Below are 57671 nucleotides of genomic sequence, written 5' to 3' on the forward strand. Positions count from 1 at the left end.
GATGATCCAAAACAAGAAAAACCAGAACAACCAAAGCAAGAAAACATTCAAGTTCCAGCAGTACAAGTAAATGACGCAATCTCTAAAACATCTGAAAAGATGTTACAAGATGGAATTGAAAGCGATTGGGTAGCTTTAGGTCTTTCTCGTTCTGGAAAGAATGTTCCAATCGAGGCGAAATTAAATTATGTTAAGGCTGTAACTGAAAAAGTAGAAAAGCGCATTAACCGTTTTTCAGCGACAGATTTAGCTAGAACGATTATTATGATGAATGCAATGAATGCAGACCCAAAAATGGTAGGCGAACATAATTTAGTTCAAAAATTGTACGAATCAGATAAAGTGAATTCTGTTACAGGTTATACATTTGCTTTACTTGCATTTGATACGAAAAAATATGAAATTCCAGTAGATTCAAAATGGAATCGAGTTGCTTTAGTAGATGCACTTTTAAACGCGCAACATACAGATGGCGGCTGGACTTACGATAGCGCAAGCAGTAAAGATAGTGCTAGTAGCGTTGATGTAACAGGTATGGTTTTATCAGCATTAGCTCCTTATCAAGAGCGAGAAGATGTGAAACCAGCTGTGCAAAAGGCTGTTGCATACTTATATAATCAGCAACTAGAAAATGGTGGTTTCTCTGCTGATGGACAAGAGAATTCTAATAGTGCTGCGCAAGCTATTATTGGATTATCCCTTGTGAAAGATGTAGATCAAAACCGTCTTCATAAGGCAGTGCAAAATCTATTGTCATATCAACTTCCAAATGGTGAATTTAAATGGTTACCAGGCGATCAAACCGGTAGCGGAATGGCAACAGAGCAAGCATTATTAGCTTTACTTCAGTTTAAAGATCTTGGAAAATCGATTTATGACTGGTCAACGGAATCTGTTATTGAAATCGATAAGAAACCAAATGTAGATTCAGAAAATGTTGTAGTAGAAAAAGAAGTTACTGAACAACCAGAAGAACAAAAACAAGTGCAACAAGAAACAAAAGATGACAATTTAAAAGTTGTTGTTGATAACGAACCGGTTAAAAATAAAAAATCCGGAAATGGTAGCACACTACCAAAAACAGGAGCATCTTCTCATAGTGCAGCGACAGAAGTAGGTATGGGTGTATTATGTATTGCTTCTGCATATGTATTATGGAGACGTAAAGCAGCTTAACAAAAATTAGGAGCAATCATTTGCTCCTAATTTTATTATGAAAGGTGAGAGACAACATGAGTAAGATGAAATGGTTTATTTCTTTACTGCTTTCACTCGGACTACTTGCCGGATGTGAAGAGGCAGCTGTAAAGCCTGAGAAGAAAGTAGAACCAAAGCAAGAAGAAGTAGCAAAACAAGAAGATAAAAAAGATGAAGCGAAACCGGAAGAAAAACCGGAGGAAAAACAAGATGAACAGGAACAAAATAAGCAAGAAGAACAGAAAGAGAAACAAGAACAAAAAGTAGAAGCGAAACCGAAAGAAGAAAAGCCGCAGGCACAACCGGAAGTAAAGAAGGAAGAAAAACCTCAGGAACAGACTGCTGCTAAGCAACCAGAACAGCAAAAAGCACAAGAAGAGAAACAACAAGAGCAACAACCGAAAGCACCAGAAGTAAAAGAAGAAGCGAAGGTTGTAAATCAGCCGAAAGAAACACCGAAACAGGAGCAAAAAGTTGATCCGAATAAAGAGGAGAAAACGATACCGACTCAGACTGTTCCAAAGCCAGTACCACCAAAAGTAGATATAAAACCAGAACCACCTAAACCACAAGCAAAACAAGTCACTATCTCAGTAAAAGGTAATGAAGGTTACTTATTAGGTGCAAAAAAGATGGATGTACAAGACGGCGATACTGTTTATAAAGTATTGCAGCGTACAGGTTTAGATGTGGATGCAAGTGGATCTAAAGGCGATGTTTACGTAAAAGGGATTAATGATTTATATGAAAAAGATGTTACTGCTACTAGTGGATGGAAATATCGTGTGAACGGTGCGTTTCCAAACCATAGTGCAGGTGTAGTTACAGTAAAACCAGGCGATACAATCGAGTGGGTGTTTGTATTAAAATAAGAAAGGCATTCGGTAAAGGACTATGAAAATAAGTTTTTCTTCTTTACATCCTTTTGTGAATTTTTTCTATTATATCGGGGTGATGATACTATGTATGATGTGTCTTCATCCTCTTTTTTTAATTGGAGCAATACTATTAATCGTTATAATCAATTTGATGCAAGGGAATAGCGAAAAGATAAGAAAGATGTTACCAAGCACAATTATATTCTTTTTTATGGTCATTTTATTTAATTCGTTATTCACGCATAGAGGTCGAACTACGTTATTTTGGTTAGGTGATAGTCGTATTAAACTTGAGGCAATTATGTTTGGACTAGTAATGGGATTATTACTAGTTGCGATTATGTTTACGTTTGCTTCGTACAATGATATTATTTCAAGTCATAAATTTTTATATTTGTTTTCTAGAATTTCACCGAAAGTAGCATTGTTAACGATGATTACAGTGAGATTTGTTCCTTTGTTTATGAGAAGATTACAGAAAATAACACTCGCCCAAAAAACGAAAGGTGTACAAGTAGATGCAGGTTCCATTATGGAACGCGTGAAAAATGGTATGCAATTATTGCAAGTATTATTAATTTGTTCATTAGAAGATGCATTACAAACGGCAGATTCTATGCAAGCTCGTGGATTTGGTGTAACGAAACGTACGACTTATATTCGGTATAGAATGGAAAGACGCGATTGGTATACGCTCAGTTATTTAAGTATTCTATTTATAGCTGCTATTATATGTAGTACGTATGGCGGAGGGAAGTTAATCATTTATCCGAAAGTTGAATCGATTCTATTTCAGCAATACGATGGGATGATGTTTGTCGTATCTACGATGTTTATTAGTTTACCAATTATAATGGAAGGACGGGAATGGATATGGTGGCGCATGCAGAAATAAACAATTTATCATTTGTATATGCTGATGAACACGAAAAAGCGTTGCAGCATATTTCTCTTTCTGTTCAAAAAGGAGAGTTTATTGCACTTGCTGGAGGATCAGGATCCGGGAAGACGACTTTATTAAAACATTTTAAAAAAGAATTACTTCCAATTGGTAAGCGTACTGGGGATACATATTATGATGGTACTTTATTAGAAAATGTACCGGACTTGTTATCTGCCCAAGAAATTGGCATGGTATTTCAAAATCCAGAAAATCAGCTCGTAATGGATACGGTCATTCAAGAATTAGCATTTTCTTTAGAAAATATCGGATTACCATCTCACATTATTCAAAAACGAATAGCCGAGCTTATTAGCTTCTTAGGATTCCAAGATTTATTGCACCAATCTGTTCATACGTTATCTGGCGGGCAGAAGCAACTTGTCAATTTAGCTGCGGTATTAGTTATGCAACCGAAGTTACTATTATTAGATGAACCAACTGCGCAGTTAGATCCAATTGCTGCGAAAGAGTTTTTAGGGTTGTTAAAGCGTATTAATGAAGAACTTGGCATTACGATCGTTTTAAGTGAACATCGTTTAGATGAGGTAATACCACTTGCTACGCGCGTTATTTGTATGAATAACGGCCGAATCGTGTATGATGGTAGTCCGAAAAGGGTTATAGCGAACATGTGGGAAGTAGAAGGATTTCGTCCATTTATTCCACAAATTCCAAGATTGTTTTTAGAGTGGAATGCGAAAGATATACCATTTACAGTGCGAGAAGCACAAATGAAAATGAATGATTTTTCAGCGATATCATATGTAAATGAGCCAATAGTACAAAGGGAAAAACAAGAAGTCATTTTAAGTGCAGAGCATATTTCGTTCCAATATGAAAAGAGTAGTCCGCTCATTTTACGAGATTTAACAGTATCGATTGAAAAAGGAAAATGGGTAGCTCTCGTTGGAAAGAATGGGACAGGTAAGTCTACACTGTTAACGATTTTAGCAGGGTTACAAAAAGCGAGAAGAGGGAAAGTAAAGTGGAATGGGAAAGTGATACATAAAATTGATTCGAAAGAACGATTTAAAAGGATCGGGTATGTATCGCAGCATCCATATTATCATTTTACATTTGATACAGTGTGGGACGAGGTGTATGAACGAGCGCGTGAATTATACGGAGAACAAGGAAAAGAAATAGCAGAACAGCAGCTTAAAAAGTTTTGGCTATATGCACTTAAAGAACGCCATCCGCATGATTGTAGCGGGGGAGAGCAACAATTACTTGCATTATGTACGACGTTATTGTCAAAGCCGACTTTATTATTACTGGATGAACCGACAAAAGGACTAGATCCGTGGAAGAAAGAAAGAGTAGGAGAGTTATTTAGGAAACTGCAAAAAGAAGGGACAACAATTGTAATGGCAACGCATGATATTGAGTTTGCAGCGAAATACGTGGATCAATGCATGATGTTATTTGATGGAGCAGTCATTATGAATGATGCACCGAAAGAATTTTTTAGTGGCAACTTCTTTTATACAACCTCTATCAATCGATTTATTCGAAAAGAATTGCCATATGCATTAACGTGGGAGGATGTGTACGAAGCGTGTCCAAACGATATGTTGCATTCATAGTATGTATTTTTGCAGTGATAATAGGCACATTACTTTTTACTACACTTATCATGGACGGTTATTACATGTTAAGTAGTTTGTTTTTATTAGTTGTTATTATGTTACCTTTCTATATCCGTTTTGAAAGGAAGGCGTTTGTTTCACGTGAAATTATTCTCGTTGCTGTGTTAGCAGCAATTGCAGCAGTGAGCCGTGTACCATTTTCTATTTTACCAAGTGTACAACCGACTTCTTTTGTCATTATTGTTTCTGCAATCGTGTTCGGAAGTGAAACTGGTTTTATGATTGGTGCAACAGCGGCTATCGTATCTAACATTTTTTTAGGACAAGGTCCGTGGACGCCGTGGCAAATGTTTTCATGGGGTATGATTGGTTTTATAGCTGGATTATTACGTAATACATTTTTAATGAAAAAGCTATGGGGAAGACTGCTATACGGATTGTTTGTTGGATTTTTATTTGGCTGGATTATGAATTTCTGGGGGCTTCTCGGTTTTATACGAGAGGCGACCTGGGAAACAGCCATTTCGTATTATATCGCAAGTTTTTATTTCGATTTGAGCCATGCGATTTCGAATGTTGTGTTCTTACTACTATTTAGTACGTCTTGGATTACGATTCTTACAAGATTTAAAAAGAAGTACGGCATATTAGATAAGCATAACACGGCATAGAAAGGCATACTCATATAAGGTAGGGTCGCGACTTACATATTCGTTTGCCTCTTTCATGCTTCTTACATATTGTAAGGAGCATTTTTCTGTATATTTTTTTATCATAACGGCAATAATTATGACGTATGCCATTTGAAAAAACTTCCCACCTTATGATGGGAAGTTTTTTCACTCTTGTTCTAAAATGTGAACGGTGTAATCGCAGCGTTGAATAGCTTGTTCGATCGCATAAAGAGATTGCTCAATACGAGCGCGATTAAAATCTTTTTCAACAGTCTGTAGTGCTTCTTCTAAACAATGTTTTGCTTCTTGTAACGATTGAAAAGAATCTTGTACATATCCGCGAGCATTTTGATGCATTTCATAATCCTCCTTGCATACTCATATATGTATAGTATGAACAGTAAAGAAGAAAATATAATTCGTTATATTTGTTTGACAATTAAAATGAAATTACGTATAGTAAGAATTAAGTGAATATTTTCTTATCCAGAGAGGTGGAGGGACTGGCCCGATGAAACCCAGCAACCGCGATGCAGGTGCTAATTCCAGCAGAACAAATTTGTTCTGGGAGATAAGACGAAGATATATACGTAACTTCTTCTTATCGGAGAGGTTTTTTTATTGCAAAAAAACCGATTACGAAAATTTATATTAAGAAGAAAGGGGTTGCGAAGTACTGTGACACTCGAAAAATACGTCAAACTGCGTAGTACAGTTTATGAATATATGATAGAGCAAGATAAGCCAATATCATTGTTAGATATTCAAGAACATATCGTTTCGCATCATGAAGGAAAATTCACGAAAAAGATGTTACATCAATTTTATTTATCAAGATTATTAGATGAACTGAAACTGGATGGGAAAATTACATTAGCTGATGAATATCTCTATGCTGAAAAAGGGGTATTTTATAAGGCGAGAAAAGGGAGCTAAGCTCTCTTTTTTTTGAAGTATGTAGAGTAAAAGACTGCTTAAGCAGCCTGATACAGGGAATGGTGTTGAGTGTGTAGTGTCAAAAATTGAATGTGCCTGAAAGAGGCAATTCATATCGGCTGCAAATGAAAAGAGACACCTTCGCCGAATAGGTGTCAGTCGTTTTTGTCATATAGACTTGCTATTTGACAGTTATTAGAATAACATGCAGTGGCTCTAGAAGTCAAAAGGGAATTAAAGGAAGAGGTGCTATGATGTACGCTTACTTATTACATGATATAACGAAGTGGATTCCTAAGTACATTATGGATAAAGGTTATGAATATTATGAAGATGGACATGTAGAAGATGTTGAAATACAAGACAAGAAAATATTTGCTTTCGTTACTGGAAATGCAGGAAACTATGAAGTGATTATTGATCTTGAAGATTTTACAGAAAGTAGCTGCGAGTGTCCGTATGAGAATCTTTGCAAGCATATGGCGGCAGTTGTTTATGATATTCAAGATGCTGGTGAGAGTAAGGTGAAAGAGAAACTGAAAGGTTTAGAAAAGGAAGAGTTACTAACGGTACTACATCGCTTGTTACAAAGTTCAAAAAACGTACAAATTGTAGAGAAGATGTTAAAGAAGGGGAAAATTTAACTTATAGAGGGAGTTGTTTTGTAGTGAATGTACTAATTGTATACGCTCATCCTAGTCCTTCAAGCTTTAACGCGGCGATTTTAGAGCATGTGCAAAAAGGATTGCAAGAAACTAATCATTCGGTTACAGTACTTGATTTATATAAAGAGCAATTTGATCCCGTCCTTGTCTTTAATGAAGAGAAGAAAAGACGTGATTTAGTAAATGAAGAAGAAACAGCTCGGTATAGAACGTTGGTGGAAGAAGCGGATACGCTACTCTTTATATATCCAATATGGTGGTGGGGGATGCCTGCTATTTTAAAAGGATTTATTGATCGCATTTTCGTAGCTGGATTTGCTTATAAATATGAAGGGGCCCTGCCGAAAGGCTTATTGAAAGGTAAGAAGGCATGGGTAATTAATACGTTAGACTCACCGTTATGGTACGTCGCATTACTATATCGATCAGCAGATTGGATTATAATGAAGAGAGGTGTTTTACGTTTTTGCGGCATTCGCGATATAAAACGGTCAGTATTTCAATCTGTAAAAACGAGTAAACGAGAGAAGCGGGAAAAGTGGTTATTACAAATAGAAGAAAAGGCTCGTACACTATGAATGAAATGGAACGTATTATAAAGTGTTGCGGGGATGACAACGAACTTTTGCGAACGTATATTACATGTTTACTTCAATTGAAAAAATGTAGCGAAACGTTTGAACAAATTCAAAAACAATTAAGAAATGATTATTTAATAAGAGGAATTTGTGAAAGAGAAGTTGATGAGGTAATAATGGGAAGTAAAGAATATGAAACATATTTTCTTCCTAAAGTGTTACAGTGGAATTTTTTGAGGGAACATCCACACCTAATCGGAAAAATTTGCGAAGATTTTTTTGCATTTGAGTCATTACATCTTACGGAGAATAGGTGGGAAACGATTATAAATTGCGTGGGAAATAAGAGATTTATTATATAAAAAAGCTAGTATAAAACTAGCTTTTCGTTTAAATAAATAAGAAACATAGACTTATGATAAATCCTGCATATAGTAAGTTCACGACGCAAAATCCCATAATATCACGAGCGCCTAAACCAGCTATTGCCAATGCCGGTAATGCCCAGAAAGGTTGAATTAAATTCGTCCAAGCATCGCCCCACGCAATGGCCATTGCTGTTTTTGCAGCAGGTACACCAAGTTCAGCACCAGCTGGAATCATAATGGGCGCTTGCACAGCCCATTGACCGCCACCAGATGGAACGAAAATATTAACGATGCCAGCACTTAAAAAAGTAAAGAGTGGGAAAGTCGTTTCGTTTGAAATGCTAATAAAGAAATTTGAAATAGCTCCTCCAAGTGAAAGTCCTTCACTATTTGCTCCAATCATCATGCCCATAATTCCTGCATAAAATGGAAACTGAAGCAAAATACCAGAAGCACTTTTCGTAGAGTCTGAAAAAGCACGAATATATTGAATCGGAGTGCGGTGGAAAATAAGTCCAGCAATTAATAACATAAAAATAACGATGTCTAGCGTAAGGTTAAAACCTTTCGTATAAAAGTAATTGAAAATATAAATGAGACCTAACAATCCAACGCAAAGTGTAATAATGATGCTATTTTCCATTTTCTCAGCGAACGTATTGTTTCCTACTTCTTGAGCGGCAGCTTCTTCATGGAATACGCTAGGATCTACCGTTATCGTATGTTTTTCATCTGGATGCATCGCTTTATTAATGAGAGGCATCGTAACGAGAAAAATAATAACTGGCACGAGAGCGTATGGTGAGAATAACGTTTCTGTTATTGGAATCGCTTCTTTTATACTTCCTGCTGTCGTTTTCATTAACGTTTCACCGCCGGTTGCTAACGTAAGAGGAATAGAAGCAGAAAGCCCCGCATGCCAAATGAGAAATCCAGAGTAAGAAGAGGCAATGGCTAACCTATAATCTAATCCTTCAAGTTGCCTTGCTACTTCCTTTGCATATAAAACAGATACAACAATACCAAAGCCCCAGTTTATGTACGCCCCTAGTAAACTTACGATTGAAATGGCAATAATACCTTGTCCATTCGTTTTCGGTAGTCTTGCAGCTTTCGTTAATCCTTTTTTAATGAGAGGAGCGTTTGCTAAAGCAGATCCTGTCACGAGTACAAGTGCCATTTGCATAGAAAAGGCGAGAAGCCCCCAAATTCCATTCCCCCAGTGATTAATCATTTCCACAGGTGTTTGGTGCGTTGCAAACATGCCGAAGAAAATAACAAAAACAGTTAATAAACATGATAAAATAAACGGCTCTGGCAAGAAACGTTGCACTAAGGCGACGCAACCATTTGTAAAAGAACGAAACAAAATAGATCAACCTCCTTATGTATATGTATTACAATTATTCGAGGTTATTTTGTACATAACCTTTTAAAAATAGAAAATTCTGATATTTTTAGAGGGATTGAAATATGTTCAAGAAGAGTAGTAGCATCATCACCCTGACAGAAAAAGTTGCTTTTTCCCTAATATGAAATATTGCATATAAAAATGAATTGATGCAAATGTAAAAGCTTATTATAATGAAAGCATAAATATACAACACATTTTAATACAGCAAAGAGGAGGAAGTAATATGGAAATCGCAATGGCAGTTTTAAAATTTTTAGGTGGAGTAATTCCGTTAGTTCAAGAACTTTTAAAAGCGTTTATGTAAGTTTATTCGTTAGCTATCATGTATCAATCATTATTATTATATCTTACTAAAAAAGAACGGGGTGATTTTTCTGAATGTTAAGAAAAATACCAAAAGAAGAAAGTTCCTTGCATGTTTATTAGTTAGTCTATCCACTCTTAATTATTCATCTATTTCTTTCGCAGAAACACAAGCCGGTCGTGCAACTGATATAGCTAAAAATGCTAGTAGCATTGATACTGGTATAGCAAACCTTACATATAATAATCAAGAGGTTTTAGCTGTAAATGGTGATAAAGTAGAGAGTTTTGTTCCGAAAGAAAGTATCAATTCAAATGGTAAATTTGTAGTAGTGGAACGTGAGAAAAAATCACTTACAACGTCACCAGTCGATATTTCGATTATTGATTCTGTAGTAAATCGCACGTATCCAGGAGCTGTACAACTTGCCAATAAAGCTTTTGCAGACAATCAACCGAGTTTATTAGTGGCTAAGAGAAAGCCTTTGAATATTAGTATAGACTTACCTGGTATGAGAAAAGAAAATACCATCACTGTCCAAAATCCGACATATGGTAATGTAGCTGGAGCAGTAGATGATTTAGTATCTACTTGGAATGAAAAGTATTCCACAACACATACGTTACCTGCAAGAATGCAGTATACAGAATCTATGGTTTATAGTAAATCGCAAATCGCAAGTGCTCTTAATGTTAATGCGAAATATCTTGATAACAGTCTGAACATTGATTTTAATGCAGTTGCAAATGGAGAGAAAAAAGTGATGGTGGCGGCATATAAGCAAATATTCTATACCGTAAGTGCTGAACTACCTAACAATCCATCCGATCTATTTGATAATAGTGTTACTTTTGATGAGCTAACTCGTAAAGGAGTAAGTAATTCAGCTCCACCTGTTATGGTCTCAAATGTAGCTTATGGCAGAACGGTTTATGTAAAATTAGAAACAACATCTAAGAGTAAAGATGTACAAGCTGCTTTTAAAGCTTTACTTAAGAATAACAGTGTCGAAACGAGTGGACAGTACAAAGATATTTTTGAAGAAAGTACCTTTACTGCTGTCGTATTAGGCGGAGATGCGAAAGAGCATAACAAGGTTGTTACAAAAGATTTCAATGAAATTCGAAATATTATTAAAGATAATGCTGAATTAAGTTTTAAAAATCCAGCATACCCAATTTCTTATACAAGCACTTTCTTAAAAGATAATGCAACTGCTGCTGTTCATAACAATACAGATTATATCGAGACGACAACGACAGAGTATTCAAGTGCTAAAATGACACTTGATCATTACGGTGCTTACGTTGCTCAATTTGATGTATCTTGGGATGAATTTACATTTGATCAAAATGGGAAAGAAGTACTAACACATAAAATATGGGAAGGTAGTGGAAAAGACAAAACAGCTCATTACTCTACGGTAATCCCTCTTCCGCCAAATTCAAAAAATATAAAAATTGTAGCAAGAGAATGTACAGGTCTTGCATGGGAATGGTGGAGAACAATTATTAATGAACAAAATGTTCCATTAACAAATGAAATAAAGGTTTCAATTGGAGGAACAACATTATATCCAACTTCTACTATTAGTCATTAGGTTGGAGAAAAGCGCCCTGTTTATAGGGTGCTTTTTTACTTAGGTGAAAGTAGATCGGGGTTTCTCCCCATCAAGCTAAAAAAGAACATATACCAACATAGCCTTATAGAGCTGCATTTAACTTTATTTAAAGCTTCATGTATGAGTGTTATCTAATTATTCACTGGATTGTTGAATATGCAAGAATGCTCCTCATCTCTCTAACGTTTAACTTATTTTAAGTTAAACGTTAGAAAATTATAAAAATTAGTTGGATAGATTGTGTTAAATATTGTAAAATGAAATGGTACTAAAAAAACCAAATTGGTACCAAAGGTTCAGGGGGCGGATTATGAAGCAAAGAATAGTAACAGAAACAATTCATCAAATTCAAACGAAGGGGTTTACATTTACAATTAATGATTTAGCAAAACAATTAGCTGTCAGTAAGAGGACAATCTATGAGCACTTTTCTTCAAAAGATGAAATAGTGGATGAAGTTATTCGTAATGTAATAGAAAGTATTCAAGAAAAGGAAAAAAATATCGCTGAAGATGATATGTTACAAATAGTTGAAAAAATAAGACTCATCTTAATTTGCATTCCACAACAATTTACATTCATGGATGCACGTTTATTAGTAGAACTAAAAAAACATCATTATTACCAATGGTTAAAATTAGATCAGTTTTTACGTGAAGGGTGGTCTACTGTAATTAGTTTAATAGAAGAGGGAATGAGAGAAGGAAGCATAAGAAAAATTCAAATTCCGTTTTTTATTGAAGTCTACTTGGGGGCACTGAATCGCATATATGATCCTATGTTTATTGAAAAGAGTGATTATACATTGGGAAGTATGCTTGAATCGATTATGGATATGTTACTATACGGAATTTCTAATCCGAAATAGAAGGTGGGAGAATAATGCAGTGGATTTATTTATGCTTCGCAATTTTATTTGAGGTAGCAGGTACAACTGCAATGAAACTATCTGATGGATTAACGAAACTTGTACCAAGCATTCTTATTTTTGTATTTTATGTAGTAAGTTTTGCATTTCTGTCATTTGCATTAAAGGGGATGGAAATGTCCGTAGCATATGCGGTATGGTCAGGTATGGGAATTGTAACGATTACAACAATTGGTTTTATTTATTTTGGAGAAAGTATCAATATAATTAAGATACTAGCAATTCTTTTTATTTTAGTTGGAGTCGTAATATTAAATTTTAATAGTACGGCACATGAAGCGAAGAAAAAAGAAATGGTGGAGGAACGTATACATTGAATCGATTAAAGTATTTTTTCCTTATTACTGATTTTGGGTTTGTTGTATATTGGCTCATAACAATTTTTCATATGATTCCGCAAGAATATTTGTTTAAAGATTACCAAGATCCTATTTTAGTAGCATGGAACTGGTCTTTTTTACCCTTGGATTTGTTAATCTCGTTAACGGGATTTCTAAGTTTGTATTTACATTCTAAACAAAAACATATTTGGAGTCACTTTGCGTTCTTATCATTAATTTTAACTTTTTGTTCAGGATTACAAGCGCTAGCATTTTGGACAATCCGTTTAGATTTTGATATGTCTTGGTGGATACCTAATTTATATTTATTAGTTTACCCATGCTTATTTTTAAAAAGTGTGTGGAGAGAGTGTGGATCGTATGAGACTAACATGAGAAAAGAATTCATGGAAAGACAGGATCTTTAAGCACATTCGAATTCTAGATGCTACAGCATTTCAGATTCAAAATTAGTTTTTTCGCTAATCATACAGCAGAATTCAAAATAATTTTCGATATGAAGGTTAGTACGTTACTAGAATAAAATAAAAAAGCAATAAGAAAAAGCTTCCACTACTGTGGAAGCTTCTCTAAATGATGTGCAATATCAATATACATATTGGAGTAAACGGAATGGATTTCATTACTTGGCGTAGCGTTAGAAGAGAAGTGGACAATTACCATATTCGCTTTCGGATCGATGTAAAGTGTTTGTCCGTAACTACCTAACACTTCGAAAGCACCTTGTTCATTGTGCGGAATCCACCATTGATTATGATAAGAAATGGAAGCGCCAGGGCCAACTGCAAGTTCACCTTCTTGGACATTTTTTATATCTTCAGTAATAGAAGAAGGGAGAATTTGTTTTGCGTTATATTCCCCGTTGTTTAATAGTAATTGCCCGAATCTAGCCATATCTCTAGCAGTTGCATTTAAACCAGCACTAGCTTGTTCAACTTTTGTTTCATCTGTTACGTAATACGCGTTTTCTTCCATACCAATTTGAGACCATATGCGCTCGCTAACATTTTTAGCTAATGATTTACCTGTGATCGTTCGAATCACCCAAGCGAGTGTTTCTGCTGATCCGTTATCGTAAGAAAAATCGGAACCAGGCGGTGCAGTTTCTTCTGCTTCTCGTAACATATCATAAATTTTCATCGGGCCGTCGTAATTTTTATCTCGAGGTAAAATATTGCTCGCTAAGTATAATTGTGCATCTTGATTTTCTAACGCTGGATGTTCATATCCGTGAGTAGGATATTCTACAGAAACTTGCATATCCAATAATTGCTGAAGCGAGGCTTTACCAAACGGTGTATTTTTTAATTCTTTTATATATGTGTCAGCTGTTTTTTCTAAGTCAATACGGTTTTCTTCAGCGAGAGATTGTATAATTGCCCCGGTAAATACTTTTGCTAACGATGCCATACCATGAGGCTCACTTTCTTTATATCCATTGAAATAACGTTCATATACAAGTTGTCCATTATGTACAACGACGAAAGCATCCGTTTTGTTATCGTCTAAAAGTTTTTTTAGAGGAGTTGTATTTCCAAATCTACGCTCCACAGCAAAATCGTCTAAGTTTTGCAATGCAGTAGGGAAGTGGGAAATTTGATTAGGGTTATTATTTACCTCGTTAATTAAAGTGAATTCTTTCATATGCGTGTACGACCAGCGTAAGTACGGATCATCTAGCCAATTTTTTTTCGTCACGTTATTTTTCGATGGGATTGTTTTATTATGTTTGAAGTATGTAAAACCGAGCCCTGTAATTACAAATATGAATGTGATTATGAGTAAGAGTAGGGGAGATTTTTTAAGTTTCATATCGGTCCCTCCTTGTTTTTTCTATTATAAGTATACGCTTCAATTGAAAGAAATACAAAATAAGGAAAGTAAACGGGGAAGTTTACTTTCCTTATTCATGTTAAGCGGAAACTTTTCCGTCTGTATGTTGTTTCTTGAATTTTTGTTTTCGTCCGTGTAATCCATAATAAAGAAGTAAAGTGAACGCAACGATAATAGCTGCGATGAAATACATATTATGGTAACTTGATTGCGCTGCGACGATACCTAAAATGAATGATCCAAAACCGAGACCACTATCAAAGAATGAGAAGTACGTAGCTGTCGCAGAACCACGGCGATGGTTTGCTGCAGCAGAAATCGCAATCGTTTGGAAACTTGGAATTAATGTTCCATAACCTAAACCGATTAACATACCTGCGCCAAGGAACCAAAATGAAGTTTGCGCTTGGCTTAAAATGAACATACCAATTGTGAAAATAATGATAGCTGGGTAAACAAGTACATTTTCACCGAAGCGATCAAAAATCTTTCCTGTAAATGGACGAGAAATGACAACAACAAGTGCGTATAAAACAAAGAAGTAACTAGCAACTTCTCCTAAACCGAGCTCTTTCGCATAAATAGGAATAAAGGATAAAATACCACTATAAGAAAAGGCTAAAACAAATCCTGTCAGAGCAATCGGAATAGAAGCAGGTTCAAGTAAGTCTTTCCATTTCATTTTTTCTCGTTTTTGTTTGCTCACTGGTACTTCATGCGGAATATTTACAAGTAGTCCTAATAAAAATGCAAGCAATGAAAATACGGAACAAACGATAAATAGTACAGTGAATGAAAAATGAGAAATAATTGTTAAACCTAAAAAAGGACCAATTACCATTGGCAGACTCATAAATACGCCGAAATAGGCAAGCGCTTCGCCTCTTCTATGAGCTGGCGCAACATCTGTGACAATCGTACCAGTTGCAGTTGTTGCCATACCGAACCCAATACCATGTAAGAAGCGAAGGGCAAGTAATAAAAATAAACTTTGTGCACCGAAATACATAACGGTAGCAGCTAAAAATAATGAAAGTGAAATAAATAAAATTTTCTTTCTCCCTAATTCATCAAGCCATTTTCCTGTAAATGGTCTACATAAAACAGATGAAATAAGAAAAACAGTTGCAACTAAACCAATTTCCTCAGGTTTTCCTTTTAGGCCGTCTATTACATAGACGGGTAAAGTAGTCATAAGCATATAAAATGTTAAGAAGAGAAATAGACTACTAAAACAAGTTCCGAGGAAATCCTTCGTCCAAAGTTTTTCACTTTGCATCGTCATCCCTCCAATTTAATCTAAGTTTTTAATAATTTGTTGTAACACTTGAAATGCTTGATGTAAATCATCTTCGTTAATACCTTCTAGCGTCTTTTCTTCGAAAGTATCAACTTCTTCTTGCCATACCGGAATCATTTTTATCGCTGTTTCTGATAAAGAAATGAGCTTCTCACGGCGATCTTTTCCTTCAGTACGAATAATCCATCCCATCGTTTCCATACGTGTTAACGTACGAGTCATCGTTGGTGATTCAACATTTAAATACTGACATAATTCTGTTTGCGTACAAGAACCAGTTTGATTAATACGGAAAATTACAGCCCATTGCGCACTAAATAACCCAGTGGGAGATACGCGTTCATTAAATTTTTTCGTAAACTTGCGAGAAGTCTGGCTGACAATGTGAAAAAAATGTTGTTTTTCGTCCATGTATGTTGATCCTTTCAAATTAGTTACCTAGCTAACTATATACTTTTTTATTATAATTGTCTAGTAATAGACATGTTGATTTATGTAAAAATTTCGTATCGCTTTTTTGTTGAGAACATACATTCTGCATGTTATTCTTTAATTAAGTAAAGAATTTTCTTTCTATTAAAAAGAATGGGGGAACTTGTGATGATTAAGCCTGCAACAATGGAGTTTGTTTCACTATCGAACGGAGAAACGATTGCGTATCAGGAAGTTGGAAGGCAAAATGCAGAAATTCTTGTACTCATTCACGGAAACATGACATCGTCACAACATTGGGATTTAGTCATTGAAAAGCTGCAAGATCAATACCATATTTACGCTCTTGATTTAAGAGGATTTGGTCAATCAACATATAATAAAGCGATAGATTCAATACAAGATTTTGCAGAAGATGTAAAACTATTTATTGATCAATTAAAACTAGAGAAATTTTCATTAATGGGCTGGTCAATGGGCGGTGGTGTTGCGATGCAATTTACAGCGAATCATCCAACGTTTGTCGAAAAGTTAATTTTAGTAGAATCGGTGGGCATGAAGGGATATCCGATTTTTAAAAAAGATATAAACGGGCAGCCAATCGTATCAAGTTTAGTAAAGACGAAGGAAGAGGTTGCACAAGATCCTGTACAAATTGCTCCAGTGCTAGATGCGATAAAAAATATGAATAAATTATATTACCGAACAGTATGGAATCTATTAATATATACACATAATCAACCTGAACCAGATCGTTATGAAAAGTATTTAGACGATATGTTAACGCAACGTAATTTTGTAGATGTGAATTATGCGCTCATTACATTTAATATTTCGGATGAACATAACGGGGTTGTAGAGGGAAATAAGCAAATTCATCGTATTAAAGCTCCGACGCTTGTCATACAAGGTGACAGAGATTATGTCGTACCGCAAGTAGTGGGTGAGGAGTTAGCAAAACATTTGCCGAATGCTGAATTGCAATTATTAGAAGATTGCGGTCATTCACCGTTTATTGATTGTTTAGACGTATTTATAAAGCATGTAGAGGATTGGTTAGAACAGAAATAATCCCCGAAATGAAAGGTATTGCATATGCTATAACATTGTATGTAAAAGGGGAGATTATCTATGCATCATCCGCTCTTAATTGCGCATTCACCATATAATCATCATGTATATACAAAATTGATGATAGCTCCGCTGTATATGCAGATTTCACCAGCTGTAGTTCCGTTACAAGTGCAATATCCGCAACAACCAATCGTTAGCGCACAGCAACACGTATATGGAACTGCATTTTATAAAAATCCGTATTTCAAGCAATTCCATAACAATGTGAAAGCACAAGTTTGGGAAGGATAAGAAGCTAAAAGATTCATTCTTTTAGCTTCTTTTTTATTGCGAATATTCGTACACGCATTTGCAGAAACAGTTTATAATGAAAAGTGGAAAGCGTGAGAAGGAGAGGGAAAGGGAATGTCAATGCGTTTTACTTTTTGGATTATGGTTGGGATTGTAGCAATCTCGGGCTTATCACAAGGTATGCTTTTACCGGCCATTGCAATGATTTTTGAACAAGAAGGGGTTAGTTCAAGTATTAACGGTATTCATGCGACGGCACTATATATTGGGATATTAGTGATCTCGCCGTTTCTTGAAAAACCGATGCAAAAATTTGGAATGAAGCCAATTATTGTGATTGGTGGGTTTCTCGTTATTATTTCATTATTCTTTTTTACACAAACATTTTCGTTTTGGGTATGGTTTATCCTTAGATTTCTAGTTGGAGTCGGAGATCATATGCTTCATGTCGGAACACAAACATGGATTACGACAACATCGGATCCGAGTAAAATAGGTAGACAAGTATCGATATATGGTGTGTTCTTCGGAATTGGTTTTGCCGTCGGTCCGTATTTAGCAAGCACTGTGCAGTACGGTCTTGCAACGCCATTTATTATATCTACTATACTTTGTTTAATAGGTTGGCTGTTATTATTACCAACAAAAAATGCATTCCCGGCGCAAGATGAAAGAGAAGTGAAGAGTGAATCATCATTTTCTCGTTATAAACAAGTTGTTGGATTAGGATGGATTGCACTGCTGGGACCACTTGCATATGGTGTACTGGAAGCAATGTTAAACAGTAATTTACCAGTATACGCGCTTCGAAAAGGATGGTCCGTTTCAGAAGTATCCTTCTTATTACCAGCATTTGCAGTTGGGGGCATTATTACACAAATTCCGCTCGGTATATTAAGTGACAAATACGGAAGGGACCGTATTTTAACGTGGACGTTCAGCATAAGTACGGGTATTTTCTTACTTGCAGCCGTATTTGATCAATATTACTGGATCGTCTTTGCCTGCATGTTGTTAGCGGGTATGGTCATTGGATCGTGCTTTTCGTTAGGACTTGGATTTATGACAGATTTATTACCGAGACACTTATTGCCAGCAGGTAATATATTATCTGGAATCGCCTTTAGTTTAGGAAGTATACTGGGACCTGTATTAGGAGGCGTATTTATAGAAAAAATACAGTATACAAGCTTTTTTATTGCGGTTATGATTATAATAGGAATTCTCGCAATGTTATATATGATCTACATGAAGAATCAATTCGCATCAAGAAAAATAGAAAGTAGGTTAGGGCATGACAAAACAACCTAATAAAAAGAAATTTGAAGTACTCGAAAATGAAACAATTACAGACTGCTTAGCACGTATGGAACAAGAAGGTTACGCACCGTCTCGCCGCATGGAAGAGCCAATCTTTCATGAAGTGAAGAAAGACGGCAAAACAGTAGTGGAACCGTGCGGTAGGAAGATTGTTTTTGAAGGGAAATTGAAGTAATACAAATAGCAAATTCTCTTTATAGTATAGAGCCACCCAATTCAAATGAATTGGGTGGCTTGTTTTGTTACTGAGTAATGAAGGAATAGGTAGATTAGGAATTGAATAGAATGAATGGATATTTTCTAGAGAGGATGAAGTTAGTTGTTCGGGTATGGATTATAGAGCTAAAACTATAAGAAGCTAAAATTTTGCAAAGGGAAATAGGTAAATACGCCGAGTGCTGGTTAATCCGTACGTCATCAATTTTGTCATTTGGAAGAAAATAATAATATCATAAAGCATACTATAAATAGTTATATTTTTTTGTATAGAAAATGCGTAATCGTAACGTTAAATCTTCCTGGAAGAGCAGTTACACTAGCTTTGGATTTTTGTTAATTCAAAATTCAGTGTGCAAACGAGGTGGAGTTCAAAAATGGAAGCGAATCAAAATGAGCGAATTCTCTATGCAGTTTTTGAGAATGAAATGAAAAATGAATCTGTTTTGTTCTCACAAAATAATTCACACATCTAGTCATATAAAAAAACGCTATTGATTCCAATATCAATAGCATTTTTGTTTTTAATAAATATTTAGATCAAAATGAATTTCTGCTTGAATCGAACTAGTGAAATCAAGTATATCTTTTTGTAAATACATTGCGGGTGATTCGTTATTCTCAATTTGAATGACTACCATAAATAGAAATTCTAAATCATATTTTTTCTTAAGCTGTTTTAATGGTTCTGTTTTCTCTTCAAGTGATTTTAGAATAACATACAACTGATTATTTATATCGTATGATTCTTGATAGCCAGTGCTTAAAGCCCAATTAGTTTCTTTTCTATATAGGGTTTTGGTGGATACAAGATTCGGATTATCACGTCTTGCGACAATATCACCTTTTTTATAAGTTCTTGTAGGTTCGATATTTAGGGCGTCGGTAATTGCTTCAACAGGGAATATATCACCCGTTATACTAAAATAAGCCATAACTTTGGTTTTATCCAGAATGGTTCCTCCTCTATTGTTAAGATGTCACTCTTATTACATTATAAAAATTTAAGAATGTATTTGCTAGAAGGTAAATGTGTTTTTGATTGAAATTTGGTGTTGGGATATAAATGATAATGCTAGATATATACCTTTGTAGTAAGGGGGAATTATACAAAAGTAGGATGATTTCAAATGTATTTATTTGTATGATAAAAACAAAATGTTTTCAAAAAATTGGAATGTAGGGGAGAGGAATCATAATGATACAAAGCATATATGAAACGCATTTACATGTAAGAAATTTAGAAAAGGCGATAGATTTCTATCAAAATAAGTTAGGTTTAACATTAGCAAAAAAACTATCGAAAAGGCGGGGTGCTTTCTTATGGGTAGGAGAAAATAAAGAACAAATGCTTGGATTATGGGAAGTACATAGTAATGAAGATTTTGAGACGAAACACTTCGCCTTTCGTGTAGATGTAGCGTTTTTAAAGATTTCTAAATTATGGTTAGAAAATCGTGGAATAGAGGTAGTAGGGAGTCAGGGGAAAGGAAATGAAGAGCCAATTGTCCAAAGGTGGATGCCAGCTGCAAGCGTATATTTTCTAGATTGTGATGGAAATAAATTAGAGTTTATTTCTATGTTACATGATAATCCAGATGAATTAGAATATGCAACGTATTTAAGTGAATGGGAAGCGGAGCACCAAGAAGAATAAAGTGAAACTTTAATCAGTAGGAGTTTTATAGCTTTGTATTATGTTAAATAGATAGAGACAAAAAAATCCCTCAAGAAAAGACATGTTCTTGAAGGATTTTTTTATTGTTTGTAACTTATTAACGATCTTCACGTTTAGATATTTCAGCGCGTTGAATATAACCATCAGAGAAGCTGAAATAAAGAGAATAGCTTCCTCGATTATATATAAAGCCTTCGCTAGTCATATCCTCTCCGATTAAATCGGGCTCACCAAACCACTCTTTTAATTCATCGATAGAAATATCCATTTTCACCCATATATATCTAGCGTCCCAAGGGTACATATCAATATTATAATCGCCGTATACCGCTATATTAGGTGCATCACATTCTGTACATGGTGCTTTTTTCAAAACATCAGGCACTCCATATTCTTTTTTTACATCAGATAGATCTTTACCCAATGAATTTAATGTAAATGGACCAAACGTCCCATTCTCTAAAGCTGTTGTTAACATTTGTTTCAGTTCTTCTTTTGAATTGATGTTGAAATTATAATCTCTGTTTTTTGCTATTGCATTATAGAAAAATTGTGCATACTGCTCACGCTTCACAAATGTATTTCCGTTAAAATTACCTGCTTCGTCACCTTGTGCTATACGGTTACTACGCAGTGTATTTACAGCTTCATAAGCCCAATGACCTTTTGGTACGTCTTTAAATTTCCCTTGTTCTTTTGATTCTAAATGAAATGCTTTTTGTAATATTACTGCCATCTCATATCGAGTTAATACATCATCTGGACGGAATGTACCTGTTCCATCACCTGTCATAATTCCAGCTTGCGCAATGGCTTTAATATCTTTTTCAAACATATGATTTGCAATATCACTAAACATATTTCCTTGTTTATCGTCTACTTTTAAACCTAAATGTCGATTGACTAAAGAAGCTACCTGTCCTCTAGTGATGTTGTCCCCAAAACCAAATTTGCCATTTCCATATCCCTTATAAATCCCTGCTGCCGCTAAGTAATCAATAGCATCTTTTGACCAGTGGTCTTTCGGTACATCTGTAAATACAATGTTCTCATTGGCAGCTATCTTATAGCTATTCGTAGTTGTTTGTGCATTAGCTGTGCCTACCACCGTTGTAGTTGCTAGTGCTGCGGTGATTACGAATCCGAAAAATTTTTTAGCTTTGCTTGTTTTCTTGCCCATTTGCGCAAGCCTCCCCAGTTTCATTTAACTTTATTAAATATACTCATTACGATGCATGCATTTAATACAACTAAATGCATGCATCGTAATTGTAACATGTAAGTTATAATTATTTGTCATTTATTTCCGTAATGTGGATGGAATTTTGATAATATAACCAAAAATGTGGATAATTGATATTCAGCGTTATTTAATGATGATACATACAGTTAAAATGTTCTGTTTTCCATTCTACGATAGAAAACAGAACGTATATTTGGTATAATCGAAATATACTATATGAAACGATGTACATGAGTTTGACATGTATGTATTAAGGTACGTACTACATAACAATAACTACGCTTTATACAAATCAATCGTTAGAAAGGAAAAGAAGTAATGAATCAAATTTCATTTGAAGATTTATTTGAAGAAGAAAACGTGAAAGAAAAGGTGGAGGTAGCTGAAATACCAGTACCTTTATCACCATTGCAAAGAGATATATTGGAATTAATGGATTCTGAAGAAATAAGTGCACTTGAGCTGTGTGAACAATTAATACGAGCTGGAAAAATATCAGATGAAAGATTCACAACGAATAAGCCGAAAGCATATGGAGAAGTATGCTTACTATTAGAAGGATTTGTTAAAGAAGGAAAGCTTATTTTTGTCAAAAGTGATGAGAAAAGAGATAGGGTTTATAAATTGAATGAAGAAATGTTTAAAGGATAAGGTGTGCAGGGGGAATTCATTCATTTTTCTCATTAAAAAAGGGTGTCAATCTTACTTAGATTGACACCCTTTTAATCATCTAACACCTTACATATTTACGCTTGAAACCAAGTCTTCCTCTATCAAGTTCTTTCTGAATACTTTCTGCAGCATTTAGCAAACTGCTTTTTTTATTATCACGTTTTACTTCAACTATACCAACTTCTTTTGCAATCTCGACTGCCTTTTCATGTAGTGGCACGTATGAAATTGCTACCGTGTTTAGAAAATTATTCATAGCGGATTTAGTTCGTTCTGGCGAATCATGGATTGTCTTTTTCACCATTTCAAGCATATCGGAAATTTTGCTTTCAGAAAACTCATCGTCTTTGCGATTTCCTAAAAGCCAGCAGTAGCAACTCCAGCCTGCAGACATTTGTAGCTCGTCCCCACTTGCAATCCATTTATCAGCAACATCTTGTGCAATATTTGATTCTGATAAAGTGACTGCGACCACATAATCAGACAACATATAAAAATACGCTCCGTCTATCCATCGATCAAAATCAGACTCACTCATAGCTTTCGGGTCCGCAATAATGCCTGCAAAATACATAGCATCGTAGTTGCCTGTGGCATAAAGTTCTTCTGCTAACTCTTGGTTTATTTTTATTTTTTTTGCGATTGGTTTCATAGCACCTGTAGCTACGCCGAAAACTGGCTCGTGCGCACCGTTAGATATGTATATTTTTTTCGTTCTTTCTTTGCCTAGGGACTCAAGCTCTTGCATAACTGTTTTAAAATCCAAAGTTGTGCACTTCCTTTCTTCATGTAAAAACCATTTTAATTGCGAACAACTAGCCTATATTTTTTATCATGTTTTCCATACTTTCTAATTTTAAATCTTATGTGAGCAGGATGTCTACTTTCTATAATTTGTCGATAGTACAGATAGTGATTTTGAAAGTCTAGATTTTTAGGATGAAAAACTACTGATTAAAGTTTCACTGTATCTTTGGCTCTTTCTCGGTATTATTATGTTATTATTTGGTAAGAGGATAAATGTAAAGTGAAACATGTGAGGTTGGTTATAAATGATAAAGAAATTTACTAGAGTAGTATTAACTGTAGTTATGCCAATTAGTATGATTGTGGGGTGTGGAAATACTGAAAAAACTGAAGAAAAAGAACCGAAAGCGATACAATCAGAGAAAAAGGACTATACGGATTACTCGTATGGAAGCAAAGATATAGTAGTAAGCGGAAAAGCGAAAGAACGTCAACAATACGAGGTTGGATATATGGATGATAATAAGTTAATTGGGATTGATGAAAATATTGAGGACTGTATCGTTTTAGATAACAAGGATGAAGCAGGTCTTGTTTGGAAACAAATAGAGCGTGGATCGATTATTGAAGTACAATATGGTAAGGACCGTAATGATATCGTAGGCGTACAATTAGTAGGAGATCGTGAGCCATACGAAATTAGTGATAAGTTTGATCGAAATACGATAAACGAGATTGTCGAAAACGTTAAAGGGAATTTGTAATAGAAGCTAAAATGAAAAAATATTTAAATTTACTATTAATAAAGTCGATTCCTTATGGAGATAAGAAATCGACTTTATTAATTATCTTTTTTGTAAGTTGCCTTTCCAAAAATTATAGCTATTATCAATAACTTCTTTTAATTTGAAATAGTTTTCCCAAGTATCTTTTACGTGGTAGAGAGTTTCTTCGTCTATAAAATCGTAAGAATGTAAAAATGTTAATATTTTTAAAGAGAACAAGTACAAAGAAACAGGATTTATTTAATAGATACTTGATAGTTATGAAAAATTATAAAGATCCTTCTTGTTGAAGAAAATCAGTAAAAGGTATCCGAATCTATTTTTGAGAAGTAGTGGTGTGTAAGGGAAGAAGTGCTTTTGACGGCGATTGCAATTGGTTATAAAATAATGTCTGTTAAGGGATTTTCTAGAAACTATCATTCGCCTGCTGGGGATAAAATGAAAAGGCGGAATAACCATATTTTTATACATAGTAGATTCATAGTCTTTCACGAATGAGAAAATAAAGGGAGGTTGAGATATTTACACGAACAGTGTAGGTATCGATTACAGCAATGAATATGAAAAAACGAGTAATCGCACTATCAACAAGTCTAGTAATTTTAGGGAGTGCACCTTTATCAATATCAGCAGAAGAGATAAATAAATCTCATACTGACCAGCTTAGTATTGCACAAGGAGAGCGTAGAACGAACGTATTACGTTATTCTAATTTCAATCTAGAAACTCCAGATCACATGCAAATTAATGAAGCAGAAGTATCAGAGAACGAGGAAATTCTTCTAGAAGAATATAAACATAAACATGATGAAACAGAAGAGTTACATAAAATGAAAGAAGCGAAAAAAGGTCAAGTAGCAGAAGATGAAGCTATTTCAAACATTGAAAAGGCATTTGAACATGTAGACGGACGAAATGATGGCTCTACTCGTGAAATGAAGCCAGTTGAAAAGCCAAAAGCTATTCAGTATAGTGCATCGGTGACTACAAAGAAATATGGAACACTTGCAGGTGTCCCGTTTGTAGAGTGGATTGTTCCAGCTGGAAATCCTGATATTCGCCCTGCAAATCCGATGAAAGCACGGTACATTACAATTCATGAGACTGCAAACACAGCTCGTGGTGCAAATGCTGAAAATCATGCGAAATATTTGTATAAACAAGCAACGGAAGGTACGTTCCGAACAGCTTCTTGGCATTTTACTGTAGATGATAAACAAATTTATCAACACTTACCAACAAACGAAAACGGTTGGCATGCAGGTGATGGCGATGGTTCCGGAAATAGAGAATCAATCGGTATCGAGATTGCGGTTAACCAAGATGGAGATTACAATAAAGCGCTAGAGAATGCAAAACGACTTGCAGGTTATTTAATGAACAAAGAAGGTATTAGTGCGGACCACATTTATAGGCATCAACAATGGAGCGGGAAAAACTGTCCTGATATTTTAATTTCTCGTGGGAATTGGACTGGCTTCGTACAAGGTATTCAATGGTATGCAAATGTTAACGCACAAATTGATTCGCCTTTACAAGAAAGAAATGAGCTATTTGATTCAAATGAATATAATCCAGCTGAACCTAATATGGAGCTTGTAGTGAATGGTGATGGTATAAACGTACGTAGTGGTTCGGGACTTGAGCATCATATCGTTCGTAAAGCTTCAAACGGAGATCGTTACAAAGTGTTAGCAGTTAAAAATGGTTGGTATAAAGTAGGTAACGATGAGTGGATTTTCTATAACCCAAGTTGGATTAAGATAAACTATAATGTGCCACATAAAGAAGTACAAAAACCAAAAGATGATATTACAGGTGGATGGTTTGAAGGGAACATTCGTAAGCTGAACAGCCTAGGAATTATGAACGGTGAAGGAAATGGTGTATTTGCGCCTTATCGTAATGTTACGAGAGCTGAGTTTGCAACATTAATCTCAAATGCTCTCAAGCTACCGGAAGGAAATAAGTCATTTGTAGATATTAACAAAGCGCATCCATCACTTCATAGCGGTATTAAACGTAGTGCAAGTGCGGGAATTATTAACGGTCGTGGCGGCGGGATTTTTGATCCTAATGCATCTATCACACGTGAAGAAGCATCGATCATGATTGACAACGCATTACAGTATAACGGTGTTACAGGTGAATTAGTTGCATTGCCATTTAGGGATAAACATTTGATCACATATAAACAGCCTGTTCAACGATTATATAGCTTAAAAGTAGTTACTGGTGTTGGAAATAATGAGTTTAATCCTAAAGGGACAGCAAATCGTGGTGAAGCAGCTGCCTTTTTAGTGAAGATGTTAGATGCAAGTCAAAAATAGAAAGAATGGTAAAGGAGCTATCCAACATGAAAAATTGGAACAGCTCTTTTTTTTAGCTCCTATGAAGCCCCTTCCAAGCCCCTTCCATGCCCCTTATAAGCACCTACCAAGTAATAAATCACTAAGAAAAAACAAAACAAAACAAAAACAACTACAAGAACAAAAAAGCGCGAAAAAATAAAACCGGCGTTGTAGTAGTTAAAAAAATTTGGAATTCAAATGCCAAAACAAACCCTTTATTCCTATATGTATATTGAAGGATTGAATTCTGCCTTTTTAAAAATAAAAGGAGGAGGAAAACATATGGCTGTGTACCGTAATGTGCAGGTGAACTTTTGGCAAGATGAATTCATATTAGATTTAACGCCAGAGGAGCGTTATTTTTACATATATTTGTTAACTAGTACGAAAACGAAGCAATGTGGAATTTACGTATTACCGAAGCGTGTGGCAGAACTTGAAACAGGCTACAATATGGAGACTGTTGAGAAGTTATTAAATAGGTTTGTTGAATACGGAAAGATTTTATACGATGCGGAAACGAAAGAGTTATATATAATAAATTGGCTACACTATAATCCTATTTTAAATACGAATGTAGAAAAATGTGTGTTACGTGAGTTAAAGGCTGTTAAAAATAAAGAATTTATACATATGTTTTTACGTACATGTCTGGAAGAAGAATGGAAGATTCCATTGTTATTGCAGTATTTTGGTATGCCAGAGGAAGAGGATACTAGTAGTTTACAAGAAGTTGTTGAAGAAATAGAAGATATGGAAGTGGAAGAGGATACTCAACATAGTGAAGTTTACAAATTTTACGAACAAAATATAAGTAGTTTATCCCCATATGTCGTGAAGGAATTGAAGAAGTGGATACGAAAAGTTTCAGGAGAAAGAGTATTAGAGGCACTTAAAATTGCATTTGAACAGAATAAGCGAACGTTTGCTTATGTGAAGGGGATTTTGAGGAATTGGTGTAGCGAATATGTTGGAGAGAAGTGTGTAATGGGTAGTTTAGAGAGAAGGAGAAGTGTTTTGAGTAGTGTGTTTTAATTTACATTAATTTAATATAGAATGTATGTTCGTTTTGGTGAGTTTTATGCTATACTACCATTAAATAAGGGTGTTTTCATAATAGATAAAAAGATGCGGGGGAACAAAGTTTGACTACAAATACAGCTCAGCTGTTTCAATATATTCATATGACAGAAGAACAGGAACAATTATCACTGCTATATTTACAAACAAAAGAAGAAGAGATTTTGAAAGATATTCAATTAACGACACTTCGAGATCAAAGAAGAGGCGATTTTGCTGAGCGATTTATAAATGATTTTAGAAAAGTGCATAAGCAAGATCCAGCTTTCTTACGATTATTCTATTATTTATTAGGGGAGCAGTTGTTAAATGTTCTTATAATAAGGTTTAAATATGTGGATTTTTCTAATATGAAGGTTTATTTAGAAAAAAGTACACTTCCATTGGATCAACTTGTAGTAATTGCATGTAAATATTTAACTAATATCTCTAGTTATGTGAATGAGGCGTATAGTTTTCTAAAAGAGTTGACAAAAGAGGATCCGAACTATATAGAGAGACAATTACATACTTTACTCAATAAGCAACAACTATCACTACTTCTCGTAATGTTTGAAGTAGATTATGAGAGGTTCCATACGTATAGCTCTTTATTGGAAGAGAGATTAAAAGAACATGCTGAATTTATTTTGAATTTGAATGGGGAAAAAGAAAAGATTGAAGCAACTGAAAGATATATAAAAGGTGAAAGTGATAGGGAATTATTTTTAGGTGGAAATTTACCGGACTATATTTGGCGACTGTTATTTCATGTTCATAAGTATTCAAACGTTGCGAGGCGATATGTGGAAATATTAGCAAAGAAAAACGTGTGGGGGTTTATGAATTATGCTACGCGCTATATGTGTCATGCTCTTGGCCAGCCTCAAAACTACAAAAGAACAGGTAGTGTAAATAAGAAAACGTATGAAGAAATTCAAAGTTTTTGTAAACAGTTTTGGATAGCTGAGGAAAGGTTTTTTGCGCACCGCCTAAGGCAACATAATTTGAATAGTGAAGACTTTTGTAAGACGTATGAATATGAATTGCTTTGCTTCATGTTGGAAGAAAATCCGGAATTTGTTCAACGCACTTTGCAATATGTAAGTAAAATGAATTATCTTATTATCGCGCGAACGTTAGCTGAAAAAGGACATGAGCTAAATAGAGGAAAAATGCGAGAAGAATTTTTTGTTGCTGCTTTGCAAATTAAATTGTCTACAATACGTGATACATATTGTAATTATTTACTAGGGAAAGTGTCACTTGAGGATATGAAGCACATACTTAAAAGTCCGAAATATAGAAGTATGTATTGGGGTATGCCGGTGTTAGAGGTTGCACTCCTTTGGGATATAGATGATGTAGCAAAAAGGGAAGCTGTACTTACACTACAATTCGGAGATGAATATAGTGTTAATTTATACGAACTTCTTTACGAATGCTCTGTCAGAGGGATAGAACCGAAACAAGTATTAGAAGAACTTCTTTCGTATGGGTTAAGTAAGGAAAAGTTGATTGCCTATGCAGTTGAACAAGCTGCATGCTACAGTGAAGAGAGAAATGAGGCGAAGGAAGCGCTTGTTCATGTCATTGTAAAAGAACAAGCGTACATAATTGAACGGTTTGATGAGTATTCTGCTGTTGCCAAAGCATATATTTTAGAAGTGTTAGCAAAGGATAATATGATTAAAATGCGTCCCATTTTAATTAAAACTTTAGGGGATTCATCTAAAAAAATGCGTGAGTCTGTAGTTAAACTTCTTTCAAGAGATGTAGAAGCTGCAGAGGATGTAGCGCTGGAACTTCATAATAAAAAGAAAATTGTTCGTGAAAATGTGATGAAACTGCTTATAGAGTATAAGATTGAAAAATATACAGAACTTGTACAGGAAGCTTTGCAAGATAAGAAGAATGCCTCTTTTGTTGAGAAGTTTGCTCCGTTACTTGAAACGGAGAGAAACTCAGAAAGTATAGAAGAACTTTGTGGACGTATCGTAACGGAACAAAAAAGAAATTCACTTATGCAATTGATTGGGGATGAACCACAAATCCGTCTTCGTCATTCTAATGAAATTGCCGATGCTACAATTCCATTAGCTTATTTGCAGCAGTACATTTCAGATTCTGTTATCGAGAAGAAAGAGGCAGCTGAAGCGATTGGGAGTACTTTAAATGAACAGGACTTGAAAGAATGTGTGCAAGAAATATATCAAACATGGATTTCTCAAGATGCAGATGTGAAGAAACGCGGTATTCTTTCGTTATATGGAATATATAGTGATGACAAAATGGTCGGTATACTGAAAAAGCAAATTGATGAATGGGTGCTCGATATGCGAGGGAAAATTGCAGCTGATGCTGTTCGGGCTTTAGGCTTGTCCTCATCTAAGCTTGCACTTATGTCTATTCATGCAATGGCCTTTAAATATAAACATAAACAAGTGCGTAATGCGGCAAAAGAAGCACTAAGTCTCGCTGCAAAAACACGTGGTATAACGGAAGAGGAGCTGGAAGATCAACTGGTACCAAATCTTGGTTTCAATATACGTGGTGAGAAAGAGATTGATTTTGGGAATAGATGTTTTACGGCCATATTAACTGCAGAGTCAAAAATTGAATTAGAGACAGAAGAAGGGAAACGTATGAAGTCACTTCCAAAGCCGAATGCAAAAGATGATATAGAAAAAGCTGAATTAGCTAAGAGAGAGGTATCCACTTTAAAGAAAGAGCTTCGAAGTGCTCTTTCCATGCAGAAACAACGTTTGGAAGCTGCTCTATCAAGAAAGCGCTATTGGTCATATTACTCCTGGAAGTCGGTATTTCTAGAGAATCCAATTATGAAGCAATTTGTAACTTCACTTATTTGGGGTGAATATACAGAAGGGAAGTTACTGAAAATGTTCCGTTATGCGGAGGATGGTACGTTTTATTCAATGATAGGAGAGAATCATGAATTTTCGTCTGGAACCGTGATTGGTTTCATTCATCCGTTAGAATTATCCGAAACGGAAAAGGAAATGTGGAAAGAGCAACTGGAACATTCGAAAATTGTCCAGCCATTTCTACAAATTGAACGTCCTGTGTTTGTAGTAGAGGAAGATGATAAGGTTACTGTTGAGAGATTTGGTGGTATTTTATTGAATGGTCGCTCGTTATTCGGTAAGATGACGAAACTTGGATGGATTCGCGGATCAGTTCAAGATGGCGGTGTGTATTATACGTTTTATAAAGAAGATACTCGCACTGGATTAGGGGCACAACTGTCATTTAGCGGAGCACCAGTTGGCTATGAAGACGAAGAAGATATATGTGTGTATGACATTGAATTTTATAAAGCAGGTACAGTGAATCGTGGTTCATATGAATACGATGAAATTGATGATGAAAGACGCATTGTGCCAAAAGAAGTAGATAAGTATTTCTTTAGTGAAATATTATATGATGTACAATTAGCGACCGATTCAAATCTTGGTCATAATGAAAGCTGGCGTAACAAACGATAAAAATTCCCCTTCATTTGTAGGAAAATGAAGGGGTTTTTCAGCTTTTCTAAAAGGTTCTTCCGTAAATAAAAGCGAATAGTTTGAGGAAGGAGGGGGTTATATGGAAGTTGTTATAAAAAAGAAACGAACTCGTGGTAAGAGAATTTTTATTTGGTCTAGTAGTATCGTCCTTTTGTTAGTTATATGTACAGCGATTTTTTTGAACATATATACGCTTAGATCTGTGCCAAAGATAGATGGAACGATAAAGCTAGAGGATTTACAACGTGCTGTTACGATAAAGCGAGATAGTAAAGGTGTACCGCATATTAAAGCGGAAAACGCACATGATTTATATTTTTCGCAAGGGTATGTACAAGCACAAGATCGGTTATTTCAAATGGATTTAAGTAGAAGGCAAGCTTCTGGGATGTTAAGCGAAGTTGTTGGGGAAGCAGCTATTGATCGAGATAAGTTGTTTCGAACGCTCGGTTTACGGCGAGCAGCCGAAGCGTCTGTTAATCAATATGATGGAGAAGCGAAATATGCTCTGCAGTCATTTGCTGATGGGGTGAATGCCTTTATACGCGAGGCAAAAGAGGAAAAGAAATTGCCAGTTGAGTTTACTATATTAGGCTATGAACCTGCTGAATGGTCCATTGTGGATACGTTAACGATTGGAAAGTATATGGCGTTTGATTTAGGGGGACATTGGCACGGACAGGCATTTCGATATTGGGCGCTGAAAAATCTGCCGAAAGAGCAAGCAAATGAGTTATTTCCTACATATCCGAAAGATGCGCCTAGATTGCTAGCTGAACTAAAAAATACAAATGTAGACGTAGCACAAAGTTTTGCAAAAACGATTATTCCGCCAGAGTTTAATGGTAGTAATAACTGGGTCATAAGCGGTGAGAAGAGTGCGTCTGGTAAGCCGATGTTAGCGGATGATCCTCATTTATCTCTTGCCACGCCTTCTATTTGGTATCAATCAAAACTTGAAATGAAAGATTTGAATGTGAGTGGCGTTATTTTCGCTGGAGTACCAGGTGTTATATTAGGGCACAATGACAAAATAGCATGGGGCGTTACGAATACCGGTCCTGATGTACAAGATTTATATATTGAAAAGCGAAATCCTAATAATGAAAACGAATTTCTATATAACGATAAATGGGAAAAAGCGACTGTTCTGGATGAATCTATTAAAGTAAAAGGCGGAAAGACAATACCGTATAATGTTACGGTTACGAGGCACGGTCCAGTCATTTCAGAGTTTGCGGATAAAGGGAAAGAGAAAACGAAAACAGTATTTGCTTTAAAGTGGACTGCTTTGGAGCCTTCCGCTGAATTAAAGGCTGTATTAAATATGAATCAGGCGAAAGACTGGAATGAGTTTGAAACGGCTCTTCAAGATTTTCATACACCAACTCAAAACTTTGTATTTGCATCAAATGATGGCACAATTGCTTATAAAGCAAATGGAAATATACCAGTGCGTAAAAAAGGTGATGGTAGTCTACCAGTGCCAGGATGGACAGATGAATATGAATGGGAAGGGTATATCCCATATGATCAACTTCCAAAAGTAATCAATCCAAAACAAGGGTTTATTTCTACTGCGAATAATAAAATTGTTGATGATCATTATCCGTACCATATTAGTAATACGTGGGCACAGCCATATAGGCAAATGCGTATTCAAGAGTTTTTACAAGAGAAGGAAAAGTATACGGTGAAAGATTTAGAAGAGTTACAGATGGATCAAAAAAATTTATATGGGAAAGAGTTTGCTCCTATATTTTTAAAAGAGTTAAATAAAGCATCTTTAAATGAAGTAGAGAAAGAGGGCGTAAAACAATTAACGAAGTGGAATTTTTACGATAGTAAAGATGAATCGGCACCGTTAATATTCCATCTATTAATGAAAGAGATTTCAAATACGTTATTTTCAAAAGAAATACCGAAAGATGTGATGGAGTTATTTGAAGGAAAGGCACAAGTTGTTGATGAATTAATTCGAAAAGAAGTAGCAGGAGAGAAGAGCGCTTGGTTTATGAAGTACGGAGGCTTCACAAAAGTTGTGCATACATCGTACGAGAATGTAATGAAGAAATTACAGAAGGAATATGGACCAGATGTTACGGAGTGGAAGTGGGGCGATTACCATCAACTTGCTTTTACACATCCAATCTCCAAATCATCTAGTATGTTAGCATTACTTGCATTTAATCGCGAAAAACCAGTTCCAATTGGTGGAAGCCAAGTTACTGTTCAAGCAGCGAGCTACGGCGATAACGGTATCGTCAATCACGGAGCTTCTTGGCGATTCGTCATTGATACGAAAGATATGTCAAACGGTTATCATATTGTAGGGCCAGGACAATCAGGACATTTTAGAAGTGATTGGTATCATGATCAAATAGATGATTGGGTAAATGGCACGTATCATACGACTACATTGAATACGGAGGGGATAGAGGGAAAAGTGTTAAATTTAGAGCCGAAGTGATCATATTTCCACTGATGAAAAATGTTAAATTAGAACATAACCCAGTCCTTAAATAATTTTAAAAGCCTACTATCAGTTAAATTGATAGTAGGCTTTTGTATTTTAGAGAATAAGATTAAATAATTTTATTATTCCAAAACAGTAAGTGTTTTAACATTTACTTATACGATAAGGAGCTTTATTTACTCTGTTACAAAGCAAACCACACAAAGCATTCTTTTTCTTTGTTGCTCATTTTTATACACCGCAAAACATTTTGTTATTCAATAATTCCAATTTCTAGAGCCTTTTGAACAGCTTCTTCTTTGTTACGGACTCCCAGCTTTGTATAAGCAGTGGAAGCATAATTTCTGACCGTACCACTCGATAAATATAATCTGGATGCTATGGCAGTGTATCGAAGTCCTTTTGCTACTAGTTTCAATATTTCTATCTCCCTAGCTGTTAGCTCATAAGCGATTGCTTTTGATTGTGATGTCTCTTTTGGCTCATCAAACTTCTCAAATATTTTGTGAGACATCCCCTGATCAATCAGTGTCCCACCTTTGTGAATAAGTCGGATCGTATTAGCTAGCTCCAACGTTTCAATAGATTTGAGTAAAAAACCATCCGCACCGTTGCGAAGTGATTCCAACGCCTGTTTGGTATCCTGAAACGTTGTGAAAATCAATACGCGGATATGTGGCCATTGTTGCTTAATCTTTTTGGTTGCTTCGACTCCATCCATGTGCTGCATATCTAAATCCATAAGTATAACATGAGGTTGAAGGCGTCCACACAAATCGATGGCTTGATTGCCATCCTCAGCCAAACCGACTACATTTAAATCTTCATATCTATCGAGTAGTGTCTTCAAACTTTCCCGGACAAATGGCTGATCGTCTACAATTAATAAACGAATAAGTCCATCTTTTATTTCAGTTTGTCGCGGTATGGTACAAGTAACAAGCATTCCTTCCTCTGGTTTTGTATATACGGACAAATGACCTTGCAAGTTCATTGCCCGTTCTTTCATCGCATTCATACCGAAGCCTTCTTGCCATTCTACATTTCCTTTTCCATTATCTTGAACTTCTAACCTCGTATATTGTTCGTCAAATTGCAATGAAACTATAATTTCAGTCCCCTGACCATGACGTACTGCATTCGTAAGGGACTCTTGTAAGCAACGAATGAATGCGATCTTCGCTTGCCGAGATAGTTGATATTCCTCTCCGAATGTCCTAAAACTTACATTAACCTGAGCGTGCTCTTGAAATTCGGCTCCAAGATTTTGGAGAGATTGAATTAAGGAAGGCGATTGACACGGAGAATCCATTTGATGTAGGTAACCTCTCACGTCCTCGATGCTTTTCCGTCCCATTTCAAGCAGAGAATCTAGCCTCTGTATCCCCATTTCAGTAGCAAGTTCGGTACGCAACGTTTCCATCCCCATAATAATAGAAGTATAAGCGTGACCAACTGTATCATGAAGCTCGCTCGACAGTCTGTTCCGTTCCTCGGCCAGTGTAATACGTTCAATCTGAGACATATATTGCTCAAGTACCGCGTTTTGTTTACGAATCGCTTCATTTTGCTTATGATTGACGATTAATAAATGGAAAGCAAAGCCCATTACGTAAGCAAGTCCATAGTAGGTAACCATAATCCAATAGTTATTACTTGGCGCAACCGCATAGAAAATTCCAGTTGTTATAAAAACTGTTATTGGAGCTGTCCAATAATAGGATAAATGTTTACTATTCGCAGCAATTAGAAACACCGATATAAGAAATGTGTTGTAAGCTTCCGGAAATAATGAGGTTAAATATATACATAGTCCACCATATAGCAGTATGTCTGTGAACAAATAATATTTATAATTGAATAGTAAGGCTACCCATGGAACAGAGAAAGCAATAATTTCCCAAAGAATAATAATCCAAAGTGGCAATGTTAAACTATCCTGAAAATCTAATGTGGTTATGGCGATAGAGACACTAACAAGTATACGGACTCCTAACATAATCCAATCGTACCAAAACCAATACTTAACCATATCTAACAAGTTATTTACCCCCTAAGTAGCCTACCTTTTTACTTCCTATATTATAAATTAATCCTTCATACATTGTTATACTTTTTAATTTTACGCTGCAATCCTCTCACAGAGGACAAACTTCTATCGATTTAGTTGCCGAATCATGCTACGTGTATAGCCTCCAATTCTCTTTGTTAAACAATCTACTATTCTAATACTTATGGCGGTAAATACTATACCCATAAACATTACAAAGAGTGACTTAGCAAAAGTATCTATTTGTATGAATATAATATTCATTTCGATGTATTGATACAGTAGTGGTGCCAACAGCAACATAAGTGGCATTACATAAAAAATGATTGCACTAATGAGACTGAAAATGCCAATCACTAATTTCTGCATTAACCAAAAGACAGCAGACCAAGTGTGACGATCTGTAAGCACTAATTTCACTTGAGCCCAGTTCGATGTATCCATTGTTATACTTCTATCGTAAGAGTCTGTTGAAATATCTGTATAAATTTTTGTCTGTATGCGCTCGAATTGGACAAAGGGTGTGGTAGTCTGTAGTACGCGTATAACTAGTGGAATCCCAACTACCGTAAATGAAAGGGTGAAGCTAAATAGCAGAGCTATTAGATAAAAACAAAAATAAAACAATCCTGTAACGAAAGTTAGCAATAAAAAATAACCATTCTGGATGAATCTTGATTTCATAAAGTTCTCGCTCCTATCTATGTAATAACCGAATTGTACTGCTTTTTTTGTCATTCTCACTAGTGTAAAAATGTCATATGATATTTTTAAATGATGCAAAAAAGGGGAGAGTAACCTACTTCTAGTTAAAAAAGGTGCTTATATGAATCTCCATAAAACAATCCCGTTCTTACATCTGCAAGAACGGGATTGTTTTATACTTTTATTTAATATGAGATGGACTTGTTTTTCGAATGTGAAAAATAATATCAAATTGCTCAAGCAATGACTTATTAAAGTATGCCGAGTCGTTCGGTAAGAGTCGTGCCCCTATACTTAGTAATGGTCGTTTTGCTTTAACCCATTTATCTGCTGGTCCTTTAAGGTGACGGTTATCCAATAAAAACATTTTATATGGTACTTTTCCTAGGGTATAATTGAAACTATTTATATCTTGTGGAATCGGATTCGTTATAATCTTATCTCCGGTGTCATTGTATAAGGTGAAATTTCCCTCCGTAGTTGTACTACCAATTGTGACATAATTATTGTCTAAACGTTCCTTCAAAAATTGCCCCGCAACATAAGGGTATAATTCCTCATCGATAATTCCTTTAGCTATATGAATATTGTGTCCCCATACCATCGTTTTACCACCTAATGTCTCTTGTGCCCACATTGCATGATCGGTCAAGTATTGCTCATGCAGCTTTAACATACTTGGATAGTCGTTAGGAATTAGCATTGTGGTAAATTTCTCTATTGCAATTGCCGTTGCTTTCGCCCAGATGTACTCGGATGAAACTATTTCTGTGTTGGCTTGCCCATTCTCATCTTTTAGTAATCGAGCTACTCTCTCAGCGTTTGCTTTGAACTTTTCTTTTATTTCAGGAGCAAGGTCCATATATTCCTTTGTACTTCCATGAAAAGCCGACAATTCTTTATAATTTTCTTCTACTTCTGCCAACAAATCTGGTCGATGCAGTTTTACATAATCAATTACTTTATTAAAACAACCTTGGTCCAACTCCTTTAAGTCGAGCCCGATAAATTGGATCTTTTTTGTATTGGATGGATTAGCATTATAATCTTTCATCCACTCAATCATGGCTAAAATTTCATCAGTAGGATATAACAAGTTTAAAAAATCCCTAGGGTTTCCTTTTCCTGTTTGGATATATTCATTTAGCTTTAAGCCATTTCCCCAATCTTCTTCCATTGTGAAATTTGTAAAACCCATCTCAGTAACCAAATATTTCACAAGGCGAAACTTCATAGTGAAAATTTCAGAGCTTCCATGAGTATTCTCTCCTAATCCTACATATTGTGCGTTCCCAATCATTTTCTTAAGTGGTTTTAAATCCTCAAATGATTTTGATGGGTCTATCGTTTTTAACGGGTAAGCCTGTGATTGTATTGATTTAACTATATTTTTTTGGATTGATTGACCTGAATTTTCGACTGCTACTGTTTGAGCGTTTCCTACTTCCACACATCCTGTGACTAATAAAGCTGTACTAACCATTGCAATGATTCTTTTCTTATTCATTTTCTCCACCTCAATTGAATTATTTGTAAAAGCAAGATTGATTCATGTACTTGCACGAATCAATTGCCTTAATTCAATTGTTAGCTAGCTCATATCATATTTTCTAGTTACATATTGTCATAAGGTTAATTGACACAAGTCATAGAATAATCATTACACTTTTGTACTACCGGCTATGACAACTTATAAATAATAATTCCATTGATGAGTCGCAAGTAAGACTAGATTATAAGTTTGGGAGGGATTTTAACGATGAATGATCTGTATACCAAAATATTTTTATTCTAAGTTGTGTCTTTTGAAATGAAAAAAGTACATTCGATAAACAAGTGAATGAAAGGGAAAGGGCGGATTACAATGATATTACACGCAAAATCGTTCCATAATAAAGATAAAATCCAACGTGCTAAAATAGGACTTCAACTCTTTTTGAGTATCTTAATCATTACTTCTATTATTCTAAATGTAGTAGTAATAATTACGAAAAGTATGCCGCTTATTGTGGTATATATGTTTACTCCAGCATTTTCTTCTATTTTGACTCGCATAATACTGAAAGAAGGATTTAAAGATGTATCTTTTAGTCTCGGTAACTTAAAGATATGGAAGGGGATTGGTCTTGCTCTGCTAATACCTATGATTATTTGTGGAATTACTTATTCTATCGCCTGGTTGAGCGGAATTGCAGGGTTTCAGCATCCCGAAGGTGGTATGTTAGAACCGATCTACAATTTACTTGGGCTTCAGTATGTAACGGCACCATTCAGTTTCATTTATCTAGTAGTATTGAGCGGTATTTTCGGAAGTTTGCTTAACTTAATCCCAGTTTTGGGAGAAGAAATGGGTTGGCGAGGTTATATGCTCACAAGGCTCGTTGATGCAGAGTTTTCACGGCCTATCCTTATTAGTGGATTGATTTGGGCAACGTGGCATGTTCCAATTGTTATGGCTGGTTTATATGTAGAGGGACCATCTGTCGTTTTTTCAGTACTTGGCATCTATTTTTGTATTGTACCATTCAGTTATATTACGGCTTATTTACGACTTATCACAGGTAGCGTTTGGCCTTCGGTTATCATCCATACTACTTGGAATGCCATTATTCAAGGACTTTCGCACGTGCAAGTACAGGATATCAAACTGAGATTTGGATTGGAGAATCTGGCTTGATAACCGCTATTATTATCTTGATAACTGCAATAATTATGTCTCGAATAATGAAGTAAATGTAATAGTAATACAAACAAAAAGCGAATATAGATAAAAAATTTTTGATACATTTCTAAGTATAAAAATTTAATTATACGAAAAAATAGATTCGGTTAGGGTATCAGAAAAAATTAAATAACTTCAATTGTAAAAAGATAAAAAAGGAGCGGAAATACGCTCCTTTTTTATCTACCTTACTATTTTTAGGAGGTTAGTCTGAATAAGATATGGATAAAGGGTGAATAGCATTTTTATTGTTGAAATTTCATTAAATATTCTTGTGGAATATATGTGAAACATTGTATAGAATAAGCAAGAATGCCAAAAATTATAGGGGGGAAGTTGTGAAGAAAAATAAGAGTTTAATAAGTTTTTTAGGAGTGTTTATTATGCTGTTTTCTTTTTATTTTCAAGGAAATGTACAGGCCGATGTAAATACTGTTCAATCTGGGAAAATCAAATCAGGAAATGTAACGGTATGGGAAGTTGGAAATGTGGCAAAAGTGTTAGCTGATGTAGAGCGTTTAAATTTAAATACAGTAAATGTACCAATTCAAGTAGATATTCCGAACGTGACTTCTACGAACATGGTAATTAATCAAGCGCAAAAGCAACAGGCTATTCTTTTAATTCGAGAATTATCAAAGCGTAATATTCAAGTTATTGTGGAACCGTTCCCATATATGCAGCAAGGAAATATTGGGGAAACGGAATGGAATCCGAGTAATATTAATGATTTCTTCTGGAATTGGAAAACGGTTATTTTGCAAGACATCTTTAACTCGATTACAAGTAAATACAATGTGTATGGGCTTAAGATTGCTTCTAATTTTGTAAATATGGAATATGCAGAAGGATACTGGAGCGATACGATTGATTTTGTTCGCCAGCAGTATAAAGGAAATGTTTTGTATCAAATGAATTGGTGGTTAACAGCAAGCTGGGATCTTTCTTATGAAGCGAAGTTTGTAGAGAAAATCAATCGTCCGTATTTAAAAAAGGTGGATATTGTTAGTATCGATAGTTGGTTTGAAGTTTCAGGGAAAAGAAATCCATCGTATGAAGAGGTAAGACAAAATTTATTTGCGACTACAGTATATAATCGTGGACAAAATGTCGTTCAACAACTAGAACAATTACATAAAGCAACAGGAAAGCCAGTTTACTTTGGTGGATTTAACGTTCCAGCGCGTGAATTGGGCTTACAAAATCCGTGGAATCCAGATGTTTCTAATGTATTTTCAAAAGACATACAATTAAACGGATGGCGCGCTTACCGTGATGTATTAGAACCGAAACCGTATTTTAAAGGTTTTTCAATTTGGTTTATTGGTTCTCATAATAGTACGCATGCATATCAAATACATAGTCAAGAAACGGCAGCAGTTATTAATGACTGGTACCGAAAATAATTTTTATAAAATAGGCAAGTTTTGAGGTTCACTACATATATTTCTAGTGAAAGGCCTTTCACCATCTTATCACCTAGGGGGCAATCATCATGAAATTTTTGTCTTACCTTACAGTAATTTTGGTGATTCTTGGCGGTTTGAATTGGTTATTTGTAGCGTTAGATTACAATGTAGTTGAGAAATGGTTTGGTTCTATGCCGGCGCTTGTGGACACTATTTATTGGCTCATTGGTCTTTCGGCTATTTATCAAATTTTTGATCGGTTCTTTACGAACAATTAGCTATTATTCTTTTATTACTAGAGTGTTAAGTACGATTATGTACTTAGCACTTTTTTTGTGTGTTTATAAAGTAAGCATCAAATATTCCCTACCTACAATTTGTAAATAATCTCCATACATACTACATGTGGAGTTTTTTGGGAATTTATAGTTATAACATCTTGTATTTTGTTTATAATTGTAAATAGTTATTCAAATGTTATTTCTTTTTTATAAATAAAAAGGAAAAATAATGCAACTTTTTAACGCGCTTATTCGTGTTATATATGAAAGGAGGAGGGGGATGGAAATTGAAGAAATATATAAGGTTTATATAAACGATGTGTACAGGTATTTATTTTCCCTTTCTCGTAGCCATCATGTAGCGGAGGACTTGATGCAGGAGACTTTTTATCGGGCGTATCTTTATCTAGAAGACTATGAAAACCAAAAGGTAAAATCATGGCTTTTTAAAGTGGCGTATCATACGTTTATTGATTTTGTTAGGAAAGAGAGAAAAGTGTCTTTTGTAGGAACGGAGGAATTAGAGACAATACAAGCAGTTGAATCTACAGAAGAGTATGTAGTCGCAAAAAATAGTTATGGAAAATTAATTCAGATTATTCATACTTTACCTGTGGTAGAGGCACAAGCTGTTTTATTATGTGATGTACATCAATTAACGTACGAAGAGGGTGCTTCTGTATTAGATTTAAAGTTAAACACGTATAAAAGTCACATATTTCGCGGGAGAAAGAAATTAAAACAATTGTTAAAGGAGGAAAAGAGTCAAAATGACAAATGATAAACCTCATTCTGAACAAGAAGATTATCAAGACTTGTTGCAAGAAGCTCTTCATCAAAGGCCTGCATCTCTTCCTGATGGAAAACAGGAGCAAGTGTTGAAAATAGGAAAAAAAAGAGCGCGTATTACGAACGTTTTGATTGTATTTACTTTTTTATTACTGATTCAACCTATTATATATATATCTACGCTCTTATACTATGTATTTGCACCTACAAACGCAATGGAGATGCGGAATGTAGTACAACAAACGATAAGTGTAACGGAACCAAATGTATTTATGAAAGAAAGAGACATGGAGCAAACATTGTTACCGCTTAGTTTACAATTGAATTTTGATTTGTATAAAAGGGTAGGAAAGAAAGATATTCGAATAGGCGAAGAGAAAACATATTATTTATTAAGTAAAGTGGCGAAAGTAAGCCGCGAATATACAACAGATGAAAAAATTCCAGAAGTCCCATATATAGATAATGAGGTGTTGTCTCATCCTAATAATTATAATACGTCTTATAATAGTAGCGATGAAGCGCAGGTATTAAAAGGTCTTCCGCAAGAATCTGTTGTAGAAGCATTTGTATCTTTTAGAGAATTATTAAGTGTACAAGAGGTAACGAATATGTTTCCTACTATTGATATCGTCTGGTATGCCGTTAATACAGGATTAGAGGAGAAGCAAAAGAATGATGAGGGTATGTATGTTGCTCCGATTGGTTTTCCAGCAGATATGATTTCAAGTATAGGTGGTCCTTTTGTAAGTGATTCACCTCATGAGGAACAATTTATTGGTGTGCTAAAGTCATTACAGAAGCATGAAAATTTAGCGGTGAAGCTATCTAGAGCGAAAACATTAGAGTTGTCAAAGCGTATTTCTTTTCTTGAAAAAAATGGGATAAAAATATACGGGGCAGTTGTAACTGGCCCTAAAGGTGAAGTTGAAAAATTGATGAGTCATGAAAAAGTTAGAAACTTGAAAGTAGGTGAAGCGAGATTATGGAATTGGCATTCTTAAAAAAAAGAAAGAATCATAGTTATAAACAGGAAACATGGATGGGGACTATTTCATTAATGATTGCCTTTCTAGCGTTATTGTATTTGAACATTACATTGCTTAGTCAAGAAACATTTATAGGCGAAGGTTTTCGGGAAATAGTTGGAGTTGGATTGTTATGTTCAGTCGTAGGCATGATCACAAAAAGAAAAAGTCGAAAATATGCATTGTGGGCATGTAGTTTATTTGTTTTTATGCTACTTTTTACTGTATTTGGATATATGTTAGGTTGGATGATAAGCTTTGGACCGTAAATATGTGGGAAAGAGCGAATGTAGATTCGCTCTTTTTTATGTGTAAAAAGTAAAATAAATAAGAGAAGAACTTATCAAATTTGAAAGGAGAGCAGTATACGTTTTGAATGTTGTTGTGTTTTTTGTTCACTTTATAAAAAATATATTGGTACTTGCAAGCGATTCCATTGCTTCTTGCGCCGTAATACTAGAAAAGAAATTGACCGTGTCTTGTATTGTAGGTTATAATTCAGAAAGTTTAAAAAATATTAAAATGAGAAATAGGGAGGTCATCTGGGTGATGGAAAGAGTGTATAATTTTTCAGCAGGACCATCTATACTCCCTTTGCCAGTTTTAGAGAAAGTGCAAAAGGAGCTTGTAAATTATAACGGGACAGGCATGTCTATTATGGAAATGAGTCATCGATCTTCTTATTTTCAAAGTATTATAGAGGAAGCGAGTAGCTTGCTTCGTGAATTAATGAACATTCCTGATGAGTATGAAGTATTGTTTTTACAAGGCGGTGCGTCATTACAATTTTCTATGATACCGTTGAATGTAATGAATACGTATAAAAAAGCAGGATATATATTGACTGGCTCATGGTCTAAAAAGGCGATGCAAGAAGCTGAAAAAGTAGGAGAAGTGCAAGTGATTGCTTCTTCTGAAAATGAGAAGTTTACTACAATTCCTAAACTGGATGGTTTACTAGGCGATGAAAAACTAGATTATGTACATATTACAACGAACAATACAATTGAGGGAACGAAGTATGTGGACATTCCACATGTAGATAAAGTACCGCTCGTTGCGGATATGTCCTCAAATATTTTATCAGAACGATATGATGTTTCGAAGTTTGGTCTTATATATGCGGGAGCGCAAAAGAATTTAGGGCCAGCAGGCTTAACGATTGCAATTATAAAAAGAGATTTAATTGGGGGAGCAGATTGCTCTTGTCCTACGATGTTAAACTATGAAACTTACAGTAAAAATAACTCCTTATATAATACACCGCCGTCCTTTAGTATTTACGTAACGAAACTTGTACTAGAGTGGCTGAAAGAGCAAGGCGGGGTATCTGCGATTGAAGAACAAAATAAAATGAAATCTTCACTTCTTTATAATTTCTTAGATGAATCAAAATTGTTTACTTCACCAGTTGATCCTACGTATCGATCACTTATGAACATTCCGTTTACAACGCCGTCAGAAGAGCTGAACAATGAGTTTTTACAAAAAGCGAAAGAGCGCGGCCTTGTTACGCTAAAAGGGCATCGATCAGTCGGTGGTATGCGCGCTAGTATTTATAATGCGATGCCAGCAGAAGGCGTACAGCAATTAGTAAATTATATGAAGGAATTTGAGCTTGAGAATAGATAGGGAGATGGGGATATGTTTCGTGTTCAAACGTTAAATCAAATTGCAGAAAAAGGTTTGCAAGTGCTTAGCGGAGAGCGCTATGAAGTAGGGGAGAGAATGGACCACCCAGACGGCATTTTACTTCGCAGTTATTCTTTACATCAAGAAGATTTTTCAAAAGACTTAAAGGCAATTGCAAGAGCTGGTGCAGGTGTAAATAATATTCCTGTCGAGCGATGTACAGAAAAAGGGATTGTAGTATTTAATACACCAGGAGCGAATGCTAATGCAGTAAAGGAACTCATTATCGCAAGTCTTATTATGTCTTCACGTAACATTATTAACGGAGTAAGCTGGACGAAAAATTTAGAAGGGGAAGAAGTACCGCAGCTTGTTGAATCTGGAAAGAAACAATTTGTTGGATCTGAAATTGCAGGGAAACGTCTAGGGGTTATCGGCCTTGGCGCAATCGGTGCTTTAGTTGCGAACGATGCGTTAGCTTTAGGGATGGATGTTGTCGGATACGATCCTTACATTTCAGTTGAAACAGCATGGCGCCTTTCTACACATGTGCAAAGAGCATTTAGTTTAGATGAAATTTTTGCAACGTGTGATTATATTACCCTTCATATTCCTCTTACGAATCAAACGAAGGGGATTATTGGTGAACACGCTATAGAGAAAATGAAAAAAGGAATGCGTTTATTCAATTTTTCTAGAGGAGAACTTGTAGATGAAAAGGTTCTTCAAAAAGCGTTAGAAGAAGATGTTATTGCACATTACGTAACGGACTTTCCGAATGAAAATGTAATAAAGATGAAAAATGTAACTGCGACGCCACACCTTGGTGCATCTACATCTGAATCAGAAGAAAATTGTGCGATCATGGCAGCGCGTCAATTACGTGAATATTTAGAGACAGGAAATATTCGTAATTCAGTCAACTATCCAAACGTAGAATTGCCGTATATCGGAAAGAAACGTATTACAATCATGCATCAAAACGTTCCGAACATGGTAGGACAAATTACAGGATGTTTAGCAGAACATCATATTAATATTGCCGATATGATTAATCGTAGTAAACATTCTTGGGCGTACACAATGATTGATATTGATAACGGAATTGATGATATAATAAAAGAGAACATTGTGGAAAATATAAGCAAAATTACAGGTGTTGTAGCCGTTCGAATGATTGTGTAAAGGAGAGAGGGAATTGGCAAAAATCCGACCGTTTCGGGCCATTCGTCCAGTAGAAGAAAAAGCAGCACAAGTTGCGGCTTTACCGTATGATGTTTTAAATAGTGAAGAGGCAAGAGAAGTTGTAAAAGGAAATCCATTTTCTTTCTTACACGTTGATAAAGCAGAAATTGATTTAGACCCAGCGCTTTCACCGTACGATGATCGCGTATATGAAAAAGCGGGTGAAAATTTAAATCGTTTTATACGAGAAGAAGTGTTCATACAAGACGAAGAGCCAGCACTATACATTTATGAACTGACGATGCAAGGAAGAACGCAGTCAGGCCTTGTCGTTTGTACGTCTATTGATGAGTATGAAGATGATACAATTAAAAAACATGAAAGAACGCGTCATGAAAAAGAACTAGATCGTATTCGTCACGTAGATGTGTGTGACGCAAATACAGGTCCTATCTTTTTAACGTATCGTACAAAAGAAGAAGTGAAACGTTTCATCGCAAGCTGGAAAGAAGAACATGCACCAATCTATATATTTACAGCAGAAGACGGCGTTAGGCATGTTGCTTGGAAAATAGCTGATGAAGAAGTAATTACAAGTTTAGTAAACTTATTTGAAGATATCCCTAACTTGTACATTGCAGACGGACACCACCGCTCCGCGTCAGCCGCAAAAGTAGGGCTCATGCGAAGAGAACAATATCCGAATTATACAGGAGAAGAAGAGTTTAATTTCTTCCTATCAGTTTTATTCCCTCATGATGAATTATCTATTTGGGATTATAACCGAGTTGTGAAAGACTTAAATGGTTTATCAGAAGAACAGCTTTTAAAGCAAATCAAGCAATACTTCTATGTAGAAGAAGCATCTATTTCTCCGTATAAACCAAATGAACCAAAAACATTTGGCATGTATGTAAACGAGAAGTGGTATAAGCTCACAGTGAAAGAGGAAACGTTTGATGCGAATGATCTTGTGAAAGGTTTAGATGTATCTATTCTGCAAGATCATTTATTAAGCCAAGTACTTGAAATACATGATCCGCGATCTGATTCACGCATTGATTTTGTCGGAGGAATCCGCGGATTAGAAGAACTAGAACGTCTTGTAAATAACGGCGAGTATAAAGCGGCGTTCTCACTATATCCGACATCAATGGAATCTTTATTAGCAATCGCAGACGCCGGAGAAGTTATGCCGCCAAAATCAACGTGGTTTGAACCGAAGCTACGCAGTGGGTTGTTTGTACATTCGTTAAAGTAAATAGACTTCTTTAGTTTGGAAAACCGAAATGATTTTTAGTTTCGGTTTTTCTTATTTTGGCTCAGTAAACGTTTAATGTTGATTTTAATGTTAAGATTGAAATATGTAACAACAGGTCGCTACAAAAAAACGGAGCAAATACGATGAAAATACAGCTGCAAAAAAGTTTTTATGTTGAATTGAAAAATGCAATTCGTTGTCATTATAACGAACTTTTAACAAGATGCGGTGTTGACACAATATATGGGTACTCCATATTAACAAACGATTGTGTCAATAGCATTGGACCAGTGGCTAATGAAGAAAGACTAATCAAAGTTAATAAATCGGACCCTTTATACAATTATTATAGATACGGAGCTATTGAGTGGAGCGAATGGGACGATTTTGGAATGTTTGATGAAGTGAACAAAATTATTAAGAAATATCATAATATCGTCGAAGATGACTTTAACATACGAGTACATACACTGTTGAAAGAAACGTTAAATGTGTTAATGGAACTTGAATTAGAAGGATTGTTTGGAGACAGAAATGATAATCGATTTATTGTCATTTGTGTAACTGATTCATCGAACGAAATCATGATTGAATCAGCTCGATTGCTTAATACATTAAAGACATACGAAGAATATGCTTCAGAATTTGCATAAGAATGAATATAAGTAAAACTGCGCTCTATAAGAGGCGATTTTCATTTAATAGAAAGTCACCAATTAATAGTAACCATTCGTTGTGACGTGACCATCGAACAATTTGAGCCTGATGAAAAAAATCGCACAAAGATTATTGCGATGTTTACATGTAGGAATCAACTTGAAAAAGAAGTTATGAAGGGGAGATAAGGCTAGGTAGCATAAAATATATCACTATAGGTGGAGTGGTTAATGCAAACATGTGGGTTCATTGGTTTTAAATGATGAATTTGCAGTGGTAGCGGTAGTGGAGGGGAAAGAATATGTTGAGTATAAAGATAAAAAGGTATTTTTGCTTTGTTGTTTTTCAAAAATAACGGATAAAATTTTCATATTTACGAACTTAGTGCATAATGATTGTTGGATAAATTGGAATACCACGTTCCTTTAGAATTTCAGACATATTATCTTTTTCAAACTACTTTTCTTTAACATATCTTATCTATTATGCTCCTTAGTTGGTTTTTCGGAGTTTATTATAGTTTAAAAAAGCTGCACGAGAACCTATATTTATACTGTTAAAATACACAACAATAAGGATAAAACCTACTTTGTAATTGCAAATGAAGCTTATGTATATGTGAAGTAAGGTGAAAGAGGGTCTGCACATAATCAATCACCCTTTTTTATAACATTTCTTTGCAGAGATACGTTATAAAAAAGGGTTGTTATTTGAAAGTTGAAAAATAAATTCTATTAATCATTCATATTTTATTAAATTACTTTGACCTAGTTATAAGTCAGCTGAAACTGTACTTCTTCCAACTTGGATAGTGTTAATAACAGTATATAAGTTGTGGTATTAGTTTATAGGAGTAGAACCTAATTTTCATTTGATGTATTTATTGAATGATTGGTTATAGTACTATACTTCTTATTCATAACTATATAAATCCAACCAATAACTGATAAGATAACTGGATAGAAAATAGCCCAACCACTAAATGAGTATACAATAATACATATAATTAGAGATAGGAAGGCCATCCACCAACCTATATCACGCACTTTTAATAATTTAAGAGCAGCTAGCATTGTAAAAATATATGAAGTAATAAATATTACACTAGGACCTTTAAGAAGCATTTCTAAATTTGGTCGTGCCATACCATAAAAAATTAAAATACAACTAAAAATGCCTCCTAGAACTAGTAATACCCTAGTTGGAGTTTGAAATTGAGAGTGTAACTTAGCAAAGAAGGAAGGGAAATGTCCTTCTCTAGCTTGAGCGTAAATCATTCTTGAAAAACCTGCAATGTTAGCATGTACAGCACTAAACGAAATGAAAATTGCTAAAATAGTTGTTATATATGTACCTATCGGTCCTAATCCTTTTGATATTAGAATACTAAGGGAAGCTATCTGATCCTTATCACCATATGAGTGGGTCCCTATTGTTACAAAAGATATTGCAATGTACATAATGGAGATACAAATTGCTCCTAAAAATAAACTAATCGAAATATCCTTAGCGGGCCTTTTAAATTCTTCAGCTAATGGGGTTATCATTTCCCACCCTACAAATGAGAAAAAGATAATTACAGAAGAAGCGCCAACAGAAGACCACCCGTTTGGTACAAATGGTGTAAAAGAACTTAATTTTACATATGGTATAGAAACGATAACAGCGACAACTATTAAAAGTGAAATAATACAAATTACAAACACACTAACTTTTGATGATAGCTCGATCCCTTTTATATGTAAGAGTAAAGAGGTAATTAAAATTAATGCTGCAATTCCTATAACACTAAGATTGCTTATTGGAAAAACATATCCAATATAATGGGCACCTGTTAAAGCAATAATAGGTACTCCAATAGGAATAGAACCTAACATAATCCAGCCTAGGATGGCACTTGTATTTGCATTAAATGCCATTTGAACATAAGCTGTAATTCCTCCAGCACTGGGAATCATTTTAGCAAGACGCGCTAGAGTCGCTACAATAGGAAAAGCTAATATAGACATGATAACCCAAGATAAAATTGAAGCTGGTCCAGCGCTATTTGCAGTAATTGAAGGTAAAATAAGGATTCCACAACCTAACACAGCTCCGATGGTTAATGCGGTCCCCTGTACCCAAGTAATTGAACGTTTCAATGATTGTTGTGTCAAGATTCTCAGCCTCTCTTTCGTTAATTGATATTAATTATATAAAGTTTAAAAAAAAGATAACATGCTATAATTTATGTATTAATTATAATTTTCTTAAAGAATTTAAGAATTATTAAATGTTTTCTTAATTAATCAAGGGGAGGCCAAGCAATGGATGATACAGATTTAAAGATTCTTTCTCATCTTCAGGAAAATGCACGTTTAAGTATGGTTGAAATAGGAAAACTGGTAGGTTTGAGTTCTCCTTCTGTTACAGAGCGAGTTAGAAGACTAGAAGAACAAGAGGTAATTATAAGTTATCGCACGATTGTTAATCCGAAAGAATTAAAAAAACATATTACTGCGTTTGTTTTGATGGAACCAAGGGATTGCAATAAATATAAAAAGTTTGCAATGGAACATTCAGATGTGGTTGAATGTCACCGGATTGCCGGTATGTATAGTTATCTAACAAAGGTAGTCACGGAATCTGTACATACACTCGAAGACTATATTAATTTGTGCTTAGAGTATGGAAAGCCTACAACCTTAATAGTGCTTTCTTCTCCAGTAGAACATAAATCATTTTTTACAGAGAGTGAAAAACTTTAATTACATATGAGTGATTATTCAAAATAAAAAGCGTTAAATTAATACCTAATAGGAAATAGAGTCCTATTAGGTATTAATTTTCAGAAAATTATTTAGAAAATTTAGATAAAAAATAATATTTGACATATTCTTACTACTGGTGGAATAATGAACATTGTATTTTAGAAAAATTAAATTCTTAGTTAATTGGAGGTAGGATTATTATGAAATATGCAGTGCTCACAAATGATTTACAGTACGATTTGGTTAATAAAAATGAGGATAGAATTGCAGCTGTGGAGGCGTTTACGCCTAAAATGGTGTCTTTCTTAGATACTATGAGAGAAAATGATGTTTCTATTATTCACCTGCAGTTAATTAACTTAGAAGATGATCCGAAAGCTGAACGATATGGTGATTTTTTACCAGTCACAAAGGGATCTAAAGGTGCAGAAATCTTACCTGAGTTTCTTCATGAAAAAGATATTATTATGGAGAAAAATAAGGATAGTGGCTTTTTTGAGACAAATCTTGATGAAACCTTAAAAAAATTAGGAGTAGATACAATTATTATTACGGGTATGCAAACTCAAATTTGTGTCCAAACAACTGCAGCGGATGGATTTTTCCGTGGTTATAATGTAATCGTACCAGAAGATGCAGTTGTTTCAGCAAAGGCTGAAGATAAGGAACGAGCTTTAAAATGGTTAGGTTCATATTGTGCAAAGATTATGAGTATCGAGGAAATCTGCAATTCAATTTCTAAAAATGAAGATATTTCTTTTGATGGAGTTGCAATTCCGTAAGTAAATACGTTGTAATATCACTTGTTCTATGTAGCAAGTGATATTATTTTTCAAAAATAAAAATGAAAAGGAGTTTTAATAAATGAAATTAACTAAAGATTTAGAAAATATAATTTTAGACCATGGAACAGGAGGACTATTGAGTCAGGATTTAATTAGTTCAATTATTACTGCAAAACTAGAAGATGTTCACCTTGGAAAAATGGAGGATAGTGCCATTCTTGAGGTAAGTAGTAGAAGATTGGCGATGACAACAGACTCTTTTGTTATTGATCCTATCTTTTTTGGTGAAGGGAATATAGGTAAAGTAGCAGTTTGTGGAACGGTTAATGATTTAGCGGTTAGTGGTGCAAAACCACTTTATCTATCATTGGCATTAGTACTAGAAGAGGGTTTTCCAATTAAAGATTTGGAAGAAATATTAGATTCTATAAGAGAGACCGCGAAAGAAGCTGGAGTGTATATTGTTGCTGGTGATACAAAAGTTGTTAAAAAAGGTGAAGTAGACAAAATCTTTATTAATACAACTGGAATAGGAGTTTTTGAAGGAGATGTATCACCGTTTTCGGTAAACTCTATTCAAGAAGGTGACGATATCATTATAACAGGACAACTAGGAAACCATAGTATACATATCCTTTCTATCAGAGAAGGATTAGGGTTTGAACAGAGAATAAATAGTGATTGTGCACCATTAAATCATATGATATCAGAGTTGAAAAATCTTTTTGGTGATTCTATACATTGTATGCGAGATATTACAAGAGGCGGGCTAGGTACAGTTTTAAATGAAGTCTCAGAAACAATTAATACTGGAATAAAAATACAAGAAAGAGATATTCCTATGTTAGCAGAAACTATTATGGCTGCCGACATGTTAGGTGTTAATCCAATGTATCTAGCTAATGAGGGCAATGTTTGTATGTTTGTGTCTCCAGAGGTAAGTGAGGAAGTCGTGAGGGTATTAAAAAATACTAAATATGGTAAAGAAGCTGCGGTAATTGGTAAAGTTAATCAAACAAAAGAAAGACAAGTGCTCATGGAAGCAAAATCAGGTGAATTGAAACTCATTGAGTTATTATATGGGGCAGAATTACCTCGATTATGTTAGGAGACAATTTATGAAAAAAGTAATAAATATGTTTATAAAAAAGTATCAAGTTAAAGGCATTGTGCAAGGTGTTGGTTTTAGACCTTTCGTATATAGGATAGCAAAAAAGTATCATCTAAACGGATGGGTGTTAAATGATTCAAATGGAGTGCTTATAGAAGTAGAAGGGGAACAAAATAATATTACGCATTTTATTCATGATATTGAATTTAATTCCCCAGAATTGGCTTATGTGCAAGAGGTTAAATTAATAGAGGAACAAGAATCCAACAATCGTTATAGCTCTTTTGATATTTTGAGTAGCCAAAAACATAGTAGTAGGCAAACTTTAATATCTCCTGATACTTATGTATGTAATGAATGTTTAGACGAATTATTTGATCCAACGAATAGAAGGTTTCGTTATCCATTTATTAATTGTACAAATTGTGGACCTAGATATTCAATAATAAAAGATATTCCTTATGATAGACCATATACTACAATGGCCAAATTTCCTATGTGCAAAGAGTGTGATAAAGAATACAAAGACATATTGGATCGGAGATTCCATGCCCAACCAAATGCTTGCTGGAAATGTGGACCACAAGTTCAATTGAAAACAACAGATGGTACAAATGTCTCCACTGATAATCCAATAGAAAAAACAATTGATTTGTTGAAAAAGGGGAAAATCCTAGCTATTAAAGGGTTAGGTGGATACCACTTAGTTGTAGATCCAATGAATCATGAAGCTGTAAAAGAATTAAGAAAAAGAAAAAAACGGGATGAAAAACCTTTTGCTTTAATGTCATCTCAATTAGATGATGTGAAAAATTTTGCTGAAATAACAAAAAATGAAGAAACTTTATTAGTTTCTAAAGAACGACCAATTGTGTTATTGAACAAAAAGGATAATGAGTTTATTTCTTTAGATGTTGCACCAAATAATAATAATTATGGGGTAATGTTAGCCTATACACCACTTCATCATCTTATATTAAGAGGGAATTTTATTGCATTAATAGCTACGAGCGCCAATGTTTCTGATGAACCTATTGTATATAAAGATGGAGATGCAATTGAGCAGCTAAAGGGAATTGCAGATTATTATTTAGTACACAATAGGGAGATATTCACTAGAGTAGATGACTCTATTGTTAGGGGGATTGATTTAGATGATGAAGTAATAAAACTACAAATAATTCGTCGCGCTAGAGGTTATGTACCAAACCCAATTGATTTTAAAGAAGGATCAACTAATGTACTTGCTTTAGGAGCAGAATTAAAGAATACGATTTGCCTAACTAAAGACGAAAAAGCTTTTATTAGTCATCATATTGGTGATTTAAAAAACTATAAAATTTATGAATCGTTTAAAAATACTATAGCTCACTTACAAAAAATCTTTGAAATTAGTCCTTCTGTAATTGCAAGTGATCTTCATCCTGATTTTTATAGTACAAAATATGCATTTGATCAAAAAGTTTTACCAGTTGTACAGGTTCAGCATCATCATGCCCACATGGCTTCTTGTATGGTTGATAATCAATTAGATGGTCCTGTTTTAGGAGTTATTTTAGATGGTACGGGTTATGGTGATGATGGGAATATTTGGGGTGGAGAGTTTTTAATCGGTGATTTTCTTAATTATCAAAGAGCGGCATATATCGATTACTTTCAGCTGCCAGGCGGTGATAAAGCTGTTAAAGAACCGTATAGAATTGCTTTAGGAATATTGACGCAAATATATGGTGAACAAGTCAAAGAATTACCAATAAAGATAATTTCAGAGCGAAATAGTTTTGAACTAGATGTACTTATAAAAATGATTCAAAAAGGAATTAATTCTCCTCTTACTTCAAGTATGGGAAGGCTTTTCGATGCTGTTTCAGCACTATTGGGTGTCCGTGAAACAGTCCAATATGAAGGACAGGCTGCTATTGAGTTGGAGCAAGCGATTGATATCAATAATTCTTCCAATCCTTTATTATCATATGAAATAGTTGCTTCGAATGGAATTAGAAAAATCGATATAAAACCTATGTTTAAAGAGTTGGTATCTTTGATACTTAAAGATAAGTATACCAAGGGTGAATTGAGCTATCGTTTTCATTATACAATGGTTCAAATGATTACAGAAACCTGTAAACAAATTCGTCAAGAAACAGAGATTAATAAACTAGTTCTTAGTGGGGGAGTATTTTTAAATAAGTTTTTACTTGTAGAAACCTATAAGTCACTTAAGGCTTGTAAATTCGAGGTTTACATGCACAAACAAGTACCTACCAATGATGGGGGAATCTCTCTTGGTCAAGCAGCAATAGCAGCTCATCGCTATAAAGATATGCATTCGGTATAAATTTACAATAGCAATTATATAACTTTTCATTATTCTTTGTGAGTATAGTAAAAACGAAAAATTAGGAGGTGCTCTTTTATGGTAGTTAGTTCAAAAATGGATATATTTAATGAACTAGAATCCCAAGTTCGAAGTTATAGCAGAAGCTTTCCAACGATCTTCACTAAGTCTAAAGGATATAAATTATGGGATGTAGATGGAAAAGAGTATATTGACTTTTTCTCAGGTGCTGGTGCTCTTAATTATGGACATAATGATGATAAAATGAAACAGGTATTAATAGATTATCTTTTAGAAGATGGTATTATTCATAGTCTTGATATGGGAACAAGTGCTAAAGTGAATTTTTTAAAGCACTTTAACAAAATTATTTTGGAACCACGTGATTTAAACTATAAAATTATGTTTCCTGGTCCAACAGGTACAAATTCTGTTGAAAGTGCACTGAAAATTGCTCGAAAAGTGACTGGACGAACAAATATCATAAGTTTTTCAAATGCTTTTCATGGAATGAGTTTAGGATCACTTTCGATAACGAGTAATCATTTTAAGAGAAGGGGTGCTGGAGTACCACTAAATAATAGTATTATCATGCCGTATGAAAATTATTTAGATTCCCTTAATTCTTTATCCTATTTAGAAAAAGTATTAGGCGATAGTGGAAGTGGAGTGGATTTACCTGCTGCAATTATTCTAGAAACAGTTCAAGGTGAGGGTGGTTTAAATACGGCTAGTTCCCAATGGTTAAAGGGAATTGACAGACTGTGTAAAAAATATAATATATTATTGATTGTCGATGATATTCAAGCAGGGTGCGGACGTACGGGGACATTTTTTAGCTTTGAACCTGCGAGCATTAAACCAGACATAATTTGTTTGTCAAAATCTATAAGTGGCATTGGCCTTCCGATGGCTATTACACTAATTAAACCGGAATATGATAAGTGGGAACCAGGAGAACATAATGGAACGTTTCGAGGGAATAATCTAGCATTTTTAGCAGCTACAGAAGCATTGAGTTATTGGAAAGATATAGAGTTTATTAATGCTTTAAAATGGAAAAGTGAAAAAATCACTAGCTTTCTTAATGAGATTTGTTTGAAATACCCCCAACTTCAAGGAGAAGTACGAGGGAGAGGCTTTATGCAGGGCATAGCGTGTAATACTTTTGGAATAGCTAAAAAGATTTGCTCATTTGCATTTGAAAATGGTCTAATTATTGAAACATCTGGACCTAATGATGAAGTTATTAAGTTGTTACCTTCTTTAACAATAGACTTAGAAGGATTAAGTAAAGGATTGGAAATGTTAGAGGATAGTATTTCTACTATTTTAAAAGAGGTAACTCACTAAGTTTGAACGACTCGCACTTAATAACCTTGCGAACCGTTTGCAGTAGTTGCGGTAGAAGAAGGAAAAGAAGCGGCCTACAAAGTGGATCTAACATTCTCATCTATTATGAGAGATTTAGATAAAATAATAAGTCAAATTCAAGAAGTTTCTGCATTAACAGAAGAGATATCTGCCGGCACAGAAGAAGTAAGTGCATCTCTTTCGCTAGTATATCATTCTAAATAATATATGATATTTTAAAATTCAAAACACCTTTCATTCACCATTAAAGAAAGGTGTTTTGAATTTGTTTTTTTTTATTGCTTTTATAAATTGCACGTTGATGATGATATTATTTATATATAATCCCCTTATTTTACCTCAAATCGATAGGTGGGGAGAGAATTAATAAATGAGGGAATAATATATAAGGTAGTTGAATTGTAATGATCTATTCAACTATTAAAACAGCAAGTGAAATTTCTATTTATGAAGATAACACTTCTAAATATCCAATTTCATTAGGGGTTTGGGATAAATAATATATAACCTATATAGAAGAGTTAACATCCTATTTTATAGTAGTGGATAGTTATAAATTAGTACTTTAGGATTCATCAAGAAAAGTTCTTTTTTTCTGAATAATGCATATAAATTCGTGATATTTTATTATTAAACAAAATGGTTTTATATTTTATTAACTTATTACTTTCCATCTTCAATAATCATTTATTACAACAGCTTTAACGTCCAAAATAAGATGTTCCAACATAGGACAATATAAGTATCTTTATAATGATTTTTCAATATAATCAATGTGTTAATGAAAGTAATTCTGTGTTATTTTTACTTTGCTATTAACTAATACAGCTTCAAACAAAGAACATAATTGCTACATACTAAGTGAAATTTATTACCCATTCAAAATTCTGCCTATTCAATCTTTCTAAAAATAAAAAAAGATTGAACTCATAAATATACAAGTTATAATGAGGGCGTCGAGAGATAATATATGACCTTTAGCGAAAATATCAAACCTCGTTTTGGTTCGAAAATTCTAAAGAACTTGCCAGTAAGTTTCTAAAATTTTACATACTGATATGATTACTATATGGAGGGTTGTGGAACAAAAGGAAAGTTTATTCAACTCAAGAAAGAAAGCGCTATCAAAAAGGGTCTTATTTTGAATTGATTATGCTAATAACTTAGATTCAACAGCAATTAAAAATAATAAACCATGGGGGTGCTTATATGAACATAAATGTAGCATCTATTAAAGAAAAAAAGGTTGTTAAATACAAAAGTTGTTTTGATGTGATTGGGCCCATAATGATAGGTCCTTCAAGTTCACATACTGCAGGTGCTTTGTCTATTGGAACAGTTGCTAATAAATTATTTCAAGGTCTTCCAAAAAAAGTTGTGGTAACGTATTATGAATCATTTGCTGAAACCCATAAAGGTCACGGAACTGATTTTGCAATAATTGCTGGTATATTAGGCTTTGCTGCCGACGACAGCAAAGTGCCAGATGCTATTAAAATAGCAGAATCTAAAGGGATTGACATTACTTTTATTGAAAAATCAGGTGATAGTCCTGCCGGTCATCCAAATACGGCAGATGTATATGTAGAGGATGACAGTCGAAGTATTAGAACGATGGGTATTTCAGTCGGTGGTGGATTGATCGAAGTCAAACATGTTGAAATTGACGGATTTAGCTTAGAACTGCAGGGGCCATTGCCAGTTGTTATTGCAATTTCAGAAAGAGCTGACTTTGAATTTGTCTTACGCAGGATCTTTAAACAATATGATGTTGAAATTAACAACTTTCATAGTTTGAAAGATAAAACAAAATATTTATATGCATTCGCTTTGGATTCGCTATTGCCTGGTAATGCTCAGAAGGAGTTAGGGAATTTAAGCAATATAGCTAATCTTATTATTCTTTAGTTACATTAAGGAGAGAAAAAATATGTATATGGCCATAAAAGAAATTGTGGATGCAGCTAATAAAAGTCAAAAGACAATTTATGAATTAGCAATTGAACAGGAAATCGAACAAACTAAAACTTCTTATGAAGAAGTTTGGAGTAAAATGGAACAAAATTTAGCGACTATGCAAAATGCTATAAATAAAAGTATCGAGGGCGACGGTGTATTTTCTCCAACCGGTTTAACCGGAGGTGATGCAGTTAA

At 34.7% G+C, this 57671-nt stretch carries 54 protein-coding genes, 3 pseudogenes and 1 riboswitch (1 of these 58 running past the window's edge); of the genes and pseudogenes, 44 read left to right on the top strand and 13 right to left on the bottom strand.

The window, feature by feature from the left end; translation table 11 throughout:
- From MR079_RS09980 to MR079_RS10000, 5 genes are all read left to right on the top strand, one after another.
- Positions 1–1176: prenyltransferase/squalene oxidase repeat-containing protein (locus MR079_RS09980; protein ID WP_242293948.1), on the top strand; the 1176-nt coding region annotated here is incomplete at its 5' end.
- 56 nt (positions 1177–1232) lie between these two features.
- The gene (locus MR079_RS09985) at positions 1233–2069 is read left to right on the top strand and encodes a DUF4430 domain-containing protein (protein ID WP_139866137.1); all 837 of its coding nucleotides are present in this window, start codon (positions 1233–1235) and stop codon (positions 2067–2069) included.
- Positions 2070–2091: 22 nt separating this feature from the next.
- Positions 2092–2970, top strand: coding sequence for an energy-coupling factor transporter transmembrane component T (locus MR079_RS09990; RefSeq protein ID WP_242293949.1), 879 nt, complete (start codon positions 2092–2094; stop codon positions 2968–2970).
- On the top strand, positions 2943–4604 hold the full coding sequence (locus MR079_RS09995) for an ABC transporter ATP-binding protein (protein ID WP_000367694.1): 1662 nt from the start codon (positions 2943–2945) through the stop codon (positions 4602–4604). Before MR079_RS09990 ends, MR079_RS09995 begins: the two co-directional genes overlap by 28 nt.
- Complete coding sequence (locus tag MR079_RS10000; RefSeq protein WP_242293950.1) at positions 4577–5278, top strand: ECF transporter S component; 702 nt, start codon at positions 4577–4579, stop codon at positions 5276–5278. Before MR079_RS09995 ends, MR079_RS10000 begins: the two co-directional genes overlap by 28 nt.
- Before the next feature lie 168 nt (positions 5279–5446).
- On the opposite strand, the gene MR079_RS10005 is transcribed toward MR079_RS10000, so the two are convergent.
- A complete protein-coding gene (locus MR079_RS10005; protein ID WP_000554030.1) occupies positions 5447–5638 on the bottom strand; it encodes a hypothetical protein in 192 nt (63 codons plus the stop codon).
- A 122-nt stretch (positions 5639–5760) separates the two neighbouring features.
- Positions 5761–5859: riboswitch (SAM riboswitch) on the top strand.
- A gap of 100 nt (positions 5860–5959) precedes the next feature.
- Here MR079_RS10005 and MR079_RS10010 point away from each other — a divergent pair.
- The 4 genes from MR079_RS10010 to MR079_RS10025 all read left to right on the top strand — a co-directional run bounded on the left by MR079_RS10010 (position 5960) and on the right by MR079_RS10025 (position 7822).
- Entirely contained in the window at positions 5960–6217 is a 258-nt protein-coding gene (locus MR079_RS10010) for a hypothetical protein (RefSeq protein ID WP_000171475.1), read from the top strand.
- Positions 6218–6471: 254 nt separating this feature from the next.
- Entirely contained in the window at positions 6472–6861 is a 390-nt protein-coding gene (locus MR079_RS10015; RefSeq protein WP_242293951.1) for an SWIM zinc finger family protein, read from the top strand.
- A 23-nt stretch (positions 6862–6884) separates the two neighbouring features.
- Positions 6885–7460, top strand: a complete 576-nt coding sequence (locus MR079_RS10020; RefSeq protein ID WP_242293952.1) for an NAD(P)H-dependent oxidoreductase — start codon at positions 6885–6887, stop codon at positions 7458–7460.
- Positions 7457–7822 carry a group-specific protein gene (locus MR079_RS10025; RefSeq protein WP_242293953.1) on the top strand — a complete coding sequence of 122 codons (366 nt, stop codon included), beginning with the start codon at positions 7457–7459 and terminating at the stop codon, positions 7820–7822. The genes MR079_RS10020 and MR079_RS10025 overlap by 4 nt, the downstream gene beginning before the upstream one ends.
- 28 nt (positions 7823–7850) lie before the next feature.
- On the opposite strand, the gene MR079_RS10030 is transcribed toward MR079_RS10025, so the two are convergent.
- Positions 7851–9197, bottom strand: a complete 1347-nt coding sequence (locus MR079_RS10030; protein WP_000490025.1) for a short-chain fatty acid transporter — start codon at positions 9195–9197, stop codon at positions 7851–7853.
- Positions 9198–9607: 410 nt separating this feature from the next.
- Between MR079_RS10030 and alo the strand changes: the two genes are divergently transcribed.
- The 4 genes from alo to MR079_RS10050 all read left to right on the top strand — a co-directional run bounded on the left by alo (position 9608) and on the right by MR079_RS10050 (position 12843).
- The gene (alo, locus tag MR079_RS10035; RefSeq protein WP_242293954.1) at positions 9608–11146 is read left to right on the top strand and encodes an anthrolysin O/cereolysin O family cholesterol-dependent cytolysin Alo; all 1539 of its coding nucleotides are present in this window, start codon (positions 9608–9610) and stop codon (positions 11144–11146) included.
- 331 nt (positions 11147–11477) lie between these two features.
- A complete protein-coding gene (locus MR079_RS10040) occupies positions 11478–12035 on the top strand; it encodes a TetR/AcrR family transcriptional regulator (protein WP_139866128.1) in 558 nt (185 codons plus the stop codon).
- Positions 12036–12049: 14 nt separating this feature from the next.
- Positions 12050–12412, top strand: coding sequence for a DMT family transporter (locus MR079_RS10045; RefSeq protein WP_001198602.1), 363 nt, complete (start codon positions 12050–12052; stop codon positions 12410–12412).
- Positions 12409–12843: a YvaD family protein gene (locus MR079_RS10050; protein ID WP_139866127.1), complete on the top strand. Its 435-nt coding sequence runs from the start codon at positions 12409–12411 to the stop codon at positions 12841–12843. The genes MR079_RS10045 and MR079_RS10050 overlap by 4 nt, the downstream gene beginning before the upstream one ends.
- 145 nt (positions 12844–12988) lie before the next feature.
- On the opposite strand, the gene MR079_RS10055 is transcribed toward MR079_RS10050, so the two are convergent.
- The 3 genes from MR079_RS10055 to MR079_RS10065 form a co-directional block, all read right to left on the bottom strand.
- Positions 12989–14248, bottom strand: coding sequence for a serine hydrolase domain-containing protein (locus MR079_RS10055; protein ID WP_139866126.1), 1260 nt, complete (start codon positions 14246–14248; stop codon positions 12989–12991).
- A gap of 100 nt (positions 14249–14348) precedes the next feature.
- Positions 14349–15548, bottom strand: a complete 1200-nt coding sequence (locus MR079_RS10060) for an MFS transporter (RefSeq protein WP_087954899.1) — start codon at positions 15546–15548, stop codon at positions 14349–14351.
- Between the two features lie 15 nt (positions 15549–15563).
- Positions 15564–15980, bottom strand: coding sequence for a MarR family winged helix-turn-helix transcriptional regulator (locus MR079_RS10065; protein ID WP_000343680.1), 417 nt, complete (start codon positions 15978–15980; stop codon positions 15564–15566).
- Positions 15981–16154: 174 nt separating this feature from the next.
- On the opposite strand from MR079_RS10065, the gene phaZ reads away from it, so the two are divergent.
- The 4 genes from phaZ to MR079_RS10085 all read left to right on the top strand — a co-directional run bounded on the left by phaZ (position 16155) and on the right by MR079_RS10085 (position 18861).
- On the top strand, positions 16155–17072 hold the full coding sequence (gene phaZ / locus MR079_RS10070; RefSeq protein ID WP_139866125.1) for an intracellular short-chain-length polyhydroxyalkanoate depolymerase: 918 nt from the start codon (positions 16155–16157) through the stop codon (positions 17070–17072).
- Between the two features lie 60 nt (positions 17073–17132).
- Complete coding sequence (locus MR079_RS10075; RefSeq protein WP_139866124.1) at positions 17133–17366, top strand: hypothetical protein; 234 nt, start codon at positions 17133–17135, stop codon at positions 17364–17366.
- A 114-nt stretch (positions 17367–17480) separates the two neighbouring features.
- Positions 17481–18677, top strand: a complete 1197-nt coding sequence (locus tag MR079_RS10080) for an MFS transporter (RefSeq protein ID WP_139866123.1) — start codon at positions 17481–17483, stop codon at positions 18675–18677.
- Entirely contained in the window at positions 18661–18861 is a 201-nt protein-coding gene (locus MR079_RS10085; protein WP_000166303.1) for an NETI motif-containing protein, read from the top strand. Before MR079_RS10080 ends, MR079_RS10085 begins: the two co-directional genes overlap by 17 nt.
- Before the next feature lie 565 nt (positions 18862–19426).
- Here MR079_RS10085 and MR079_RS10090 read toward each other — a convergent pair.
- Positions 19427–19837, bottom strand: a complete 411-nt coding sequence (locus MR079_RS10090; protein ID WP_242293955.1) for a DUF4279 domain-containing protein — start codon at positions 19835–19837, stop codon at positions 19427–19429.
- A 263-nt stretch (positions 19838–20100) separates the two neighbouring features.
- Here MR079_RS10090 and MR079_RS10095 point away from each other — a divergent pair, with 263 nt between their 5' ends.
- Complete coding sequence (locus MR079_RS10095; RefSeq protein WP_242293956.1) at positions 20101–20559, top strand: VOC family protein; 459 nt, start codon at positions 20101–20103, stop codon at positions 20557–20559.
- Between the two features lie 118 nt (positions 20560–20677).
- Here MR079_RS10095 and MR079_RS10100 read toward each other — a convergent pair whose 3' ends face one another.
- Complete coding sequence (locus MR079_RS10100; RefSeq protein ID WP_242293957.1) at positions 20678–21760, bottom strand: S-layer homology domain-containing protein; 1083 nt, start codon at positions 21758–21760, stop codon at positions 20678–20680.
- Positions 21761–22141: 381 nt separating this feature from the next.
- Here MR079_RS10100 and MR079_RS10105 point away from each other — a divergent pair, with 381 nt between their 5' ends.
- Positions 22142–22474 carry a DUF3895 domain-containing protein gene (locus MR079_RS10105; protein WP_048555417.1) on the top strand — a complete coding sequence of 111 codons (333 nt, stop codon included), beginning with the start codon at positions 22142–22144 and terminating at the stop codon, positions 22472–22474.
- 79 nt (positions 22475–22553) lie between these two features.
- Here MR079_RS10105 and MR079_RS10110 read toward each other — a convergent pair whose 3' ends face one another.
- Complete coding sequence (locus tag MR079_RS10110; protein WP_242293958.1) at positions 22554–23261, bottom strand: DNA alkylation repair protein; 708 nt, start codon at positions 23259–23261, stop codon at positions 22554–22556.
- Between the two features lie 286 nt (positions 23262–23547).
- Here MR079_RS10110 and MR079_RS10115 point away from each other — a divergent pair, with 286 nt between their 5' ends.
- Positions 23548–24006: a hypothetical protein gene (locus MR079_RS10115; RefSeq protein WP_242293959.1), complete on the top strand. Its 459-nt coding sequence runs from the start codon at positions 23548–23550 to the stop codon at positions 24004–24006.
- A gap of 81 nt (positions 24007–24087) precedes the next feature.
- Here MR079_RS10115 and MR079_RS29540 read toward each other — a convergent pair.
- Positions 24088–24204 (bottom strand): annotated as a pseudogene (locus MR079_RS29540) (DUF7832 domain-containing protein); the annotation flags it as partial.
- A gap of 377 nt (positions 24205–24581) precedes the next feature.
- On the opposite strand from MR079_RS29540, the gene MR079_RS10120 reads away from it, so the two are divergent.
- The 5 genes from MR079_RS10120 (at position 24582) to MR079_RS10140 (ending at position 33434) form a co-directional block, all read left to right on the top strand.
- Positions 24582–26357: an S-layer homology domain-containing protein gene (locus tag MR079_RS10120; RefSeq protein WP_242293960.1), complete on the top strand. Its 1776-nt coding sequence runs from the start codon at positions 24582–24584 to the stop codon at positions 26355–26357.
- Positions 26341–26538, top strand: a complete 198-nt coding sequence (locus MR079_RS10125) for a hypothetical protein (protein WP_242293961.1) — start codon at positions 26341–26343, stop codon at positions 26536–26538. Before MR079_RS10120 ends, MR079_RS10125 begins: the two co-directional genes overlap by 17 nt.
- Positions 26539–26660: 122 nt before the next feature.
- The gene (locus MR079_RS10130) at positions 26661–27413 is read left to right on the top strand and encodes a DnaD domain-containing protein (protein ID WP_242293962.1); all 753 of its coding nucleotides are present in this window, start codon (positions 26661–26663) and stop codon (positions 27411–27413) included.
- Positions 27414–27523: 110 nt separating this feature from the next.
- The gene (locus tag MR079_RS10135) at positions 27524–30943 is read left to right on the top strand and encodes a DUF4132 domain-containing protein (RefSeq protein WP_242293963.1); all 3420 of its coding nucleotides are present in this window, start codon (positions 27524–27526) and stop codon (positions 30941–30943) included.
- Positions 30944–31043: 100 nt separating this feature from the next.
- Positions 31044–33434, top strand: coding sequence for a penicillin acylase family protein (locus MR079_RS10140; protein ID WP_242293964.1), 2391 nt, complete (start codon positions 31044–31046; stop codon positions 33432–33434).
- A gap of 259 nt (positions 33435–33693) precedes the next feature.
- Here the strand turns inward: MR079_RS10140 and MR079_RS10145 are convergent, their stop codons facing one another.
- The 3 genes from MR079_RS10145 to MR079_RS10155 all read right to left on the bottom strand — a co-directional run bounded on the left by MR079_RS10145 (position 33694) and on the right by MR079_RS10155 (position 37702).
- Positions 33694–35481: a helix-turn-helix transcriptional regulator gene (locus tag MR079_RS10145; protein WP_242293965.1), complete on the bottom strand. Its 1788-nt coding sequence runs from the start codon at positions 35479–35481 to the stop codon at positions 33694–33696.
- Between the two features lie 114 nt (positions 35482–35595).
- Entirely contained in the window at positions 35596–36174 is a 579-nt protein-coding gene (locus MR079_RS10150) for a sensor domain-containing protein (protein WP_242293966.1), read from the bottom strand.
- A gap of 202 nt (positions 36175–36376) precedes the next feature.
- Complete coding sequence (locus MR079_RS10155) at positions 36377–37702, bottom strand: erythromycin esterase family protein (protein ID WP_242293967.1); 1326 nt, start codon at positions 37700–37702, stop codon at positions 36377–36379.
- 357 nt (positions 37703–38059) lie between these two features.
- On the opposite strand from MR079_RS10155, the pseudogene MR079_RS10160 reads away from it, so the two are divergent.
- The 11 genes and pseudogenes from MR079_RS10160 to MR079_RS10210 all read left to right on the top strand — a co-directional run.
- Positions 38060–38928, top strand: a pseudogene (locus MR079_RS10160) (CPBP family glutamic-type intramembrane protease).
- Between the two features lie 327 nt (positions 38929–39255).
- Positions 39256–40323, top strand: coding sequence for a glycoside hydrolase family 113 (locus MR079_RS10165; protein WP_242293968.1), 1068 nt, complete (start codon positions 39256–39258; stop codon positions 40321–40323).
- Positions 40324–40412: 89 nt separating this feature from the next.
- Positions 40413–40604 (top strand): DUF378 domain-containing protein, encoded by a 192-nt coding sequence (locus MR079_RS10170; protein WP_062822221.1) that lies wholly within the window; start codon positions 40413–40415, stop codon positions 40602–40604.
- Positions 40605–40887: 283 nt separating this feature from the next.
- Entirely contained in the window at positions 40888–41388 is a 501-nt protein-coding gene (locus MR079_RS10175; RefSeq protein ID WP_139866111.1) for a sigma-70 family RNA polymerase sigma factor, read from the top strand.
- Positions 41378–42400 (top strand): anti-sigma factor, encoded by a 1023-nt coding sequence (locus MR079_RS10180; protein ID WP_139866110.1) that lies wholly within the window; start codon positions 41378–41380, stop codon positions 42398–42400. The genes MR079_RS10175 and MR079_RS10180 overlap by 11 nt, the downstream gene beginning before the upstream one ends.
- On the top strand, positions 42382–42693 hold the full coding sequence (locus tag MR079_RS10185; protein WP_139866109.1) for a hypothetical protein: 312 nt from the start codon (positions 42382–42384) through the stop codon (positions 42691–42693). The genes MR079_RS10180 and MR079_RS10185 overlap by 19 nt, the downstream gene beginning before the upstream one ends.
- A 280-nt stretch (positions 42694–42973) precedes the next feature.
- Positions 42974–44056, top strand: a complete 1083-nt coding sequence (gene serC / locus MR079_RS10190; protein ID WP_242293969.1) for a 3-phosphoserine/phosphohydroxythreonine transaminase — start codon at positions 42974–42976, stop codon at positions 44054–44056.
- Between the two features lie 12 nt (positions 44057–44068).
- Positions 44069–45241: a 3-phosphoglycerate dehydrogenase family protein gene (locus tag MR079_RS10195; RefSeq protein ID WP_139866107.1), complete on the top strand. Its 1173-nt coding sequence runs from the start codon at positions 44069–44071 to the stop codon at positions 45239–45241.
- 13 nt (positions 45242–45254) lie between these two features.
- Positions 45255–46502: a DUF1015 domain-containing protein gene (locus MR079_RS10200; RefSeq protein WP_139866106.1), complete on the top strand. Its 1248-nt coding sequence runs from the start codon at positions 45255–45257 to the stop codon at positions 46500–46502.
- A gap of 143 nt (positions 46503–46645) precedes the next feature.
- A complete protein-coding gene (locus tag MR079_RS10205; RefSeq protein ID WP_139866105.1) occupies positions 46646–47155 on the top strand; it encodes a DUF4303 domain-containing protein in 510 nt (169 codons plus the stop codon).
- A 72-nt stretch (positions 47156–47227) separates the two neighbouring features.
- Positions 47228–47347, top strand: a pseudogene (locus tag MR079_RS10210) (enoyl-CoA hydratase); the annotation flags it as partial.
- 672 nt (positions 47348–48019) lie between these two features.
- Here the strand turns inward: MR079_RS10210 and MR079_RS10215 are convergent.
- Positions 48020–49315, bottom strand: coding sequence for an APC family permease (locus MR079_RS10215; protein WP_000193978.1), 1296 nt, complete (start codon positions 49313–49315; stop codon positions 48020–48022).
- 150 nt (positions 49316–49465) lie between these two features.
- Between MR079_RS10215 and MR079_RS10220 the strand changes: the two genes are divergently transcribed.
- The 8 genes from MR079_RS10220 to sdaAA all read left to right on the top strand — a co-directional run.
- Positions 49466–49906 carry an Lrp/AsnC family transcriptional regulator gene (locus MR079_RS10220; protein WP_000342842.1) on the top strand — a complete coding sequence of 147 codons (441 nt, stop codon included), beginning with the start codon at positions 49466–49468 and terminating at the stop codon, positions 49904–49906.
- Positions 49907–50109: 203 nt separating this feature from the next.
- Positions 50110–50691 (top strand): cysteine hydrolase family protein, encoded by a 582-nt coding sequence (locus MR079_RS10225; RefSeq protein ID WP_000872526.1) that lies wholly within the window; start codon positions 50110–50112, stop codon positions 50689–50691.
- 82 nt (positions 50692–50773) lie between these two features.
- Positions 50774–51802 (top strand): hydrogenase expression/formation protein HypE, encoded by a 1029-nt coding sequence (gene hypE / locus MR079_RS10230; RefSeq protein WP_000778913.1) that lies wholly within the window; start codon positions 50774–50776, stop codon positions 51800–51802.
- A 10-nt stretch (positions 51803–51812) separates the two neighbouring features.
- A complete protein-coding gene (hypF, locus tag MR079_RS10235) occupies positions 51813–54143 on the top strand; it encodes a carbamoyltransferase HypF (RefSeq protein ID WP_242293970.1) in 2331 nt (776 codons plus the stop codon).
- A 78-nt stretch (positions 54144–54221) separates the two neighbouring features.
- On the top strand, positions 54222–55496 hold the full coding sequence (gene ectB, locus MR079_RS10240) for a diaminobutyrate--2-oxoglutarate transaminase (RefSeq protein ID WP_048555388.1): 1275 nt from the start codon (positions 54222–54224) through the stop codon (positions 55494–55496).
- Positions 55497–55577: 81 nt separating this feature from the next.
- Positions 55578–55721 (top strand): hypothetical protein, encoded by a 144-nt coding sequence (locus tag MR079_RS10245; RefSeq protein ID WP_000366276.1) that lies wholly within the window; start codon positions 55578–55580, stop codon positions 55719–55721.
- Between the two features lie 1005 nt (positions 55722–56726).
- Positions 56727–57425: an L-serine ammonia-lyase, iron-sulfur-dependent subunit beta gene (sdaAB, locus tag MR079_RS10250; RefSeq protein ID WP_001024894.1), complete on the top strand. Its 699-nt coding sequence runs from the start codon at positions 56727–56729 to the stop codon at positions 57423–57425.
- 22 nt (positions 57426–57447) lie between these two features.
- Positions 57448–57671: the 5' portion of an L-serine ammonia-lyase, iron-sulfur-dependent, subunit alpha gene (gene sdaAA / locus MR079_RS10255; RefSeq protein WP_000281785.1), read on the top strand. 667 nt of this gene lie beyond the right edge of the window; 224 of the gene's 891 nt are visible here — the first part of the coding sequence; the start codon lies at positions 57448–57450; the stop codon falls past the right edge of the window.

Source organism: Bacillus cereus group sp. BfR-BA-01381, from assembly GCF_022663555.1.
Taxonomy (GTDB): Bacteria; Bacillota; Bacilli; order Bacillales; family Bacillaceae_G; genus Bacillus_A; species Bacillus_A pacificus.

What these genes read in the sequence shown, in the direction of transcription:
- MR079_RS09985 (WP_139866137.1), top strand. Translation starts at nt 1,233, where the DNA reads ATGAGTAAGATGAAATGGTTTATTTCTTTACTGCTTTCACTCGGACTA.
- MR079_RS09990 (WP_242293949.1), top strand. Translation starts at nt 2,092, where the DNA reads ATGAAAATAAGTTTTTCTTCTTTACATCCTTTTGTGAATTTTTTCTAT.
- MR079_RS09995 (WP_000367694.1), top strand. Translation starts at nt 2,943, where the DNA reads ATGGATATGGTGGCGCATGCAGAAATAAACAATTTATCATTTGTATAT.
- MR079_RS10005 (WP_000554030.1), bottom strand. Translation starts at nt 5,638, where the DNA reads ATGCATCAAAATGCTCGCGGATATGTACAAGATTCTTTTCAATCGTTA.
- MR079_RS10015 (WP_242293951.1), top strand. Translation starts at nt 6,472, where the DNA reads ATGTACGCTTACTTATTACATGATATAACGAAGTGGATTCCTAAGTAC.
- MR079_RS10025 (WP_242293953.1), top strand. Translation starts at nt 7,457, where the DNA reads ATGAATGAAATGGAACGTATTATAAAGTGTTGCGGGGATGACAACGAA.
- MR079_RS10040 (WP_139866128.1), top strand. Translation starts at nt 11,478, where the DNA reads ATGAAGCAAAGAATAGTAACAGAAACAATTCATCAAATTCAAACGAAG.
- MR079_RS10045 (WP_001198602.1), top strand. Translation starts at nt 12,050, where the DNA reads ATGCAGTGGATTTATTTATGCTTCGCAATTTTATTTGAGGTAGCAGGT.
- MR079_RS10055 (WP_139866126.1), bottom strand. Translation starts at nt 14,248, where the DNA reads ATGAAACTTAAAAAATCTCCCCTACTCTTACTCATAATCACATTCATA.
- MR079_RS10060 (WP_087954899.1), bottom strand. Translation starts at nt 15,548, where the DNA reads ATGCAAAGTGAAAAACTTTGGACGAAGGATTTCCTCGGAACTTGTTTT.
- MR079_RS10065 (WP_000343680.1), bottom strand. Translation starts at nt 15,980, where the DNA reads ATGGACGAAAAACAACATTTTTTTCACATTGTCAGCCAGACTTCTCGC.
- phaZ (WP_139866125.1), top strand. Translation starts at nt 16,155, where the DNA reads ATGGGGGAACTTGTGATGATTAAGCCTGCAACAATGGAGTTTGTTTCA.
- MR079_RS10075 (WP_139866124.1), top strand. Translation starts at nt 17,133, where the DNA reads ATGCATCATCCGCTCTTAATTGCGCATTCACCATATAATCATCATGTA.
- MR079_RS10080 (WP_139866123.1), top strand. Translation starts at nt 17,481, where the DNA reads ATGTCAATGCGTTTTACTTTTTGGATTATGGTTGGGATTGTAGCAATC.
- MR079_RS10085 (WP_000166303.1), top strand. Translation starts at nt 18,661, where the DNA reads ATGACAAAACAACCTAATAAAAAGAAATTTGAAGTACTCGAAAATGAA.
- MR079_RS10090 (WP_242293955.1), bottom strand. Translation starts at nt 19,837, where the DNA reads ATGGCTTATTTTAGTATAACGGGTGATATATTCCCTGTTGAAGCAATT.
- MR079_RS10095 (WP_242293956.1), top strand. Translation starts at nt 20,101, where the DNA reads ATGATACAAAGCATATATGAAACGCATTTACATGTAAGAAATTTAGAA.
- MR079_RS10100 (WP_242293957.1), bottom strand. Translation starts at nt 21,760, where the DNA reads ATGGGCAAGAAAACAAGCAAAGCTAAAAAATTTTTCGGATTCGTAATC.
- MR079_RS10105 (WP_048555417.1), top strand. Translation starts at nt 22,142, where the DNA reads ATGAATCAAATTTCATTTGAAGATTTATTTGAAGAAGAAAACGTGAAA.
- MR079_RS10115 (WP_242293959.1), top strand. Translation starts at nt 23,548, where the DNA reads ATGATAAAGAAATTTACTAGAGTAGTATTAACTGTAGTTATGCCAATT.
- MR079_RS10120 (WP_242293960.1), top strand. Translation starts at nt 24,582, where the DNA reads ATGAATATGAAAAAACGAGTAATCGCACTATCAACAAGTCTAGTAATT.
- MR079_RS10125 (WP_242293961.1), top strand. Translation starts at nt 26,341, where the DNA reads ATGCAAGTCAAAAATAGAAAGAATGGTAAAGGAGCTATCCAACATGAA.
- MR079_RS10130 (WP_242293962.1), top strand. Translation starts at nt 26,661, where the DNA reads ATGGCTGTGTACCGTAATGTGCAGGTGAACTTTTGGCAAGATGAATTC.
- MR079_RS10140 (WP_242293964.1), top strand. Translation starts at nt 31,044, where the DNA reads ATGGAAGTTGTTATAAAAAAGAAACGAACTCGTGGTAAGAGAATTTTT.
- MR079_RS10150 (WP_242293966.1), bottom strand. Translation starts at nt 36,174, where the DNA reads ATGAAATCAAGATTCATCCAGAATGGTTATTTTTTATTGCTAACTTTC.
- MR079_RS10155 (WP_242293967.1), bottom strand. Translation starts at nt 37,702, where the DNA reads ATGAATAAGAAAAGAATCATTGCAATGGTTAGTACAGCTTTATTAGTC.
- MR079_RS10170 (WP_062822221.1), top strand. Translation starts at nt 40,413, where the DNA reads ATGAAATTTTTGTCTTACCTTACAGTAATTTTGGTGATTCTTGGCGGT.
- MR079_RS10175 (WP_139866111.1), top strand. Translation starts at nt 40,888, where the DNA reads ATGGAAATTGAAGAAATATATAAGGTTTATATAAACGATGTGTACAGG.
- MR079_RS10180 (WP_139866110.1), top strand. Translation starts at nt 41,378, where the DNA reads ATGACAAATGATAAACCTCATTCTGAACAAGAAGATTATCAAGACTTG.
- MR079_RS10185 (WP_139866109.1), top strand. Translation starts at nt 42,382, where the DNA reads ATGGAATTGGCATTCTTAAAAAAAAGAAAGAATCATAGTTATAAACAG.
- serC (WP_242293969.1), top strand. Translation starts at nt 42,974, where the DNA reads ATGGAAAGAGTGTATAATTTTTCAGCAGGACCATCTATACTCCCTTTG.
- MR079_RS10195 (WP_139866107.1), top strand. Translation starts at nt 44,069, where the DNA reads ATGTTTCGTGTTCAAACGTTAAATCAAATTGCAGAAAAAGGTTTGCAA.
- MR079_RS10205 (WP_139866105.1), top strand. Translation starts at nt 46,646, where the DNA reads ATGAAAATACAGCTGCAAAAAAGTTTTTATGTTGAATTGAAAAATGCA.
- MR079_RS10220 (WP_000342842.1), top strand. Translation starts at nt 49,466, where the DNA reads ATGGATGATACAGATTTAAAGATTCTTTCTCATCTTCAGGAAAATGCA.
- MR079_RS10225 (WP_000872526.1), top strand. Translation starts at nt 50,110, where the DNA reads ATGAAATATGCAGTGCTCACAAATGATTTACAGTACGATTTGGTTAAT.
- hypE (WP_000778913.1), top strand. Translation starts at nt 50,774, where the DNA reads ATGAAATTAACTAAAGATTTAGAAAATATAATTTTAGACCATGGAACA.
- hypF (WP_242293970.1), top strand. Translation starts at nt 51,813, where the DNA reads ATGAAAAAAGTAATAAATATGTTTATAAAAAAGTATCAAGTTAAAGGC.
- ectB (WP_048555388.1), top strand. Translation starts at nt 54,222, where the DNA reads ATGGTAGTTAGTTCAAAAATGGATATATTTAATGAACTAGAATCCCAA.
- sdaAB (WP_001024894.1), top strand. Translation starts at nt 56,727, where the DNA reads ATGAACATAAATGTAGCATCTATTAAAGAAAAAAAGGTTGTTAAATAC.